The organism is Pelagibius sp. Alg239-R121 (genome assembly GCF_947331435.1).
In the GTDB taxonomy this organism is placed as follows: domain Bacteria; phylum Pseudomonadota; class Alphaproteobacteria; order Kiloniellales; family Kiloniellaceae; genus Denitrobaculum.
In genome coordinates, this window is sequence record NZ_CAMZOF010000017.1 from 1 (window position 1) to 57,671 (window position 57,671).

The 57,671-nt window shown below is 53.9% G+C and carries 46 protein-coding genes and 3 pseudogenes (1 of these 49 running past the window's edge); 27 read left to right on the forward strand and 22 right to left on the reverse strand.

Translation table 11 applies throughout. The features are described from left to right. Positions 1 to 74: 74 nt before the first annotated feature. Complete coding sequence (locus QMZ18_RS34895) at positions 75 to 332, forward strand: prepilin peptidase (protein WP_282611077.1); 258 nt, start codon at positions 75 to 77, stop codon at positions 330 to 332. A gap of 499 nt (positions 333 to 831) precedes the next feature. On the opposite strand, the gene QMZ18_RS34900 is transcribed toward QMZ18_RS34895, so the two are convergent. Then, positions 832 to 1,152, reverse strand: coding sequence for a DUF736 domain-containing protein (locus tag QMZ18_RS34900; RefSeq protein WP_282611078.1), 321 nt, complete (start codon positions 1,150 to 1,152; stop codon positions 832 to 834). Between the two features lie 319 nt (positions 1,153 to 1,471). Between QMZ18_RS34900 and QMZ18_RS34905 the strand changes: the two genes are divergently transcribed. From QMZ18_RS34905 to QMZ18_RS34915, 3 genes are read left to right on the forward strand one after another with little or no spacing between them, the layout of a single operon-like run. Then, a complete protein-coding gene (locus tag QMZ18_RS34905; protein WP_282611079.1) occupies positions 1,472 to 2,071 on the forward strand; it encodes a S26 family signal peptidase in 600 nt (199 codons plus the stop codon). Then, complete coding sequence (locus QMZ18_RS34910; protein WP_282611080.1) at positions 2,059 to 2,508, forward strand: hypothetical protein; 450 nt, start codon at positions 2,059 to 2,061, stop codon at positions 2,506 to 2,508. The genes QMZ18_RS34905 and QMZ18_RS34910 overlap by 13 nt, the downstream gene beginning before the upstream one ends. 3 nt (positions 2,509 to 2,511) lie before the next feature. Next, positions 2,512 to 2,808, forward strand: a complete 297-nt coding sequence (locus tag QMZ18_RS34915) for a hypothetical protein (RefSeq protein ID WP_282611081.1) — start codon at positions 2,512 to 2,514, stop codon at positions 2,806 to 2,808. Between the two features lie 98 nt (positions 2,809 to 2,906). Here QMZ18_RS34915 and QMZ18_RS34920 read toward each other — a convergent pair whose 3' ends face one another. The 4 genes from QMZ18_RS34920 to QMZ18_RS34935 all read right to left on the reverse strand — a co-directional run bounded on the left by QMZ18_RS34920 (position 2,907) and on the right by QMZ18_RS34935 (position 6,849). Continuing rightward, on the reverse strand, positions 2,907 to 4,118 hold the full coding sequence (locus QMZ18_RS34920; RefSeq protein WP_282611082.1) for a Fic family protein: 1,212 nt from the start codon (positions 4,116 to 4,118) through the stop codon (positions 2,907 to 2,909). Positions 4,119 to 4,420: 302 nt separating this feature from the next. Beyond that, on the reverse strand, positions 4,421 to 6,379 hold the full coding sequence (locus tag QMZ18_RS34925; protein ID WP_282611083.1) for a type IV secretory system conjugative DNA transfer family protein: 1,959 nt from the start codon (positions 6,377 to 6,379) through the stop codon (positions 4,421 to 4,423). Continuing rightward, positions 6,369 to 6,593, reverse strand: coding sequence for a conjugal transfer protein TraD (locus QMZ18_RS34930; protein WP_282611084.1), 225 nt, complete (start codon positions 6,591 to 6,593; stop codon positions 6,369 to 6,371). Before QMZ18_RS34930 ends, QMZ18_RS34925 begins: the two co-directional genes overlap by 11 nt. A 7-nt stretch (positions 6,594 to 6,600) precedes the next feature. Next, positions 6,601 to 6,849, reverse strand: a complete 249-nt coding sequence (locus tag QMZ18_RS34935; RefSeq protein ID WP_282611085.1) for a TraC family protein — start codon at positions 6,847 to 6,849, stop codon at positions 6,601 to 6,603. 191 nt (positions 6,850 to 7,040) lie between these two features. Here QMZ18_RS34935 and traA point away from each other — a divergent pair, with 191 nt between their 5' ends. From traA to QMZ18_RS34960, 5 genes are all read left to right on the forward strand, one after another. After that, complete coding sequence (gene traA, locus QMZ18_RS34940; RefSeq protein ID WP_282611086.1) at positions 7,041 to 10,172, forward strand: Ti-type conjugative transfer relaxase TraA; 3,132 nt, start codon at positions 7,041 to 7,043, stop codon at positions 10,170 to 10,172. Positions 10,173 to 10,179: 7 nt separating this feature from the next. Next, entirely contained in the window at positions 10,180 to 11,157 is a 978-nt protein-coding gene (trbB, locus tag QMZ18_RS34945) for a P-type conjugative transfer ATPase TrbB (RefSeq protein WP_282611087.1), read from the forward strand. 268 nt (positions 11,158 to 11,425) lie between these two features. Next, positions 11,426 to 12,652 (forward strand): ATP-binding protein, encoded by a 1,227-nt coding sequence (locus QMZ18_RS34950; protein ID WP_282611088.1) that lies wholly within the window; start codon positions 11,426 to 11,428, stop codon positions 12,650 to 12,652. 100 nt (positions 12,653 to 12,752) lie between these two features. Beyond that, positions 12,753 to 14,093 carry a DNA/RNA non-specific endonuclease gene (locus QMZ18_RS34955; protein WP_282611089.1) on the forward strand — a complete coding sequence of 447 codons (1,341 nt, stop codon included), beginning with the start codon at positions 12,753 to 12,755 and terminating at the stop codon, positions 14,091 to 14,093. Between the two features lie 156 nt (positions 14,094 to 14,249). Beyond that, complete coding sequence (locus QMZ18_RS34960) at positions 14,250 to 15,332, forward strand: IS481 family transposase (protein ID WP_282611090.1); 1,083 nt, start codon at positions 14,250 to 14,252, stop codon at positions 15,330 to 15,332. Positions 15,333 to 15,364: 32 nt separating this feature from the next. Here QMZ18_RS34960 and QMZ18_RS34965 read toward each other — a convergent pair. The 3 genes and pseudogenes from QMZ18_RS34965 to QMZ18_RS34975 all read right to left on the reverse strand — a co-directional run. Continuing rightward, positions 15,365 to 15,910: pseudogene (locus tag QMZ18_RS34965) on the reverse strand (IS6 family transposase); the annotation flags it as partial. Positions 15,911 to 15,998: 88 nt separating this feature from the next. After that, positions 15,999 to 17,978, reverse strand: coding sequence for a methyl-accepting chemotaxis protein (locus QMZ18_RS34970; RefSeq protein WP_282611091.1), 1,980 nt, complete (start codon positions 17,976 to 17,978; stop codon positions 15,999 to 16,001). Between the two features lie 349 nt (positions 17,979 to 18,327). Continuing rightward, a complete protein-coding gene (locus QMZ18_RS34975) occupies positions 18,328 to 19,170 on the reverse strand; it encodes an outer membrane protein (protein ID WP_282611092.1) in 843 nt (280 codons plus the stop codon). Positions 19,171 to 20,573: 1,403 nt separating this feature from the next. On the opposite strand from QMZ18_RS34975, the gene QMZ18_RS34980 reads away from it, so the two are divergent. The 3 genes from QMZ18_RS34980 to QMZ18_RS34990 all read left to right on the forward strand — a co-directional run bounded on the left by QMZ18_RS34980 (position 20,574) and on the right by QMZ18_RS34990 (position 23,352). Next, positions 20,574 to 21,230, forward strand: a complete 657-nt coding sequence (locus QMZ18_RS34980; protein ID WP_282611093.1) for a PEP-CTERM sorting domain-containing protein — start codon at positions 20,574 to 20,576, stop codon at positions 21,228 to 21,230. Positions 21,231 to 21,977: 747 nt separating this feature from the next. Next, positions 21,978 to 22,808, forward strand: a complete 831-nt coding sequence (locus tag QMZ18_RS34985) for a THxN family PEP-CTERM protein (RefSeq protein WP_282611133.1) — start codon at positions 21,978 to 21,980, stop codon at positions 22,806 to 22,808. A 160-nt stretch (positions 22,809 to 22,968) separates the two neighbouring features. Next, positions 22,969 to 23,352 carry a helix-turn-helix domain-containing protein gene (locus tag QMZ18_RS34990; protein WP_282611094.1) on the forward strand — a complete coding sequence of 128 codons (384 nt, stop codon included), beginning with the start codon at positions 22,969 to 22,971 and terminating at the stop codon, positions 23,350 to 23,352. A 435-nt stretch (positions 23,353 to 23,787) separates the two neighbouring features. On the opposite strand, the gene QMZ18_RS34995 is transcribed toward QMZ18_RS34990, so the two are convergent. After that, complete coding sequence (locus tag QMZ18_RS34995; RefSeq protein ID WP_282611095.1) at positions 23,788 to 24,156, reverse strand: response regulator; 369 nt, start codon at positions 24,154 to 24,156, stop codon at positions 23,788 to 23,790. A 366-nt stretch (positions 24,157 to 24,522) separates the two neighbouring features. Between QMZ18_RS34995 and QMZ18_RS35000 the strand changes: the two genes are divergently transcribed. The 3 genes from QMZ18_RS35000 (at position 24,523) to QMZ18_RS35010 (ending at position 27,993) form a co-directional block, all read left to right on the forward strand. Further along, positions 24,523 to 24,984, forward strand: a complete 462-nt coding sequence (locus QMZ18_RS35000) for a transposase (protein WP_282611096.1) — start codon at positions 24,523 to 24,525, stop codon at positions 24,982 to 24,984. A gap of 704 nt (positions 24,985 to 25,688) precedes the next feature. Then, positions 25,689 to 26,324, forward strand: coding sequence for a hypothetical protein (locus tag QMZ18_RS35005; protein WP_282611097.1), 636 nt, complete (start codon positions 25,689 to 25,691; stop codon positions 26,322 to 26,324). Next, positions 26,311 to 27,993: a methyl-accepting chemotaxis protein gene (locus QMZ18_RS35010; RefSeq protein WP_282611098.1), complete on the forward strand. Its 1,683-nt coding sequence runs from the start codon at positions 26,311 to 26,313 to the stop codon at positions 27,991 to 27,993. The genes QMZ18_RS35005 and QMZ18_RS35010 overlap by 14 nt, the downstream gene beginning before the upstream one ends. A gap of 1,010 nt (positions 27,994 to 29,003) precedes the next feature. Here QMZ18_RS35010 and QMZ18_RS35015 read toward each other — a convergent pair. Then, complete coding sequence (locus tag QMZ18_RS35015; protein WP_282611099.1) at positions 29,004 to 29,942, reverse strand: LysR family transcriptional regulator; 939 nt, start codon at positions 29,940 to 29,942, stop codon at positions 29,004 to 29,006. A gap of 271 nt (positions 29,943 to 30,213) precedes the next feature. Here QMZ18_RS35015 and QMZ18_RS35020 point away from each other — a divergent pair, with 271 nt between their 5' ends. From QMZ18_RS35020 to QMZ18_RS35030, 3 genes are all read left to right on the forward strand, one after another. After that, positions 30,214 to 31,362, forward strand: a complete 1,149-nt coding sequence (locus QMZ18_RS35020; protein WP_282611100.1) for an aminotransferase class V-fold PLP-dependent enzyme — start codon at positions 30,214 to 30,216, stop codon at positions 31,360 to 31,362. 62 nt (positions 31,363 to 31,424) lie between these two features. Next, complete coding sequence (locus QMZ18_RS35025) at positions 31,425 to 31,904, forward strand: EamA family transporter (RefSeq protein ID WP_282611101.1); 480 nt, start codon at positions 31,425 to 31,427, stop codon at positions 31,902 to 31,904. Between the two features lie 527 nt (positions 31,905 to 32,431). Then, a complete protein-coding gene (locus tag QMZ18_RS35030; protein WP_282611102.1) occupies positions 32,432 to 32,806 on the forward strand; it encodes a hypothetical protein in 375 nt (124 codons plus the stop codon). Between the two features lie 389 nt (positions 32,807 to 33,195). On the opposite strand, the gene QMZ18_RS35035 is transcribed toward QMZ18_RS35030, so the two are convergent. Then, positions 33,196 to 33,645: a hypothetical protein gene (locus QMZ18_RS35035; RefSeq protein WP_282611103.1), complete on the reverse strand. Its 450-nt coding sequence runs from the start codon at positions 33,643 to 33,645 to the stop codon at positions 33,196 to 33,198. A gap of 118 nt (positions 33,646 to 33,763) precedes the next feature. On the opposite strand from QMZ18_RS35035, the gene QMZ18_RS35040 reads away from it, so the two are divergent. From QMZ18_RS35040 to QMZ18_RS35050, 3 genes are all read left to right on the forward strand, one after another. Beyond that, positions 33,764 to 34,270 (forward strand): GNAT family N-acetyltransferase, encoded by a 507-nt coding sequence (locus QMZ18_RS35040; protein ID WP_282611104.1) that lies wholly within the window; start codon positions 33,764 to 33,766, stop codon positions 34,268 to 34,270. Beyond that, complete coding sequence (locus QMZ18_RS35045; RefSeq protein ID WP_282611105.1) at positions 34,230 to 34,859, forward strand: hypothetical protein; 630 nt, start codon at positions 34,230 to 34,232, stop codon at positions 34,857 to 34,859. Before QMZ18_RS35040 ends, QMZ18_RS35045 begins: the two co-directional genes overlap by 41 nt. 62 nt (positions 34,860 to 34,921) lie before the next feature. Then, entirely contained in the window at positions 34,922 to 35,116 is a 195-nt protein-coding gene (locus QMZ18_RS35050) for a hypothetical protein (protein ID WP_282611106.1), read from the forward strand. A 615-nt stretch (positions 35,117 to 35,731) separates the two neighbouring features. On the opposite strand, the gene QMZ18_RS35055 is transcribed toward QMZ18_RS35050, so the two are convergent. Together QMZ18_RS35055 and QMZ18_RS35060 are read right to left on the reverse strand one after the other, a co-directional pair. Beyond that, entirely contained in the window at positions 35,732 to 37,786 is a 2,055-nt protein-coding gene (locus QMZ18_RS35055; RefSeq protein WP_282611107.1) for a response regulator, read from the reverse strand. Further along, a complete protein-coding gene (locus QMZ18_RS35060; RefSeq protein WP_282611108.1) occupies positions 37,713 to 41,684 on the reverse strand; it encodes a hybrid sensor histidine kinase/response regulator in 3,972 nt (1,323 codons plus the stop codon). The genes QMZ18_RS35055 and QMZ18_RS35060 overlap by 74 nt, the downstream gene beginning before the upstream one ends. Before the next feature lie 967 nt (positions 41,685 to 42,651). On the opposite strand from QMZ18_RS35060, the gene QMZ18_RS35065 reads away from it, so the two are divergent. From QMZ18_RS35065 to QMZ18_RS35080, 4 genes are all read left to right on the forward strand, one after another. Further along, the gene (locus tag QMZ18_RS35065) at positions 42,652 to 42,879 is read left to right on the forward strand and encodes a helix-turn-helix domain-containing protein (RefSeq protein WP_282611109.1); all 228 of its coding nucleotides are present in this window, start codon (positions 42,652 to 42,654) and stop codon (positions 42,877 to 42,879) included. A gap of 283 nt (positions 42,880 to 43,162) precedes the next feature. Beyond that, positions 43,163 to 43,372: a hypothetical protein gene (locus QMZ18_RS35070; RefSeq protein ID WP_282611110.1), complete on the forward strand. Its 210-nt coding sequence runs from the start codon at positions 43,163 to 43,165 to the stop codon at positions 43,370 to 43,372. Positions 43,373 to 43,558: 186 nt separating this feature from the next. Then, positions 43,559 to 44,101, forward strand: a complete 543-nt coding sequence (locus QMZ18_RS35075) for a hypothetical protein (RefSeq protein WP_282611111.1) — start codon at positions 43,559 to 43,561, stop codon at positions 44,099 to 44,101. A gap of 330 nt (positions 44,102 to 44,431) precedes the next feature. Continuing rightward, positions 44,432 to 45,421, forward strand: a complete 990-nt coding sequence (locus QMZ18_RS35080; RefSeq protein ID WP_282611112.1) for a tyrosine-type recombinase/integrase — start codon at positions 44,432 to 44,434, stop codon at positions 45,419 to 45,421. 259 nt (positions 45,422 to 45,680) lie between these two features. Here the strand turns inward: QMZ18_RS35080 and QMZ18_RS35085 are convergent, their stop codons facing one another. Continuing rightward, entirely contained in the window at positions 45,681 to 46,541 is an 861-nt protein-coding gene (locus QMZ18_RS35085) for a bifunctional 2-polyprenyl-6-hydroxyphenol methylase/3-demethylubiquinol 3-O-methyltransferase UbiG (RefSeq protein ID WP_282611113.1), read from the reverse strand. Positions 46,542 to 46,587: 46 nt separating this feature from the next. Here QMZ18_RS35085 and QMZ18_RS35090 point away from each other — a divergent pair. Further along, positions 46,588 to 46,842 (forward strand): annotated as a pseudogene (locus QMZ18_RS35090) (helix-turn-helix domain-containing protein); the annotation flags it as partial. Between the two features lie 74 nt (positions 46,843 to 46,916). Here QMZ18_RS35090 and QMZ18_RS35095 read toward each other — a convergent pair. From QMZ18_RS35095 to QMZ18_RS35125, 7 genes and pseudogenes are all read right to left on the reverse strand, one after another. After that, positions 46,917 to 47,921, reverse strand: a pseudogene (locus tag QMZ18_RS35095) (transposase); the annotation flags it as partial. A gap of 440 nt (positions 47,922 to 48,361) precedes the next feature. Then, positions 48,362 to 49,426, reverse strand: coding sequence for a histone deacetylase family protein (locus QMZ18_RS35100; protein WP_282611114.1), 1,065 nt, complete (start codon positions 49,424 to 49,426; stop codon positions 48,362 to 48,364). After that, on the reverse strand, positions 49,423 to 51,528 hold the full coding sequence (locus tag QMZ18_RS35105) for a proline/glycine betaine ABC transporter permease (protein ID WP_282611115.1): 2,106 nt from the start codon (positions 51,526 to 51,528) through the stop codon (positions 49,423 to 49,425). Before QMZ18_RS35105 ends, QMZ18_RS35100 begins: the two co-directional genes overlap by 4 nt. Then, the gene (locus QMZ18_RS35110) at positions 51,515 to 52,597 is read right to left on the reverse strand and encodes a glycine betaine/L-proline ABC transporter ATP-binding protein (protein WP_282611116.1); all 1,083 of its coding nucleotides are present in this window, start codon (positions 52,595 to 52,597) and stop codon (positions 51,515 to 51,517) included. Before QMZ18_RS35110 ends, QMZ18_RS35105 begins: the two co-directional genes overlap by 14 nt. 61 nt (positions 52,598 to 52,658) lie before the next feature. After that, positions 52,659 to 53,597 (reverse strand): ABC transporter substrate-binding protein, encoded by a 939-nt coding sequence (locus QMZ18_RS35115; protein WP_282611117.1) that lies wholly within the window; start codon positions 53,595 to 53,597, stop codon positions 52,659 to 52,661. A gap of 20 nt (positions 53,598 to 53,617) precedes the next feature. Next, the gene (locus tag QMZ18_RS35120; protein ID WP_282611118.1) at positions 53,618 to 55,360 is read right to left on the reverse strand and encodes a choline dehydrogenase; all 1,743 of its coding nucleotides are present in this window, start codon (positions 55,358 to 55,360) and stop codon (positions 53,618 to 53,620) included. Between the two features lie 35 nt (positions 55,361 to 55,395). After that, positions 55,396 to 55,773: a cupin domain-containing protein gene (locus tag QMZ18_RS35125; RefSeq protein WP_282611119.1), complete on the reverse strand. Its 378-nt coding sequence runs from the start codon at positions 55,771 to 55,773 to the stop codon at positions 55,396 to 55,398. A gap of 106 nt (positions 55,774 to 55,879) precedes the next feature. On the opposite strand from QMZ18_RS35125, the gene QMZ18_RS35130 reads away from it, so the two are divergent. After that, entirely contained in the window at positions 55,880 to 56,821 is a 942-nt protein-coding gene (locus QMZ18_RS35130) for a LysR family transcriptional regulator (protein WP_282611120.1), read from the forward strand. Between the two features lie 497 nt (positions 56,822 to 57,318). Here QMZ18_RS35130 and QMZ18_RS35135 read toward each other — a convergent pair whose 3' ends face one another. Then, positions 57,319 to 57,671, reverse strand: partial view of a phosphodiesterase gene (locus QMZ18_RS35135; protein ID WP_282611121.1) — the end only. Its footprint extends 442 nt past the window's final position; 353 of the gene's 795 nt are visible here — the last part of the coding sequence; its start codon lies beyond the right edge, outside the window; the stop codon is at positions 57,319 to 57,321.

Below are 57,671 nucleotides of genomic sequence, written 5' to 3' on the forward strand. Positions count from 1 at the left end.
GTGCGATGATAGATGTGCCCAAATCACCGTCGCAAGGAAAGCTGGCCTCCGACCCCGGTAGGTAGTCATTCTGTGTGACACTCCAGAATATCTTTCTCCTTATCTTTGCGCCCTTTATCGGCAGTTTCCTGGGCCTGTTGATCATGCGCTTGCCGTCGGGCCGGGGCGTGATCTTCGGGCGGTCACAATGTGACTGCTGTGGCACCACACTGTATGCGCGGCATCTGTTTCCGCTGTTGAGCTGGCTGCTGCTGCGGAGGCGCTGCCGGCATTGCGGCGTGGCGATCGACTGGCTGGCGCTCGTGCCACGGCGTCACAGCTTCGCTTGGTGATGCTCGACGAGATGTTTGAGCTGTTTTCCCGCTTCATGGAGGAACGTATGACGATTCTGCTGATCGAGCAGAATCGTCGAGCGTGCGCTGTCGATGTCCGATCGTGCTTATATCATGGATCACGGCACCATCGTCCATGAGACATCAGCCGCCGCTCTCCTGGAAGACAAGGTCATCCAGGATCGCTATTGTTCCGTTTAGCCGGTTGCCGCCCTCGCCTGGATGGCCTGTGCTTCTTATGTGATGGATCTTCTCTTCGGCGTCATACGTTTTATAATCCAGGCGTTCTTCACATCACCGATAGACCAGAAGGATCACAGTGCTCTTCGGTGTAAGATGGTAACTGTTATCCATGACGTTTCATGATCCGAGCGCGCGCATGCTCTGCTTCGTTGGAATGCGCGATTTTGCAGATCGTGCGTCTCCAAAAGTAGAACAGAAGCTTGATTTAGCTCAGAACCAAAGGCCCGCCCCAAAGTGGGGCGGGCGTTCTGGCTGGTCAGTCGGCAGGGTTCCAAATGATCGCAAACGTATCTTCGTCATCCTGGCCATGTGCCATTCCGAGATTGGCATAAAGCTTTCGAGGTCCGAACTCGGGGGCTGCGAATTGCAGGGCTACATAATCATTTCCGCTGGTTCGGGATTCCCGGACCCAAGCTGCGCCGACTTCGGCACCTTCCACGAAGACCAGGTAATCCGGCTGACTGTCGTTTGCCTTCGCGCTGTTATCCCTGATTTCGATGCTGGCTTTGATGGATATGGTGTTGAGTTTTCCCTGAAAGCCTTTGTTGGTGCGGGTGACGTATCCGATGGCAGGCATGATCTTGGCTCCTTTGGTGTGATGAAGGGCTTGTTCCCTTCGCTGGCGACTCAGAGAGGAGCGGGACGCAGACCGGCGCACCTGCAAGGCCGAAACAACGTGAAGGAAGCGAGTTTCGACAATTTATTGTTTCGCGATGCAAATCCCGGAGGGTGGCGGAAAAAATTGTCGAGGGCGCTTTGCACCGGGACCGACCCGGGACTAGGTTCGTCAGCAAAGAAGAAGGGAATAAGGCCGGGCACAAATCGGTGCCTTTCACAGCCTGCTTCATCGGTTCCAATTCAGCCTCGAAAATTGGTGACTCATGAAAGTCGATCTGATGCTAAGTAAAGACACCAAGATCTCTTCGGGACGCGTTCAGGAAAGGTTGCTTCGAGGATCCCACGGCGACTGGGGTGGGTCTGTCTCTCATCGCAGCTGGAAGATCAGCGCGGTTCTGTTACTGGCCGGGGTCACTTCAGCCGCATTCGTGGGATCAACCCGCGTGGATGCGCCGCTGCTGTTATGGAACGATTCGCCATCCATGGATGCGGGAATCTATCTCAAAGCCAAATACCCGCCAGCCGCCGGGGCGATTGTCTCGGTGGAAATCCCAGAGGCTGCGCAGCTGTACGCCGCACAGCGGTCAATTGAGATCACTTGGGGAAGTTTCCTTAAACCGATTGCCGCCGTTGGCGGCGATCGTGTCTGCGTCTCGCTCGATGAGGGTCTTGTGATCAACGGCAAGAAACGCGCTGAGGTTCGCCACAGAGATTCCAGCGGGAATGTCATCGCCGTTTGGCAGCAATGCCGAAAGCTGCTCAACAACGAATACTTCCTCTACGCATCCCGCATTCCGGAAAGCTATGACAGCCGCTACTACGGACCGGTGCGGCGGAAAACCATCAAGGGAGTCTATGAACCGCTATGGACTTGGTAAGCCTGATCGCCGCCTGCACGATAGGCGGGTTCGACCCAGAGATTACACGCGCCGTGGTGACGCTTTCGAGCCATGGCGAGCCTTGGAGTTACCGGATCGAAGGTGACCGCAACGCGAAGGTCTACCAATCGCCGGAAGCGGCGATCGTCGGCGCGAGGCAAGCTCAGAAGCTAGGGAAGGTGGTTCGTGTCGGACTAGGCGGTATCGAGGTCGATCTAGAAGCGGCGACGGCTCTTCCAAACGAGGCCATGTTCTCGCCATGCGTCAATTTGTCGATAACTACAAGGCGCCTGAGCGAAGCCGCGACGCGTTGCGCGGAATCAGCCCGACCGGAACCGGACTACTGCGCCGTGGGTATCTACTTTGGATCGTGGGAGAAGTCCGCCGATGATATGATCGAGGCGGCTATGATCCAGGTGGCAGTTCAAGCAGATTAGCCCGTGCCGCAGATCGAAGATTTTGGAGCACCGGCGGCCACGGCCGCGCCGATCGACGGCGAGGTCGAGTTAAGTGAAGAGGAGATCAGACGCCAGGAGTTTTTGGAAGGGGGAGGGGGTTTGTTCCCTAAGGTTACGGTGCAGAACGAAATGCTCAAGGAAGACCCAAACCGCGCAATGATTTTTGGGCCAGGCCGGGGATTTGGTGAGCCAGTCACAACGCCGAAAACCAAGACGCCAGATAGCGGCGAACCCGCGACCGTTCTGATTAAGCTTGACACAAACCTGACGGGTGAGTAACCGGGCAAGGGTGGAGTAAGCCGGCTCGCGGAGTGACTCCATTGTATGCTGCCGAGATTGGCGTTGGTCTCATCAAATCTCGATCTGATCTTTGATGATCAAAGCTTCTCGGGGAACAGTCCAGGCATCCAGCGGGACGCAAGAGCTGCGGGAAAGGCGAGATGCAGCGGTGCCCGTGTGGTTTCCGATTTCAGCACTTCCCGTTCCAACAACGCCGATGTGATCCGCCGTGCCTGTCGATCGCCGGTTCCTAAGATGGTTGCGACTTCACCGCGCGGGAGTTCACCGCGATAAAGAATGGCTTCAAGAATCGACCCTGCGTGAGGCGGCAGGCGATCTCCCCGAACTTCCTCTGCACACCATAGTAGGATCCGATCGCGCAGGCGATCGGGCTGAACGAGACTTTCCATAAAGTCCACCTGGTCGATGCAGGTTTTCAGAAAGAAACTGGTAAAGTCTGCGAGAGCCTCTTCGCTCAGATTGCCGCGGCCATCGAGATCGTTCCGCTTCGGCAAGTCGCAGGCGGCAAGATGGGTCTTGTACGCGGCTTCGTTGCGAGCAAGACCGCGCGCCACCGACCAAATGCCACCGGTATCGAGCGTCTGACGCAGGACGGCATAGGACATCAGCCGTGCGACACGACCGTTGCCATCCAGGAACGGGTGGATCCACAGAAATCTGTGATGGCCTGTTGCTGCGACCAACACCGCGTCCGTTTTGCCGAGGTTCTTATAGATCGTTTCGAATCGATCGAGGAATCTGGGAACGGCGCCGGGACTGATGGCAAGGTGCCGACCGACTTGGACAGACTGCGTGCGAAGCGTGCCTGGTTCGACCCTCAACCGCTCTTTGGTTTCTGGTTCCGAAACCCACAGCAACTCGTCGGGAAGCTTCTCGCAAAAACGGCGATGGACATCGCACAAGCCTTTGGCCGATAGGGCCCGGTCATCAAGCCCGCCTGTATCGATCCAGGCCTGGACGGCGATGTGTGCCTTGGCTTCGAGCTGAAGATTACGGCGCTCCGGATCGCCGCTGTAGTCGCCTTTCAGGGCGCGCTCGATATCGACGGGATGGGTATCGTGACCTTCGATCAAGTTGCTGTAGTAGCAGTTCATGGAGCGGACCAGATCGGCAAGAGCGGTCACGATGCCACTCGGCAGGCTGCGACGCAGCCCGGCGGTCTTTGCCGCTAGATCGACAACCAAATCGGTCAAGGCAGCGCGCTGCCTGGTGGTTTCACCGATGAGAAGCGGCTCCATAAGAGCGGTGCTTTCGCCGAGATCTTCGATCGATTCACTGGCCTCTGACATGTCCACACTCTTGTCCGTTTTTATGTCCGCTTTAAATTTTAGTATTTAATACTATTTTCAATAAGTTAGAGTAAAAAATGGTTTAAAAAACATCCCGACGATGTCCGGTTTAATGTCCTATTTAGCGAATCTAAGGCACATTTTCAATGCTGACCCGCATATCACGAATCTATTGCTCTCTCACGAAGGTCAAGTCCACGAAGAAATCTGACCTTTATAAGGTTGGAAAACCTATACCTTTTGTTGAAGGTTCGGCTTCTGAAATAACACCCGAAACTTGCTTTCCAGACGGACGATGATCGTTAGGCGAAAGCGCTGTTGCCCACCTTGTCGCGCATGTCGTCGCGCCGGAAGTAGATCGCCCGGCCGCAACGAATTGGGCGACCGCCTGGGACAATCAAGATCTGATCGTCGGCCCGCATGTCGTGCAGGATTTCATCGACAGACATCAGGTTTCTTTTGGTCTCCGAGACGTTCTCTCCTTGGTTCCGCGAGTCTCTGGAGAGCAGTTGACCGGGTTGTCGTTGTGAACCCTCAGAGCGACTTTCACTGGACTGGATGACGCCGTAGGTGCCGCAGATCTTAGCGAGCTCTTCGGCTGTGTCGGGGTCCTTGATGGCGGCGTATGAGCGCCAGGCAGCCGAGTCATACCACGCTCTTTTACCTTCCTTGCCGAACTGACGTTCGAGCTGGCCGAGCGACTGATAGAGCATCACCAGGGTAATGCCGTACTTCCGACCGGCGTCCCGCGCGGTCTCAAGGGCCGCCATGTACTTGAGCCGGAAAACCTCATCGAGCAAAAACACGAAGCGATGTGGCACCTGTCCGTGCGCTTCGTAGACGGCGTTCAAAAGCGCACCGACCAGGACACGGGCAAGGGCAGGGGTCGCGTCCAGAGTCTTCAGTGGAATGTTGATGAAGAGATCCAGGTTTCCATCGATCAGTTGCTGTGTCGTAAAGGCGGATCCGGAGACCAGCTCGGCATAGTTACGAGTGGAAAGCCACTTGGTCAGGTCCGCCGCGTTGGCGTAGATGCCGGAGAAAGTTTCGTCCGCCTTCATGTCCATAAGGGATCCCGCCAGATCCCGAGCTTGATAGCTCGCGGAGATCTCGTGGATTTGCTGCAGGCGTTCTTTGACGACAGACTCGCTCTCTGTCAGGCGCTCGCGGAAGGTCTTTAGGGTTCGCTTGTCTTCTGGGAGGCTCGGATCGAAAACCAGGTCAGACAGAAGGCAGGTGATCAGAGCACGACCCTGCGACATGAAGAAATGATTTTCACTGCCGCTGTTGCCCATGTGGTCATCGCCGGCGATCCACTGAACCACGGATGCGACATTGTCGTCCGCCTCTGCTGTTTCTGGATCGATCCAGGAAAGAACATTGAAGCCACTCTCCTCCGGGTTGCCTGGTGAGACCTGGATCACGTTGCGACCCATCTTTTGACGTTGTGCCATGGTCATGGGCGCCAGCTCATTCGAGGGATCCAGAGTGATGATCGAGTGTGGCCAACGAACCAAGGTGGGCACTGCAATCGAGGTCGACTTAAAGCCGCCCGCGCCCGCAAAGACCAGTCCATGGGTGGAAGAGGTATCGCACTGATATTCGAGCAGCGGCGAACTACCACCCTTGCCCCAGGAGCGCTTTTCCTTGGGGCGAAAGGGAAACTTGGCGACTTTATCCTGATCTACCCGATAGGCTTCACCAACCACAATGCCCGGCTTGTTGGGAAGACGCTTTCTGGCGTCCGCTATGGACATCCAGTTGGCGAAACCGAAGTTTCCACTTTTGGCCCGTTCGATTTCACCGTGGCGCCAGAAGGGCAGGCGCTTGCGCCCCAAACCCGCCGGCGAGAAGGCGGCAACCGTGATGAGAACCGTCCCGAAAACAAAGGAGACAACAACAACGGCGTCTGCTGATTGAAGAACGACGAAGGGTTCATACTGACCGAAGTAGGGCCAGAGCCGAACGGCTTCCCGGATCAGCATGATCAGCAAGGCGACGAACGTTAGAAGGATCGGTGCGACGGCCGGCAGCCGCGCAAACCATCTGTTGCGGTAGAGGATGAGAACGACGCCGAGAACGAATAGGGCCGCAATGAAATCCGAGGCAATGGCCGTTCTTTGCAACCAATAACGTTCGACCGCCGAAACCCCTCGCGTGCTGTAGAGGTCAAACCAGATGTCGCCGAGAAAGAACCGAAGGGCGACCCAGGCGATCAAGGGCAGTCCCCACATCAAACCGGTCATCATCCTATCCGTCATTCTGATCTTCCCTGAAGGCAGCATCGCCGCGCCGTCGATAGCGGCGCTGGATAGCAACGGCGTTCGGTCCGGACAGAGCGTCCGCAGCTTCGATCAAAGCGCCAAACAAGACGGCGGTGTCTTCCTCGCCAAGCCCTGCTTTGACGATCAGACCGCCAAGCTGGATCTTGTTGCGGGTGTCCGCCTTGCGCTCACTCAGCTTGGTGCGTTGCATCGCAAGCTCAAGCCGTCGCAGCCTGGCTTGAAGCTTTGCCAGCTTCTTTCCTGGGCGATCGAAATCGCGCTGCGATTCCTTTGAAGGCCTCTCGCAACTGGTCGTCACTGATGTCCAGCCCGACAAGCCCGGCTTCCTTGGCGAGCTTTCCGATGTTCTCGACCTCGGCCTGCTCGAGCTGCGCCATCTGTTTCTCGAGTGCTGCCATCTTGTCTGCGAGTTCGCTGCGCTTTTGAGAAAGGGGCTTGCGTGCCATGAGTGCTTCTCCTTATTCAACGATGGGTTAAATGTTGAGTCACCTTAAGAATCGCAGCAAGTTCATAATGTTAGAGTCTAAGAACTGGCACAGCTGGAGCAGGAACAAGCCGATAAAGTCACCTACCGACAATTGGAGGTAGTGCGCAATATACATTGCCTGCGGCAATGTTGCGGGAGTGACCAACCAGTATGGCGATCGCCTTTGCCCGTGTTTCCGTTCACAGCCGATCGGCCGGCCATTCGGCCGTGGCCGGCGCCGCCTACCGGGCGGCGGAAAACCTCCATGACGAGCGCCTTGGCGTTACCAATCGCTACACGCATCGATCGGATGAGGTTGGCCATTCCGAGATCCTTTTGCCTGCCGATGCTGACGAAGCGCTGAAGGACCGGGCCACCTTCTGGAATGCCGTTGAGGCGCGCGAAGATCGCAGCAATCGGCGCGCGTCAGCTCAGGTGGCGAAGGATCACGTTATCGCCTTGCCGCGCGAGGTCAGCCGCGAAGATCACGTGAAGATGGCCCGCGAGTTCGCAAACGAAATGTTCGTCTCGAAAGGTGTGCCCTTGGACCTGGCGGTTCATTACCATTCGGACGGCAACCCGCATGCTCATCTCTACTCACCGACCCGCACGCTCGAAGGAAGCGAATTCGGCAAGAAGGCGCGGGAGCTTAATGGAAACTTCGCGAAAGGCTTCAAGGTTCGCGATGACGAACGACTGGCCGATCACTGGAAGGAATTCCAGAACCGCTATTTCGAGCGGGAAGGGATCGACCTTGCCGTGACGCCGCGTGCCGAGGGGCTTGAAGCCACCCCGCACATGGGCGCGGCCGGGAAGATCGAGAAAAATGGCGAGGTCACGAACCTCGGCCAGCACCGACGCGACGTGGAAGCGCGCAACCGCGCGCGGCTTATCAAGAAGCCTGAGCTGTTGCTGGAGATGGTGACCGAGCGCAGAAGCGTCTTTCAGGCCAAGGATCTGGAGAAGATCGCCGCGAGCTATCTGGGGGAGGGGGGTGACGTTCAGCAACTTGCTAAGCAGGCCCTTGCCCACAAGTCCGTGGTTCGATTGGAGGATCATGCCGGCGAGAAGGGCAGGGGCAAGTTCACCACGAAGGACATGGTGAAGCTGGAAGCCACGATGGTGCAGCGCAGTCTGAGAATGAGCACGCCTGCAGGGCATGCCGCCGGGATAAAAGACGTCCGGGCAGCACTTGCTGACAAGCCATTCCTGTCGGAAGAGCAGCGGCACGCCGTGTCCCATGTCACCGGCAAGGGCCGCATTTCCGTCGTATCCGGACTGGCCGGTGCCGGCAAATCGACCATGCTCGATACGGCCCGCGATGCCTGGGAGCGCAGCGGTTATGAGGTGAAAGGCGCGGCGCTTGCTGGAATCGCCGCACAGGGTTTGACCGAGAGTGCTGGGATCCAGGCCCGCACACTGCATTCATGGGAGATGAGCTGGAAGAACGAGCGGGACTTGCTCAGCAAGGGTGATGTCTTTGTGATCGATGAAGCCGGAATGGTCGGATCCAAACAGCTCGCCAGGGTTCTGGAGACGGTCGACAAGGCCGGTGCGAAAGCAGTGTTGGTCGGGGACAGCGAGCAGCTGCAGCCGATCGAGGCCGGGGCGCCGTTCCGGGCGATTGCCGAGCATACGGGTTATGTCGAAATGACCGGCGTGCGTCGGCAGGAGCAGACATGGCAACGGCGGGCAACCAGGTTGCTCGCGACCGGGCGCACGAATGTCGCTCTGGAGGCTTACAGCCGGCGCGGTCACATGCAAATGTTTGGCCAGCGAGAAGAGGCGATTGAGCAAATCGCCAAGGACTATCTTGCGGACAAAGCATCTGCGTCGAAGGTCGTCTTGGCGCATAGCAACGAGGCAGTAAATGATCTTAACCGGACTATCCGTCAGGGACGCGTTCAGCTCAAAGAGCTGGGCGAGGAACGGAGCTACCAGTCAGAACGGGGTAAGCGCGCCTTTGCAATTGGTGACCGGATACTGTTCCGCCAGAACGACAAACAGCTTGGGGTTAAGAACGGCAGCCTTGGCAGGGTTACGGAGATTGGGGAGGGCTCACTATCAGCCCAATTGGACAGCGGCGAGAGACTGCGGATCGATCCTGCGGAGTATAGGAACTTCGATCACGGCTATGCCATGACCATTCACAAGAGCCAGGGCGCGACCGTTGACAGATCTTTTGTCCTGGGGACCGGCGGCATGGATCGGCATCTTACATACGTGGCTATGTCGCGGCATCGCCACAGGGCGGATCTCTATGTTGCCAAGCACACCTTCCATAAGGGTGCCGTCATGAGCCGACTGTCCAGAGCGGCTTTGAGTGAGACTACCTTGGATTATCTGGACCGGCGTGGTTTCGAGACTATGGCCGCCCGCCTGCGTGAAGCGGCGGCCTGGGTATCCGCTCAGAAGGAGCGCCTCGCGAGCCTCTGGGAACGGGCAGAGAAAGCCGTCGCGCCGATGAAGGAGTCAGGAATGATCAAAGAGTCTGGTGCTACTGCAACGATGGAACGTCCCGCCACGAGTGCCCGTGCATTCGACCTGCCGCCGTACCAATCGAAGGACGGTCGCGACAGCATGGGACGCGGGACGGATCCGGCGAGCGTGAAGAAAGCGATCGACGAATCACCAGCACTGAAATCGTCCCGAGTGAGCCTCGAAAGGTTCGCGAAGAACACTTATAGGGATCCAGTTTCTGCGGTCTCCAAGATTGATGGGTGGATAGAGCAGCACGGTTACGCAAAGACGGCGTCGACCGTGGCGAAGTTTCCCGAGCGTGTCGGAGATCTTCGATGCGACAGGGGTATGTTGGTCGGATCTAAAGCCCGCGAAGAGCGCCAGATTGCTATGAATGGCGCCCGCGGTATGGCCGACACAGTGAGGAACATGGAGCGCAGCGCGGCGCAAGTAGCTGCAGACCATGTGAAGATTGTAGAACGTCAACACAAGATAGATGCAACGTCAGTGCCGTCCTTGTCGGAGGGTGTACGCAATCACCTTCGGGAAATCCGTTCGGCCCAGGTGGAAGGGCCGGAGGCTATTGCAAAGGCCTACGAGAGTTTGAAGCAGGACGCCCGGTCAATGACCGAGATTAAGGCCTATCAGGATGCGGCGCGTATCCGTCTTGGATCACGGAATTATCAGAGTGCCGTTCGCGGAACGCAGGTTCGAGTTCCAGGTACTGATACACGGCAGCTCGCCGTTGTGAGCCGGACTTTGCAAACGGTGCAGCAAGCGCAAGAGACAGCGCGCCAGGTTCAGCAACTCGCACAGGGCAACAAACCGAAGCTTACAAGGTAGAAAGATCATGCGAAACCAACTCTCACAGGACCGGGTTAATCTGGCCTTTCGCGACAGCCTCGGGCCAGTCATCCAGGCAGCTCTCAGCGACACGAACGTTGTTGAAGTCATGGTCAATCCGGACGGACGGATCTGGATCGACCAAATCAGAGGCGGGCGGACTGACACCGGGCAGCTGCTCGATTTTCCGACGACCGAGACCATCATCAGATTGGTTGCCGATCACATTGGCGAAACGGTTACGCAGGATGCGCCGTTGATCGCTGGCACGATTCCAGAGACCGGCGAACGGTTTCAGGGGCTTTTGCCACCCCTCACAGCCAATCCGAGTTTTACGATACGGAAGCGGCCAGCGGTGATTTTTACGCTGGAGGATTACCAAGCGGCCGGAATCATGTCGGCTGAACAGGCGAAGATACTTCGGCGTGCGCTCGAGCAGCGCAAAAACATTCTGATAGCGGGCGGCACGGGGACCGGCAAGACAACATTCGTCAACGCGCTGTTGGCCGAGCCGGTCTTTGCCAAGGACCGGATCGTCATCATTGAAGACACAGCCGAGCTCCAGTGTATTGCAGAGGACCAGGTGAAGCTTTTGACCAAGCGCAGCGAGCCCGCTGTGACGATGCGGGATCTCGTGAAGACGACTCTACGGCTGCGCCCAGACCGCATCATCATTGGCGAGATTCGCGACGGTAGCGCGCTCGATATGCTGAAGGCTTGGAATACCGGCCACCCCGGCGGGGTAGGGACCGTGCATGCGAATTCGGCGGAAGATGCGCTTTATCGGATAGAGGATTTAATTGGAGAGGTTTCTCAAACCATTCCGAAGCGCGCAATCGCCCAAGGGATCGATTTGATCGTCTATATGGAAAGAGATCAAATTCGATCAGCAGGCCGCGTTATCCGATCGATCGTATCTGTCGAAGGGATTCGAGACGGGAACTATGAGATGGTAGCTTTGGGGTCGCTCATTGCCAAGCTTTGACGAAGAAGTCTCTCATCATCTGACGATGGCTTGGATCTCTACCATACAATGAGAAAAACGCTTGTTTCGAGTTAGAAAGTCGCGATCCGTGGATGCCGTTCTCACGCGGAATGCAAAAGGTAAGGAGGCCTCTTTACTTGCAAAACGCGGCTTTGAGGCGCGGTGCACGCTTTCAATTGGCCGAGCTTGATGTTTCAATTGGTCGGCAATTGATTTTCAATTGGTCGACGTGGTACTTTCAATCAGCAGAAACCCCGTAGGCCTCGAAATGTATCCCAGATTTGCAAAATCACGCATCGAAGAAGCGCTGTCCGACACGCGTGTTGTCCTCATTTCGGGGCCTCGACAGTCCGGTAAAACGACGCTTGCAAAAGACATCGCCTCAGACAGGACTGCATTTCTTACCTTGGATGATGCAAGCGTTCTTCGATCAGCCATCGACGACCCTGTTGGCTTCGTGCGGGGATTGGACCGCGCAGTGATTGACGAAATCCAGCGCGCGCCGGACTTACTGCTGTCAATTAAAAAGACAGTTGATGATGACAAGACGCCAGGAAAGTTCCTACTGACTGGATCTGCCAATCTAATGACACTTCCCAAGGTGGCTGATTCACTCGCCGGCCGCATGGAGGTTATCCGCCTATTACCGCTTTCACAGGCCGAGCTCTTCGGTAAAAACGCGAGCTTTATCGACAAAGCCTTCGCGGCACAGACACCAACCTCGGATCACATGATCATCGGGGATGAATTGATCGAGACAGTGCTCGCGGGTGGCTACCCTGAAGCGCTTGAGCGAAAGAGATGGGCACGAAAACAGGACTGGTACAATGATTACATTGACGCGATCGTTCAGAAGGACGTTCGGGATATAGCCCAAATCGAACAACTTACGATTATGCCTAAACTGCTGTCGGTATTGGCTGAGCATTCAGGTCAACTGGTAAACTACTCTGGCATCGGAGCAGCTCTTGGTTTGAACCATGTGACCACCCAAAAATACCTACGGATATTTGAGCATCTTTATTTGGTTCATAGCCTACAACCGTGGTTCACAAACCGTCTCAAAAGGCTCACGAAATCGGCCAAGTTGCATTTTCTTGATGCCGGGCTCCTCGCCGCTCTGCGAGATGTGTCCCCGGATGTGGTGCGAAAAGACAAGACGGTTTTCGGTTCGATATTAGAGACTTTTGTGTTCAGTGAGCTTCGAAAGATCGCTTCTTGGAGTGATCAACGTTGTTCTTTTTCTCATTTCCGGGATAAGGATAAAAATGAAGTCGATATTGTTTTGGAGAATCGGCGCGGCGAGGTTGTTGGGATCGAAGTGAAATCCTCAGCGACTGTGTCCAAGGATGATTTTTCCGGGATGCGAAAACTGGCGCAAGCCTGCGGTGACAAATTCGTTCAAGGCTTGGTCCTTTACGATCACGACCAAACCGTCCCATTCGCAGACAATATGTTCGCAGCCCCGCTCTCCAGTTTATGGAGTTCGGCATGAGACATTCAGAACGACCAGAGATCTGCTCAAGCAAACTCTAGAAATACTGTCGTGTTTTCATCCGATTTAGAAAGACGACTTATTGATTCAGGGGGCACGAATGACCTACGGATATCAACCGGGTTTTATCGGAGAATCTTTGCACATCCCGATGCCAGAAATTGCTGACCAAATGCTTTTGGAGCAGGTCCTTTCGCGGACAAGTCTGCGAAGTAGCCTCTACTCAGATCACCTCAACTACACTTTGTTGATGAACCGCGACACCAAGCAGTTGATCTGTTCTGCCCACAACATCGATCAAATCAGCAACATCAACCAGTTCAAGGATCTGACGAAGGAGCAGAAGAAAAAGTACGACGGATCGAAGGGTTGGACATTCGACGCAGATGTTGGCAGGCAGTTCCAGCTTGGTGATGAATACTACAAGAACAAGGTCCATAGTTTCGGCATTACGGTCGAGAATCCTTACGACAAGGGCCACATGGTAATGCGTAACAACGCGATGTGGGGAAGCTCGCTGGAAGAGATGGACGAAGCAGGCAAGGCCACATACGTCTACGCTAACGCAGCGCTGCAACACAAAAACCTGAATCGCAGCGAATGGCAGGCCATCGAGATGGACATCGTTGGCGACTTGGGTTTGGACAGCAATGGCAAGCTTTGCGTGTTTTCCGGACCCATCTGGGGGCCGCTGGATCGCATTGTGCACAACGTCAATACCGGAGATATAGGACGGGTTCCCTCTGGCTTTTTCAAGGTGATCTGTTTTCACATGAAAGAGCCTCCCGACGATAATCCACTAGGCGTCTTGACCTTCGCGGTCTTTCAGGATCGCAATGTCATTGCGCAGCAGAAGGGGGGACGGATCGTCAAAACCGATCAAAGGTACCAGATCACGATCATGGAGCTTGAGAAATTGACCGGTTTGAAGTTCGATGACAAGATTCGGGACCGCAATCCGTTGATCTATCAAAAGAAAACGGCGGACCGAGAGAATATCACTGTCCGCCAACTGCCCGAGAATATTCCGATTGCCAGCAAAGAAGACCTGATCTTGCAGCTGACCGGGCCACGCAATGGCGTGTTGCCTCTGACGGATCGACCTGTTGCCATCAACGCAGCCATGATCCGGCCAAAACAGGGCAGTAATATAGGTGAATGGGTGACACTCTTTAACCGAACAGAAGATGATTTTCCGGTGGACGGGTGGAGCCTTCGAGACATGAAGGGACGGGCGATAACCCTGTCTGGCAGTATTGCAGCGGCGGGGGCAATGCGGATAGCGAACAAGGCACTCGCCCCGATCCGTTTGTCTGACGACGGCGGGAATCTCATCTTGCGCGACGCAGATGGCCAACAGATTGATCATGTGAGCTGGACAGAGCACGCCATCAAAAAGGTCGCTCGCGGCACCGCGTACCAATTCGAAGTGGGGCAATGACGAAATTGCATACTAATCGTTTGAGTTAGCGCCGCAGCGAATGTCTGCAAAACGGGTTGCAACCGCAGCATCTGGAACTCTGGGCTCTAAGCTGTAGAGCACGAGACTTGATCTGACATTTCTGCTCTTCTGGAGCGCAACAAGGAGTGTCGATCAATGACAAGCATTCAAGAGAAGATCATCAAGCCGAAGCTGGGGCTTCTGGAACTTGCCAGGCAGCTCGGTTCCGTTTCGCAAGCCTGTAATGTGATGGGCTATTCGCGAGACAGCTTTTACCGTTTCAAGGAACTCTATGAGCAAGGCGGTGAAGAGGCCCTGATGGACCTCAGCCGCAAGAAGCCGATCCTGAAGAACCGCGTGCCAGAGCATGTCGAGCGCGCGGTGATCGAACTGGCGATTGAGAACCCGGCCTTGGGTCAGAAACGCGCCAGTTGGGAGCTTCAGCAGAAGGGCATCATGGTGTCGTCGTCGGGCATCCGCTCGATCTGGCTGCGCAATGATCTTGAGACCATGAAAAAGCGCCTGAAGGCCCTGGAGGCCCGCGCCGCCCAGGAGGGCATCCTGCTGACCGAAGATCAGATGGCCGCGCTGGAAAAGGCCAAGCAGAAGAAAGAGGCGCATGGCGAGATCGAAAGCCACCATCCCGGTTATCTGGGCAGCCAGGACACCTATTACGTTGGCACGATGAAGGGCGTGGGACGCATCTATCAGCAGACCTTTGTCGATACCTATGCCCGCGTCGCGATCTGCAAACTCTATACCGAGAAGACGGCCATCACAGCAGCGGACCTTCTGAATGACCGGATCATCCCGTTCTTTGCCGAGCACGGGGTCAGCCTGCTGCGTGTCCTGACGGATCGCGGAACCGAGTATTGCGGCAAGGTCGAGAACCACGCCTACCAGCTCTATCTTGCGCTCGAGGACGTGGATCACTCCAAGACCAAGGCGAACAGTCCGCAGACCAACGGCATCTGCGAACGCTTCCATCGGACGATCAAGGATGAATTCTACGACATCGCGTTCCGCAAAAAGTTGTATCGCACGGTGGATGAATTGCAGACTGATCTCGATGTATGGTTGGCCAAGTACAACGAGCAACGCCCTCACTCGGGAAGATACTGCTACGGCAAAACGCCTATGCAGACCTTCCGCGAAACGCTACACATCGCTGCAGAGAAGACGATCAAAACGCACAACAAATCGGACAGTGCCCAAGCCATTCTCAGCGCCGAAACCTGAGATGTCCGTCAGATCAAGTCTGAAGTTTTACACTTAAAGCCCTGCATCCTTCGTTCTCGTTGCCGAACCGACAGATGCGAGTTCTCAGCCCGATTGTTACTCCGTCCGCCGGTGAGATGTTTCTCCGTCACACCAAGATCGCGCAATGCAGCACCGTAGGAGGGCAGCTTGTCAGTCACAAAGGTGTCCGGAGCAAAGCCCTGCTTCTTCAGCAATTTGCGCATCAGCTTGAGCGCTGTTTTCTTGTTGCGCCGGGATTGAACAAGATTGTCCAGAACCTCGCCCTCACTGTCCACTGCGCGCCACAGATACATCCGTTTCCCGTTGATCGAGACGAATGCTTCATCCAGGTGTTACTGTGAAGCGGCTCGTGGACGCGCTCGCCTTAGCTTTCGAGCATAAGCCCGCCCGAACTTCAGCGACCAGCGTCGAACTGTTTCGTAACTCACATCGATGCCACGCTCCGCGAGCAGATCTTCAACGTCTCGAAAGCTCAACGGGAATCGAAATTAGAGCCACACGGCTTGTTGAATGATCTCCGCTGGAAACCGGTGACGGCAATAGTTGACTGTCTTCATCGGAGCAGGCTATCAGCAGCGACAGCCAATGCCATCCATTGCCGTGACAACACCGCGATGATTTCTCACTAGCGCCATTGGATGCGCTTCAGGCGGTTTTAACCGAGGTCAGGAAGCTTCCTATCTCCTGGCCCAGCCTGTTTGCTTGTTCGGACAGGTCCGATGCCAGGTCCTTCACTTGATTTGCCGCCTGACTGGTTTCACCGGTGGCGTTGCTGACCTCAGCAATGTTGGTGGTAACCTGAGAAGTTCCGGCGGAGGCTTCCTGCACGTTCTTCGAAATCTCCTGTGTCACTGCGCTTTGTTCCTCTACTGCAGATGAGATCGCCGTTGCAATCTCTGCCATCTGTTCGATGGTTCCATTCACACGCTCGATGGCCGTCACGGCATCGACGGTAGAATTTTGCATCGCAGTAATCTGTTGGCTGATCTCTTCTGTTGCCTTCGCAGTTTGATTAGCGAGAGATTTAACCTCGCCAGCCACAACGGCGAAGCCTTTTCCGGCATCGCCCGCACGAGCAGCTTCAATCGTAGCATTGAGCGCTAACAGGTTAGTCTGCTCAGCGATATCCTGGATCAGGTTGACTACCGCGCCAATTTTTTGTGCTGCGTCGGCAAGAGCGTTCATGGTTTCGCATGTCCGATCTGCTTCGTCTTTTGCCTGATTGGAAACGTTCGCTGACTGTGCCATTTGGCGGCTGATTTCCAGGATCGCACTGTTTAGTTCCCCAGATGAAGCGGCTACCGTCCCGACGTTTGCCGAAGCCGACTCTGCCGCCTGTGCAGCCATGCTCGACCGCTCGCTGGTTTGGGTTGCCGTGTCGGTCATGCTCTTGGCTGTGCTGTCTAGCTGTATGGATGCTGACGTCACAGTTCCGAGCGCCTGGCTAACGGTCTTGTCGAATGCAGTAATCAAGCTCTCGACGGCTTGCGCCCGCTGCGCCTGAGTTTCGCGCTGTTTGCTTTGTTCGGCTTCCAGGCGATCCCGCTCCAAGGCGTTTTCCTTAAACACAAGGACGGCCCGGGCAATATCGCCAATTTCATCCTTGTTGTTTGTTGATGGGATTTCTTGCACCGTATCACCCTCCGAGAGAGCCACTATGGCTTGGGTCATCCTTTGGATCGGCTTGCTGACGCTTCGGCCGATCGTAACGCCGAGAATCACGGCAATTCCGAGAACGGCCAAACAGACGGTTACGAAGATAGTTTCTGTCAAGTCCCGCGCTTCGTCGAGCGAGGCCTCGGCCACGACGAGGCCTTCCTCTGCGACAGCAAATGTGCGTTCAAAGTCATCTTTCATGCGTGCGAAGGTATCGCTCAGCTTTGGCTCTGTCTCCTTTAAGAGCATTCGGGTCTCCGCCCATGCGTGAAAATCCTTGTCATAGGTGTCCATCAAACCGGAGAGCTCCTGTTTGAGGGCATGAGGTAAGTTCTCATTCGCCAACAATTCATCAAATTCCTGCCGCCGCTCCTCGATGCGGAGAATGTATTTTTTTTCGCCACGCAGCATGAAGTCCTTTTCGTGTCTACGCATCATGAGCATTTTTACTGTCAGAGCATCGGCGCCGACTTCTTTTAGCTTACTTTCGACCGCATGAATGGCTTCTCGAAGAGCTCCTTGAAGGCCGCTGTTCTCGTTCACACCTAGCTGCTTGTTTAGTTTGACGACCTTTTTAAACAATTCGGCGTGCTCAGCAATTCCAGCTTTCAGGTGGGTCACTTCCTCCTGGATCTGCGCAGTAACTTCCATGGTTGCAAGTTCCTCGAGTGACCTTGTCACTCTGTTCTCCGCCTCTTCGTACTCTGCGATTGTGTTGAGATCTCGGCGTATTATGAAGTCCTTTTTCCGGCGGCGCATCTGAAGAGTGCCGTTCTCAATGTTTTTAGAAACCTGCGCGAGACGTGCGTGCTGCTGAAGCGAATCGAAAGCCTGTTTCATGTTCATATCGCCGAACAAATAGGTGCCACTTAACACTATCGTTGAAGCGATGCTTAGCGCAGATAACACGCTAATTCGAAATGAAATTCGAAACTGTTCTAGAGCGGCAGTGATGTTAAGTCGAAACATGAGCTAACCCTTTAGCTAAGAGCTTCACAACAGATGAAAACTCAATTTGCACAACACGAATAATATTTATATTATTCATTAATATCAATATGTTAGACGATAAAAATGAAAATAGTCTAAAATGAAAATCGAAAATTTTGCATGACTCCAAAAACTTCACTTCTGGTGGTTAAAGCAAAGTGCTCTAATCGAGATTATCGATTACAAGTTCAATCTGCTGATAGGCCTGACGCGCACCATCTGCACTGCTCCATGCACTCACTGTTTCATTGCGAAAACTGCGAATTGTTCTTCGCGAAATGAGGTGGCGTTTGATTTTGAAGGTGTTGTAGGACGCCGCACGAGTTACCTAAAATCGCCAGTTGATACCAACGCGAATCATGGCACTTCTCAAATCCAAGTCGACCCCTCGACTGAATTCACTGGGCCCTGCTATGCAATTGGGGCCACAGCCGGAAGAAATATCTGCTTCCCCTAAATCGACATAGAGAGCGTCCAGCTTTACCGACCAGTTTTTCGAGAGTGCATACTCAAGGCCGGCTCCGGCAGTCCACCCAATTTCGACAATGTCTTTACTTGCCGGATATTGATAGGGGTAAAAGCTGGCAGTTGGGCCTGTATTGACAAAGTCTGAGCTGATCTCAATGCCGCCAAAGGCCGTGCCACCGGTTCCATAAACCATCAGGCGATCTGAAACGATATGCCCGAGTCTGAGGCGCGCGGTACCGAGCCATTTCCATTCAGCCGTTGTTGTGAACAGGGGGCGGGTGAACGCGGGTATGCCGTAAAACAGGTCGAACTGTGAGTCATTTGATTCCGCCACTTCGATCGAGGAGTGCTGTAGATCAAATTCGAAGCCGATGATACTTCGGTCAATCAGGTAATTATAACCAACTTGTCCGCCGCCGCTAAAGCCATCACCTTCAGAACTTGAACCAGGTACATTTATGCAAAAAGGCCCATCTTCAACATCCAAAGCATCAGTGCATGTGGGAGATAAATTGCTGTAAGCGATACCCCATCCGGCATTTGCTCCGATATAGATACCCTGCCAGTTCGAATAAGAGCCATCTTCTTGGCGGGCTGTAGCAGCTTTGATGTCAACCATCAGCGCCGGAACAATCATTAGCAAAATAGAAAGAAGGCAGAGACACCTATTGATGCCCAAGCTCGTCTTGTTAATGTATCTCATGGAATGGTCTCGATTGCTAATCCGTGAAATCGAAAATATAAGATTCGGAGAAACGCGTTTCCGAAATGTTATGGCCAATATACCGGATGTTTATTAACATAATTGAAATATAAATCGCAATAAACAAATTTTTTTACTGCAGTTAAATATTTTTAATAAATGAAATAGTGTGTAATGAAGAGATTATAAAGATGTCTTTGTTATTTATTATTACCGTGGCTTCGCAAAATATTCACCGCATATATTTATCTGAGATCACCTAACAATGTTCGTGTAATGGGCTTTTCTTAACTTGCTGCCACATAGCAATTGGATCCGGTTGCCAGCGAAACAGGGGCGTTGGACTATCACGTTCCACCGAAGTAAGTGATCAGGATGAACGGTTGTCCTAATCCTGTGTGGCTTTATGAAAATGCTTGCTGTCGATGAATTCGACATCAGGCGAGGGTATTTTCTCGCTGCAGCTGAATACGCATTTTATTTTCTATTTTAAAGAGAATTTTGGATGACATATTTTGTGGATTCGGTAAGCGAAATAAGGAACTCCGCTATGAAAAAGGCCTCGTGTTTCCTAATTATCCTCCATTTGGTTAACATGAAAAATATACGCTTAAAGGTTGTTTCAAAAATATTGTTTTTATATTTGAAACAATAAGTACAAAATTATTTTCACCCCATTTTTACAAAATTTTTATTGACTAATTTCTTGAATTTCTAGATAGCTTCACGCGATTTTGGAATTCTGAGCACAAGCAATGACGAGACAGATCTGCGGACAAATAATGGAGACGAGCTTCGGTCGTTTGGCTCGGTTGCTACCCATTCTTGCTGTCTTGTATTTGGCCGTTTTTCCTCACTCCGCGCATTCCCAAATTCTCGACGATCGTGTTCATGGCCCGAAAGGACACGAGTTGTCCCACCATCACGAACACATATCCTCAAGTGATCGTGCTGTAGAAAGCAGTCCTGAAACAGGTCACTTCATAGGCGAGCATGACGAAGCCGGGTCGCACGGAAATTGCTCGTATCTTTGCGATTTCGTGCTGTTGACACCACGTGCAGGTTTTCTGCGGCGCGCCTTTCCTTCAATCTGGGCGCAGCCTACTGAGCAGCTCCGGATACAGGTTCTCTCCTCCGATCCGCCCCCGCCTCGTGTTCGATCCTGAAACCCCAATCGTGCCGTAAGTCAGCTGCATTTCCGTTTGTAAAGAGCGGAAGCACAAGTGCTTGCCAGACTCTGCTCGACTTCGTCGATCAGTGTGTAACGCAATAGTAAAACTGCTTCATTTTCTCGACAGTTCAATGCTAATGGGCTGAGGGGTGATCGTGTTAACTCGAGGAAACTTGGGTTATACGTATATCTGAATGTAATTTTCTTACTAGTTTAGGAAAAGATAAAATAAATGAACAAAGTAAAGACTTTGATTAGGTGTAGTTCTGTACTTGTTGGGGGCATCCTGTTTCTTGCAGCATCCGGCGCACACGCGGGGCTCATTAATGTGAGCGAAATCCGAATTTACAATGCACTGAACCAGGCACTTCAAGTCTCCGAAGTTGTTGCCATCGAAACCTCAACGGGTATTGATGTAGCGTTGGCTGAAAATGGAGCCACTGCGTCACATGGCGCTCTGGGTTCCAGATCTGACGGATCTGGACCGTCTTTTGCCATAGATGGTGTTGCTCCCGCAGCGCACCCATATGAGTTCCACTCAATCAATAGCGGAGTACCGGATTTTCTCATCATAACGTTTGACGATCCTGTCGAGCTCGACTCGTTATCGGTGTACGGCCGGCTGGGCCAATGGTCGCTTCGAGATGTTTACAATGTTGAATTTTACGATCTGAGCGGAAGTTTGCTTCACAGTCTTTTCGAATTTGATGCTCGTGGGTCAACACACATGGCAATGGCAGAATTGCCTGATACCTCGGAGCACTTTTCGGCTGTTGCTGTTGCCGAGCCAGCCACTTTGGCTCTCCTGGGGTTGGGACTTTTGGGGTTGGGATTTGCGGGGGCGCGGTTTGGGTGTCTCAGGTCCTACAACCTGAACCGTACAGCGTAGAAAAGCTTCGTTTTGCCACATAACCGTTTTGATTGGTTCGGTAAGCGGTCCGTTCTGTTATGCGCGGAAGGGGACGCAATTCTTAACCGAGGTAAGAGGACGGGCGGCTTGTGACGGCCGGTGCTTCTGGGGCGAACACGCTCCTCCTAACTCAGGTCGTCGAGTTCAGATCTATGGAGAGCGGTGATGGGTTTGGTTGACAGAGTACACAGGATGAAAGCTACAGGGAGTTTTGGCCGCATGGGCCGGCTACTGCCCTTTCTTTCTGTCCTCTATATCGCCGTTTTTCCTCATTCGGTGCATTCCTACATTCTCCACGACCACGCTCACAGCCAACACGACCATCAGACTGCGCTTCATCAAGAGCAATTGTCGTTGAGGGAAGAGGCCGGAAACGAACTCCCTGAAACGGACTCTTCGGAAAGCGGATACCATCAAACGGCGTCACACGAAGACTGTTCGTTTCTTTGCGACTTTATGCTGCCTATATCAAAAAATTGTGCGCATTCGATTGCTTTAATTTCAACGAAGACATGGTGTGTCGTGCGCGCATGGACACACATTCTTACTACTGACCCGCCTCCGCCCCGAGTTCAACCCTGAAATTCTAGTCGTGCCAAAAGCCAATCGGGATTTCCGCTACCTATCGGCAGGGAAATGAACGACTGGCACCTATTTTTCAACACAGCTCAGAGAACTCATACAGCGGTGTGAGTTAGGATTGAAAGTATCATGTCCAAAATTTCAATGACCCTATGCGGCGTTGTATTGGTTGCGCTTTATGCCAGCTCAAATGAAGTTGCCGCCGCGCCCGTAACCGAGTGGGACTACGCGGTCTCGGCCGGGTTTTCCAACTTTAGTCCAGAAGCACCCGATCAAAATTCAGATCCAAATCGGGACACCAACAGAGGCGTAGTTGGGGACAACGTAGCCTTTGGTTCTCCAACTCGATTGCGGTGGGGGACGCCTCTAACGCCGGCGAGTGAGCCGGGAAGCGCCTTAAGCGTCACATCATATACTGGTGGGGACGGGCAGCGCGTTGCTACAAACGGAGAGGCTGTTGAAGGTTTCACGTTGACGCACGACAATAGGCTTCTCCAAGGGCCATTTGGTAATCTGGAAAGCTTTCAATTGACTGTCGGACTTGAGTTTCGCCCGGACGGCGGGCTCGTAGAGTACATGCCGATCACTCTTGATTTTAGTTATCGAGAGCAACGGACAGACGATTGTCTGATCGACGACCCCCTTTGCATAGATGTTCTTGTTTTGGAGAACCCTGAAGAACTCGTACAGTCATTCGTTCTCGACGGCGAGCTCTATTCTGTCGAGGTATTGCTTGCAGACTTCGGGCCTCTATCGGACGACGCTTGCGGGCTTGCAGGTGCGGCCTTTGGATGCTTTGGGGTCGCGACGCATGAAACTGGAAATGAGGTAAGGGAGTACCAGTCGAGTGTCAGAATAAGTTCTGACGCCACAGGCCCGACTGTCGCGGTTCCCGAGCCGGGGACTTTAGCACTATTTGGTTCCAGCTTGATGTTCCTCGGATTGGCACGGCGCCGCAAAGTTCTCAAGCGCTGACGACTTTGGGGTCTCCGGACCAACGTGCATGATCGCGCCTTACCGGAGGCCCCAACGTCCAGTCATGAATACCCGCGTTGCGCTTCCAACGTCACGGATTGAGTCGCAGCGGGGACTCGACCGCGTTCAAGGCGCAACCTTCAGTTTTCAGGATGTCTACATGTCATTTAAGGCTCATGAACTACTAAATACCCAGATTGCGCAGCGTATACGTGCCCGTCGTCTCGCGCTTGGATTGACACAAACTGACGTTGCCGAAGCTCTTGGCGTTTCTTTTCAGCAGCTACAAAAATACGAAAGAGGCGTGAATAGGATTGGTGCCGTACAACTCTACACACTGGCCGATTTACTGGACGTATCGATCAATTTCTTTTTTAGGAATGGCGACGCTGATGGGTTGCTTTGCAATGGCGTCGATCAAGATCTTGCCAGGTCAAACCAATCGGCACGTCTGATTGAGGCATTTTATGCGATTCCATCTGCGGAGGTCAGAGCCAGCGTGTTCAAGTTCCTTCGTTCGCTCGACAAAACCAAGGCACAGTGAGGCTCTGGCGCTCGTAGGTCTGTCCGGCAATAACAACGTATTTCACGGTCTCTAGCAAACCGGTATTGCCTGGGTGTGCACTGCGATAACGCGCGCTCGATTGGTCAACACCGTTATTAGAACACGTCTGCTGTTGGCCCACATCATGCGTTTAGCAGACGTGACCCACGGCCTCTCGCTTCACGGCAGACAGCACCGCTTTTGCGACGCAAGTTTCTTGAGATTGACGTTATTTAGTATCTGTTCTGGGCGCAGTTTCTTCAGCTTCGCGCTCTCGTCCTCCAGAGCCCGCAACATGTGTACGTCCGACGCTTCGAGCCAGGCGAACTTGGCGTGTCATTTGATCCCTTATTCGACAATACAATACGAAGTGTGCGATTCGCATCGCACCACAAAGTTGTGATTGCTGCATCCATCGAATGGGCAGTCTAAGGATTACTTCTCAAGGCATCTTTCAATGGATTCAAGTAACTCGTCATTGTGAATGGGTTTGTATAAGGCATCACGGGCGCCAAGGCTTTTCGCAATTGCCAGAAAGTCGAAATTGCCTATGCGTGAACCTCCCGAGATCGCAATGATCCCTAATTCAGGGGCGATCTTTCTAAGTTCGGTGATCAATTCAAGGCCATCTTTTTCCGGCATCACGATATCGGCAACGACCAAGTCGATCGGGCGTTCCTTGATAGCTTTGATAGCTTCAGTTCCGTCGGCTGCAACCGTTACTTCGTGACCAGCGCCGGAAAGGGTAAAGTCGAGCATTTCACGAACAAGTATCTCATCATCCACTACCAGTATTCTTGCCATTTCATCCCTCCACGTGAACCCATCATATAGCTTAAACAAAGTGTTGTCTTTATCGCCTTGAGTTATGGAGCAATAAAATGCAACCCCTGGCGGGGCGCTTAATATGAAAAATAACATAATAACTGTCAGTAGAATATCAGACTTAGGTTATGAACTTGCATGTCATCACGCGTTAGACGATTAGTTTGTGGCTGTTGCCACTACGCGGTTGCGGAGGTGACTGGATGCACGCAAAACCTCGCGTAATTTGAGGGATTGTGATTCGTTGTCTCTGTGGAGGCGCGACGATGTATATGAACAGTCTTTTGGTTTTATCGGATCATCTGAAAGGTCTGAGCAAGTATTGCGATCCGGTGGAATTACTTGATGCCAAGGTGGACTTTGAGTTTTTTCGAGGGTGGTTGGTCGAGGGTTCGGTATGGCGATGGTGTTAAGGGTGGCCGGCTGCCCTTTGACCCAGTGTCGATGTGCAAGGTTTTGATCCTGCAAGCCCAGCACAATCTCTCGGATGCGCGGGTGGAGTATATGATCCGGGATCGGCTTTCCTGGATGCGGTTTCGGGGCTTTGATCATAGCGCAGCGACTCCCGACGAGAACACGATCCGGCTCAATCGTAACAAGTTGATCGGGACAGGGACGCTGCAATGGGTGATGAAAGCCTTTGATTGGCAACTTCAAAAGAAGGGTTATCTGCCAATGTTGGGGCAGATAACCGACGCCAGCCTGGTGCCGGCACCCAAGCAACGCAACGCAGAGAGCAAGAAAGCAGACATCAAGTCTGGCAAACAGCGAATGAGATCTGGATTCGGACACCCAGCCGAGCCATAGAGGTGGTAGCGGGGTAGGGTCTCGAATAGCATCGGCAGCTTGTTTTATCTCCACAGTAGCTTGGATGGGCAGCACAGTACGTCCCACCTACCGGCCGTGGTTGATGTGGTTCTCCACGAAGCGCTCGAGTCGATCCTAATGATCGCTAAGCGTCTCGGAATCGCTCACAACATTGGTACGCGGCTCACGGTGGAGTTGATGAAGACAGGAGCAATACGTGTGATCACTGCCTGGGCGCACTTAAATGCCTACGCAATCAATTAGGTTGTTAGCCGCTGGCAAGAATCCTCGAACTTCCTAACAACCTTTACTGCTTGCCAATCGACATCTCGGAGTTACCCGGCCCAGTCATCGTGCCAAAAAACCACTGGCAGCGATCAGTTCCCTGATAGGGCCGTGACCCCTCACGTGGTGTTTACGGTTTTTAAATGAACAATGTTTAAACAATTCCTATAAAGCATAAACGTTTTGCAAATTCGCGAGGTCCTCGAAGTATCACAGGAAAGTCCACGTCAATGAAACCACAGTTGCTTGTGGCTTCCTTAGGTTTTTGAGGCAGGGAATCCGAGAAACCGTCGTCATCATATCCATCAATTAACACGGAATAAATCTCAATGAGTACCCAATCTAGTAACTCGATTAAGGCTAGTAGGTGGGACGTACTGTGCTGCCCATCTAGGCTGACGAAGAGGAGCGATTCGATTTTGGGTTTTCGCCGCCTTGCGGGCTTGGTTGTTACTTTCATATCGGTGTTTTTCCCGGGCGTTGCTTCAAGTGAAAACGAAATCTTCCGTGATTCGGTTGTGCAGGAAATCCGATCCTGGGCTTCGACTCCGGTCGTGTTCCTGGCACTGGGTGCGAGTAACGAGCGTTATGCCGACCTGAACCAAGCCGGGATCGACGCGTTAGATAAACAGTGGCTCACCGAGCGAGAAAAAAGTGATCAACCGCTGATCACTGCAGTGCTCTCAAGCCCACTCTCAAGCTATCTCACCATGATTCAATCACGATCACATGGTCTCTATGCCGAGATAATCGTGATGGACGCAAAGGGTCTGAATGCTGGACAGAGCGCGGTCACATCTGACTTCTGGCAGGGCGATGAGGATAAGTGGCAGAAAACCTACCTCGTTGGTCCCGACGCCGTCTTCATTGATGAGATCCAACTAAATGAAAGACTGGGCACGGAAAACGTTCAGGTCACTCTGTCGATCGCTCAGAATGGCCAAGTTGTTGGGGCAATCACGGTTGAAATCAATGTCACTGAATTCCGCCGCCGCCGTGACACCGGAAAAGCTGAACTGCACCAGTTCTCGGGGAGAGAAAATGAAAATCGTTAACGACGCACGAATCTCCAACAAGCTGATCGCAGCCTTCACAGCACTCGTCTTTATCATCTTATGCCTCGCCGGCATTACTTTCGTGGTTCTTGGTAAAGCGCAACAGAGTGTTGAACACACCAAACGCATCAACGAAATTTCGTTCGATATCAAAGAATTACGCCAGAAGATTTCCAGTCAACAGGCAGCAATACGGGGTCTGTTGTTAAGCGGTGACCGGGAATACATAACTGATTACGAAGTTGCCAAAACATCTTACACGACTCTGCTTGAGGCTTTGCAAGTACGTTTGAACATGGCGGAAGCCAGTGATCTCATGAATACCGCCAACGGTTTGATTTCGACCTGGCAAAACGAGATTGTCGCGCGGCAGATCAGTCTGATGCGCAATCCCTTAACCGTCGACGAAGCGCGGGTTCTCGAGGTGAATGGCCATGGCGAACGGATGTTGGTGAGAGCCAATGCAGATCTGACAAAGCTCAATGAGCTTGCTGTACAATTGACAGATCGCAACGTGCAGGCGATGGCTGATAAGCTTAACATTACACTTGGTGTTCTTTTGGTTGGTGCTACCATTGCGACGCTCTTTTCGATTGTCGCCTGGTTTACCCTGTCGCGGACAATTGCAACCCCTATTAATGAAATGTCCATGTTTATGGACGAGATGGCGGAAGGGCATTACGATGAGTCGACGGCTAACCAGCAGCGACTTGACGAAATCGGTCAGATGGCCAAATCGGTAGAGTTCTTCCGGCAACGCCTGATCGAAAATCGTGAAATGGAGGCGCTGGCTGACCGACAGAACGAGGAAAAGGCGGTCCGAGCCAAACGGATCGAGAAAGTAACGAGCGAGTTCGACCATACCTCTACTCAACTGGTTTCCAGCGTGGCGGATGGGTCGGCCAAACTGAAAAACGTTGCGATTTCCATGTCTGAGATAGCTGAACGCACTGAGCAGATGAGCGCCGATGTTGCCACTGCTGCGGAACAAGCCTCGTCGAACGTGGAGACGGTGGCTGGTGCGACGGACGAGATTAACTCGGCGCTTTCGGAAATTGCCGTGCAGGTTTCCCGAGCGACCTCCGTTGCCCAGTCAGCGGTGACAGCAGCGGGAGAGACAACACAAGTGATCAATGGTTTGCGCGCGCAATCCGACTCGATCGGCGACGTTATAAAGCTGATCAACGAGATCGCGGAGCAAACCAATCTCCTGGCACTCAACGCCTCCATCGAAGCCGCGCGTGCCGGCGAGGCGGGTAAGGGCTTTGCGGTTGTGGCCAGTGAGGTCAAGAGCTTAGCAACCCAGACCGCAAAGGCAACTGACGAGATTTCTACGCAAATCGAAAGCGTGCGCGGCGAGTCTGAAAATGCTGTGATTGCCATTGGTCGTATCTCGAACGTCATTCAGCAAATGGATGAGATCACTTCGGCGATCGCCGCTGCAGTCACGGAGCAGTCGGCAGCGACGCAGGAGATTGCCCGGAATGTTGCAGAAGCCGCCCGAGGTACGACGGATGTAACGGTGAACATTGTGGAAGTCAAAAGCGGTGCAGGTGAAACTGGTGGCGCTTCACGGGATGTCTTGGCTGCTTCAGACGAACTCTCAAAGCATGCCGAGTACATGAGTGAAACCGTTAAAGATTTCATTGCCGGTATCAAGGCAGCATAGAATATCGCAATCGGCGCGACGTCACCGTTCATTGAGGAATTGAAGGATGAACACCGATACTGGCGCTACCGAACTCATTCGCCACGCCCGGTTTATGCGAGGTGTAATCATTTCCAGCTACGCTAATGTCGAACTTCTGTTAACAGACCTCAACGTGCGCTGACGGTCACTACCTGAATATGCCGAAATATACATGGCCCTCCCGTACTCTCTGAGCTCAACGATAATTTGTACGAAATAACTGGTCTAAGCGAATGGACCTCTAAACGCATACGCTGAGGAGATGCTCTCACTCATAGTGCGTATTTGGGTCTACGAGGAGGCTCGACACGACATTGCACACGGCCAGATGATTGTTAGTGCCCGAGACTCTGTATTCGCACCGATAATATTTCGGGTGTGTCAAAACGGGAAGAAGGGTGACCTTGAGAACTGTAAAGCGAATCTATCGAGAGCGGTTTCGGGCTCCACCTGCCGTCACGAGCACACGACTAAAGTAGAGTCAGTATCGGTCAATGAGGGCTCGATCTGGGCCTTCGCTGCGAAGTCAACCAGATGTCGGCAACGCGGATCAAAAATGATACTGTTTCATTATACGTGTAGAGACGAAGTGGCGTTAATTGAGTCCTAGATCCCTTAGCGCGCGCCATAGGAGCAAAGCTTTTTTGTCATCCGTAACAGCGGCGCAGCTAATCTGCGAACCATCAATTCGACGAGTCCCTCCCCTTGACATTGCCTACTGCTGCGTTGGAGATATTTCTTACCGGGGCTTTATCCTGACGCTTGATAAATTAAGGGACCACATGGAAGCAAAGCTGTTGAATACGCCTTTTCCGAATAACAGAAGTTAAAATCTAGCCGAATTTGTTCCACCAAAACCGTGCGATTACATTTCTGATCTCAGGATTCGTTGTTTAACTAGGGAAACGGGCTACGATTTGTCATCCGGGAAAGCCAAATGGCTACCACGCTCTCCGGCTCAATCAATGTTCTTCTGACAATGCCAAATGCTAGTTTTTCGCCTCCAGAAACGAACCTTTTCTAGCCTCGCCGTAACATGAAAAGAGATCTGATAGGAATGCCTCTACTAGATTAATCAGCTGGTTGTTAACACGGACCACGACTTCAAACTGAGAATCATAGGAAAATATCTGCGGTAGGAGGGGCCGAATTTGGCCGTTCCGCACCCACTTTTGGGCCCACCCGGTGGGTAAATGGGCAATAAATCTGCCAGTTTTGATCAATAACAACAAAGCTTCCATGGTGTCGGCTTTGGCTTCTACTGCTGTGGGTTGAAAGTTGCCAGTCTTTAGTGAACCGCCGTAATAGGCGCGCTGAGCGTATGGCTGGTCTTGGATTATTTCTCGCGTGAGAGCTTCGTCGGATAAAGAGAAAAGTGGATGATGGCAGCCGCAGTAGAGCGTTTGCTGCTCAGTAAAGAGTGGCAGATACTTCATTCCCGGGACATGGTTTGGAAAGGTGCTAATTCCGATATGAATACGCTCGTCTAGGACGCCCTCTGCAATGTCGAGCGGATTACAGGTGTTAAGGCTATAGACCACATCGGTGCTACGCTGGCAGAAGCGAACTATTGCTTGCTCCAGTAAGAAATCAGGGTTGTCGACCAAGGCATCGTCGAAGGCAATCCTCAACTCGCCTGAAAGGACGCCGCAACGTGCATTGGTCAATGCGGTGAATTTGTCGATGGCTTTGAAAAGCGTTTTGGCTGCTTCGTAAATGACCAGCCCGTCGTCTGTCATAGAAAAGCCAGTCCGACCACGTAGACACAAACGTCTACCCAAGCGGGTCTCCAGATCGCCGATCTGAGTGCTAATGGTGGACTGCGCTACATTTAGAGTGATCTGTGCTGCGGAAAAGCCACCACTTTCAACAACTGACACGAACACACGTAAAAGATGGATGTCAGGATTACGCAGGGTATGAAGCACGGACTGATCTCATATACATCGAAGGCTATAGTAATGAATATAAAGAAAATCATATTTTATGGCGAAAAAAATTAGTCACTCTCTGATCGTCAGCTGCTACGAGCATTAACGGAACTCTTGAGATAGTGGGTCTCGGTGTTAATGGCTCCAGTTGTCCTGCAGCGCTGCCATTTATGGAGGACTCCGTGCGCCAGCTCCGCCTCTAATCCGATAACTTGTCCTAGCTGTACGATGCTGAACATTCGCACCAAAAAAACACAGAAAAAAGAAGATGATTTTCGCACTATCGGATCGCGCCCACTATAACAGCCTTGAACAGAGTATATACTTGAATCAGGCGTCTCTCGGTTTGGTCGGAGAGCCCGCCGTTTCTGCAATGCACGCTTTTCTCGACGAAATAGGCCGTCATGGGAACATGAACCTGACGGATGCCGAAGAAGTAGCTCTCTTCAATCCTCTGCGCGAGCGGGCGGCGAAATTGATGAATTGTCCTGCCGACCAATTAGCCATTGTCGGCAGCGCCGGAGAGATGCTCAGCCAACTGCCCTATCTATTCGATCCGCCTGCGGGCAGCAGGATTGTTGCGGTCTCTTCGGATTTCCCCGCGATTACCCGCCCTTGGCTTGCCTTCGCGGAACGCCAGAGCATCGAGGTTTTGTTTGTTGACGAAACCCCCGATGAAGACCTGACTGATACGGTGATTCGAGAGATCGACGAGCGTACGTCAGTTGTTGTGATCAGCTATGCTCAGTTTTCGACCGGAAGTCTTATCGACTGCCGTCGTCTGCGCGCAGCCACGCGTAAGGCAGGCGTACGTTTTGTTCTGGATGTTACACAGGCGGCGGGTGCCGTGCCGATCGATGCGGCGGGCTGGCAACCGGACGTCATGGTGTGCAGTGGCTATAAGTGGCTTGGTGGCCACGGTGGTGTTGGTCTGGCTATCATGTCGCCAGAATTTCTTGAACGATCCCCACCCGCGCCGGGTTGGATGGGAGCCCCGGATCCCTTTGACATGCAGGCCACCCGCTTGCCCCTGGCCAAGGATGCCCGCCGCTATACCCAATCCACCATGTCGTATTTGTCCATAGTGGGTCTGGGCGTGGCGATCGGCGAATTGCTGGCTTTGGATCCTGCAAGGATCAAATCCCATGCCGACGCGTTGGCCGGAGTGTTCGTGGCCGGACTTGAGAGGTCAGGCTGGGTGCCTTACCGTTCCTTGACCGACTGGGCCGCATCGTCGCACATAATTACCCTCAGCCATCCCGGAGTCGGAGTCGATGCCACACTTCAGGCGCTTCTCGATGCCAATGTCATCTGCTCGATACGTAACGGACGGGTGCGCGTGTCGCTGGCCCACTACAACAACGAGGCCGATATCCACAGCATCGTTGGCGCCTTGAAGAAGGCAGCGGCAGCTTGATGGCGCTGTCTCATCTCGGACAGCCTTGCGGCCCAAGGGACTTCAACCAAGAAGGATTGACCATGTCAGCCATGATTCTGCTTGCTATGGTGACCGTGCTTTATGCTGGCTACAACCTGTTCGTAAAGCTATCGGGCGAACAGGTGCCGGCCGAAGCCTCGACCACAATAGTGGCAACGATCTGCATTCAGATCACAGCGCTGATGACGTCGTTTCTGTTCGCTGGTTATCTCTTGATGCGAGGCGAACAAACTTTCGTACTTACTTCCGGGTCATATGTTTGGGCCGCGATAGCCGGGCTTTGCATCGGTGGCGCGGAAATCGGTTATCTTTACCTATTCGGTGGGATTGGCTTATCCAAGCCGATGGCTGCCAGCATCGCCATCCCGACCATCGTCAGCGGAACGATCCTGATCTCGCTGGTCTTTTCCTATCTTGTTTTGAAAGAAGCAATTTCTCTGTTTCAGATCTTTGGTGGCGTTCTGATTGTTGCGGGCATCGTGTTGCTTTTCATCAAGGGTCGAGGAACCGTGCCTCACTGACAGCTGAGAGGCGAGAGACCATTCAAGTGTAGCATTATCGTACCCATACCCAAATCAGTGTCACCGCCCTGAAGCACAATCCCGCAGTGATTAAATCGCGTGCAGACGAGGCCTGTCGCTTTTTGACTGTCACCAATGGGAACGCTTGGAGTGCGGGTTCCATGCTTTGCACAAAGATTTCCGCCGAAATCAGCCGATACCCTGATCGTGACAAGACTCCTCACATGTGTTTTTACGGTTTGTAAATGAAATTATGTTTAAACATATTTTGAATAGTATAAACATTTTCGATGCACGAACTCTCGAAAGTCGCCGGAAAGTCGAAACCGACGAAGCCCTAGGTAACTGTGACTTGCCAGAGTTAGACGGACAGGTGACCCGAAATCGTAAAAGCGAAAAGAACCATGAACCCAATAGAATTGTCCCAATTATGTTGCAGTCACCCTGTTGCTATTTTTGCGAAACACTTCAGTGAGCTAGATCGGACAGTTTGCCCTTTGGCTCCACTTTGGTCGGACTTTGATCCCATGCAGGTAGCCGGACTCCTTCAATGGATGATGGTCATAGGGCGGCAAGATATAACCCTGGAAGGACATGTCATTCGGATCATGGGGGAGGGAGTAAAACAAGTATTTTCGATAAACCTGACCAATATGAATCTGGGGGTCATCTTCGACCAAGAAACGATCGCAATCCGTTGGAAAAATGTAATCGACGTCGCTGAAACGCGGAAACCGTCATTTCATACAAGCTGCGTGCCGGTCGAATCTCGAAGCTTTATTCAGCTTTATCGCGGTTGCTTCCCTTTCTGCGACGAAAATCGCGATATCACCCGCCTCATCGTTGTCGTTGCACCTGTCGATTCTCGCGGATTACACCTCTATGAATATCCAACTCAGTAAATTGCAGAACAAAGAAGGCCGATTGGACCGCCCCAGTTCTTGGCCCAGTAGACGGCGAGGTCGTATGTTTTGCCTGCTTGATATCCGGAACTGCCGCATACATATCGCATTCACTCCATTGTCTGAGCGTCGACATTTGAATCGCAATCGACGCCCAGTGAAGAGTTGATTGTGGTAACGGCAATAGCAGCACCGGACTCGAAAACACCCGCACCATTCCTTCACAATGGAGGCAGCGTTCAGTTATGAAAATTCATCTCGAATTGTCTCGAGAAATTTGGCCACAGATAAAATCTTTATGGGCAAAACAATGCAGCGACAGGGAAGAGGGCTCCACCTCCTGTCGCACCTTGCTAATGCATCGGATCGAAGAAATCGCGGGTTGTCTGTCAAGCGACCAAAAATCGGCGCACGCCATACTTGACGGCATAGACAACTATGATGCCGTTTTTGTCAGAATGCTCATAAATACACACGACAAGGATGCCTGCTATACGAGTATCAACAACATCGTTTTGTCGCCGCGCCTGCTGAACGGTGAGACGCCTGAACAGGATCTCGTCGAAGTCGTTCAGTCGGTCATCACGACCGGCGTTTTTCTTGCTTTGAACGAAAAGACCTGCCGGATCGTTCGAATCAGCATAAACAATGTGGATCTGTTGGTTGTGTTCGAGAAAATTGTGCGGACGCTCCGTCAGTCGCAAGCTTACCGGCATGTAGAATTCGATCGTTCCTGTGTCACCATCGTCTTGTGATGGAAAGCAAGATAAGTATGCTGTCCCTTTGCCAACGTAAATTCTTGCAGCGTCAGCCCGTAGCGAGCTTTGCCACATCTTCATACGATGAATACGCATGCCTCAAGCAAACAAGCTCATGTCACTTTGGCCAGGCTGAAACTTTGCAATGAAAAACGAAATTATAGGCGTTTATCCTCAAACACACCGCGAGTGAACGTAGATGACAGCAAAAATTTTTATTAAGCCTATTAAAACTGAAAACATCGAAAGTTTTCATCAGGCACTCGATAGAGTTGCGCGTGAAAGAAAGTACCTGAATTACTTTCAATCACCCCCGCTAGAGGAGGTCAGAGAATTTGTATTCAGCAATAATAAGCAGGGCAGTCCGCACCTGATTGCGTCATTTGAAGGTGAGGTTGTGGGTTGGTGTGATATCCGACGACACCATTTTCAATCTCACGCGCATCGCGGAACGCTTGGTATTGGAATCATCCCAGAGTTTCGCGGTAACGGTTTAGGTGCGAGACTTATTCAGTTGGCGATCGAATGCGCGACGGAGGTCGGCTTTTCCCGCATCGAACTTGATGTCCGCGCAGACAATTTTCGAGCAATTGCACTATCCGAGAAAGCTGGATTCGTCAAAGAAGGTGTTCTGCGCAACGCCGTGTTAGTCGACGAAGAGTTTTTTGACGTCGTTGCAATGGCTCTTGTCCACCAAAGTGAATGAACACAGGTGCACGACGCTTCTCGCACAACAGGCAAAACGCAACCAGATCGTTCATCAAGAGTTAGACGTCATCGGCGTCCAAATGGAGGAACCGCAAAAACATGATGCAGCCATCAAAACCGTTCGCAAAACAATTGATATCCGCAGTGCGATCATCAGTAATCAACTTGAACGTATCGGTCCCACCTTGGTGAGCGCGGGTGGTAACCATCTCGTCAGCGAGATCTGGTCAGATACCCGACAGAAAGTTGCGCACGGTATTGCCTATAGCTGCGAGCAGCTTCTTCTTCTTGAAGGAACCGTTCAGACCATCTTGTCAAACTATGTACTGACGGTGCTCGACGCCCTTGGTATTGACGAAGAGGCAGCGCATCACGAGGTGATCATCACGACTGATGGCACGAAATTAATTGAGGTTGGGTGTCGGACGCAGGGCAGCATCGACCCAAATATTATCGAAGCAGCCATCGGCTATAGTCATGTAAGCCTCTCGATCGACGCAGTTTGCGCGCCGGAAAGGTTCAGTGGACCAATCCAGTTTAAGGAAGACTTTTCGTTGGTCAGGCGTGTTTCTTTGGTCTCAAACTAGCAGGGCAGGGTGGTCGGACCAAAAACATCGAGAATGCTCGTCAACTGAAGAGCTTTGCGAAGGTGCAATCGCTGTGCGATGTCGGTGAAAGCGTCGAGGTTACCGTGGATATTTCTACAGCGCCTGGTGTTTTCTACCTTGTCCACCCTTGCTCCGAACAGCTTGAAACTGATTACCAAACCATCCGCGTGATTGAAGCAGCCAACGGCTTTTTCATTTTGGAACGCACATTAGAAACGGAAAAGGCATACTCATGATAATGCCGCCGCTTCCATCAAGTTTGAACCAGTTGAACGAAATTCTCAGACGGTATAAAACGACCAAAGAGGGTGTTCAGAATATCGTTAAACTTGCAAAACTTAGAACTATCGACCGAATCCTCAACATACCGTGTAGGTTCGGGAGGGTCGCGCTGGCAGCGAGGGCGACAATACCAACCATCCAAAATTTGAAAGTCATATCCTGGTCGTTACCGTTGTGTTGGCCGCCGGGGTTTAATGCAGCTTCAGCTTGCAGCCAATCGTAGCAGCGCCACACTGCATGGTATGCGGCGTTACCGAGATAATCATGGGGTCGAGCAACAGGTCAAGAATCCGACGGCGGAGTTGTGACGTTGAGAATCCGATGCTGCATCGACCAGTGAAAAGAATGCAGATCAAGCTGCAGTAGTCACAGTTTGCCTAATGCTCGTGACCTCTGCTTAAAACTGTCACAATGTCATTCGGGAGGTCAGGTGAAGTTGGAAGCTGAAGTTATTGCAGAAGTCGGCATGAGTTAAGAGAAAGCTTCTAGCAGAGTCGATTACAGTAAACGTCTCTATCGTGCTTCGTCTCACGTCAGTTGATGCTCCCCTCAAGCCCACAGCACCGCGATTAGCTGTCAAGCACCCGTCGCAATGCTCTGGCGAAGTCTTCTCGATCGAAAGGCTTCTGCAGAAATTCCGCATCCGAGTCGAGCCTTCCTTGGTGCACGATGGCGTTTTCGGTATAACCTGACATGTAGAGTACCTTAGTCCTTGGCAGCCGACGTTTGGCCTCAGTGGCTAGTTCGCGCCCATTCATGCCACCCGCCAACACCACATCGGTCACGAGTAAATCCACATCGTGTGCCGTTTCGAGTTGCTCCAAGGCCGCTGCACCGGTTGCAGCCTCGATCGTTCGATAACCCAGTCCAGTCAGCAGAAAAACCGTGAAATCGCGTACGTCCTCGTCGTCCTCGACCAACAGCACGGTCTCACCATGGGCCGTCGGCACATCGTCCAGTGCTTGTTTCGGTTTGGCAGCTTCTACCTCGCTTGAACGTGGCAAATAGAGCTTGATCGTCGTTCCGTCACCTTCCTCGCTATAGATCGAAATATGTCCGCCCGACTGCTTGACGAAGCCGTAAACCATGCTGAGGCCGAGACCGCTGCCAGACCCTAACGGCTTAGTGGTGAAGAAGGGCTCGAACACATGCTTGAGATTCTCAGGCGACATCCCACACCCAGAATCTGTGATCGCCAGCATAACATACTGACCCGGGCTGACGTCGGCCTGGGCGGCCGCGTAGTGCTCGTCGAGCCGGGTATTCGCGGTCTCCATGGTCAATTTTCCTCCGTCCGGCATGGCATCCCGGGCATTGATCGCTAGATTGATCAGGGCATTCTCAAGTTGGGCCGAATCCACCTCACAATTCCAAAGACTGGCTGCGGTAACGGTCTCAATTTCGATATGCTCCCCCAGGGTGCGGCCTAACAAGTCTGTTGTATCGGCAAGCAGATTGTTGGCATTTAGTGATTCCGGGCGCAGAACTTGCTTACGGGAGAAGGCCAGCAGGCGTTGTGTGAGTTCGGCGCCACGCCGAGCCGCGCGCGTCAAGGCATTTAGCCTCGAATGTTCGGCACCAAGCTGATCAGCGAGCAAGCCTGCATTGCCTGAAATCACCGTCAGCAGGTTATTGAAATCGTGCGCGACGCCAGCCGTAAGTTGGCCAACGGCTTCCATTTTCTGGGCCTGCCGAAGTTGCTCCTCTCGCTGGACGGACTCGGTGATGTCAACCGTTATGACTAGTGTGCCGCCATCAGGTGTCCGGAGTTCGCGTATCTCATGCCAGTGGCTCGTCACATCGCTGACTTGCACCCTGGTGACGCTCGGTGGCTTGCTATGCCGCTGCATGCATCTTTTCAGCCATTCCTCTTCGCGTCCCACTGCCTGAGTCAGAAATCCGCGTGACAACAGCGCCCGGTGGAACTCCTCAAAGGTGGCGCCTAGAAAGTCATGTCCCAAGAGATCCAAAGATCGTTGACGGGCAACGACATTCTGATAGATCACGCGATCATCGCTGTCGTACAACCGAACCATATCGGGCGTACTGTCCATGGCGTCAAAAAAGCGAAGATCGGCTATTTCGGCAGCTTTTCGCGCCACTGCTTCCGCTTCGCGCAAGGCCTGCTCGACCCGCTTTCGCTCCTCGATTTCCGCTGAGAGCGCCACCTGGTATTGATAGAGCTTCAGGTGTGTGTCGACCCGAGCGATAACCTCTTCCGCTGAGAAGGGCTTGGTAACGAAATCCACGGCACCCATGGAGAAGCCCATAACCTTGTCAATTGATTCCGTTTTCCCGCTGATAAAAATGACTGGAACATGAACGAGTCGATCATCTTCCTTGAGACGGCGGCAGACCTCGTAGCCATCCATGCCGGGCATCACCACGTCTAGAAGGACTAACTCTGGGAGTGTGGCCTGAGCGGCCCTGATAGCGAGTTCACCCCGCTTCGCCGGGTAAACATCGTGACCACGTGCGCGCAAGATCTGCGATAACACCCGAAGATTGTCCGGCGAATCATCGACAATCAGAATACGTCCAGTTTCAAATTCAAACAGGGAGTCGGCCATTTCCATCATCTTGCAGGTAAAGAAGGTCGGCAAGGATTTCCCATTCGAAATCATCGACGAGTTGCCTAAGCACTTCGGCAAAATCCTCATCCTCAGAAGGAAGAGACCCAATCAAGGCTTCCATGCCCTTGATGTCGAGCTTTTCCACTGCGATTCTCATGTTTTCGGCGACGCCTTTTGGCAGGGATCGTGAAGCCTGGCGGTACTCTTCGATACGCGCAGTTACAGACTCGGCAAGCTTTGCAGTTTTCGGGGCTTCGTCGTATGTATATTCCGCACCAAGATGACGCTGCAGTGCCTCGAGTAGCAATTGCGCGTTCAGGGGTTTGCACAGAACGTCGTCGGCACCGCGCCGCAAGGTTTCCTGTCGCTCCTCCTCGAAGGCATGGGCTGTCACTGCGATGATCGGCACCTTCGTCCTGCCAGGCAAGGACCGGATCCGCTCGATCGCTTGGAAACCATCCATCTCGGGCATACGCAGGTCCATCAAAATTAGGTCCGGCGACCAGTTTTCGAAGGCCTCGATCGCCTCGATACCGTTTGCCGCTTTCTCGGCCGAGAATCCGAGCGGGACCAAGAGTTGAGCCAAGAATTCCCGGTTGGTCTCCATGTCATCGACGATCAGGATCTTGAAAGAGGGTTGGTCGTCCGCCAGCCTGGAAACCAATCGCCGCGGGGACTCGACGGTAATTACCGCGGGGCTACTTGCAGCTACCTGGATCTCCAGGCGGAAGGTACTGCCTTCGCCCACCTCACTGCTGACTGAAAGATCGCCGCCCATGACTCTGGCATACTCCCGGCTGATCGACATGCCGAGCCCCGTGCCTGCCTGCTCAGAGACGCCTTGGCCAGCCTGTTCGAACGGCTGGAAAACCTTGTGCAATTCGTTGACTGGGATGCCAACTCCTGTGTCAGCGACCTCAAACAACAGCTTAATGCCCTCATTTTGATACGGCAACGCGGACACAGTGACAAAAACACCGCCTTTGCTGGTAAACTTAAAAGCGTTGATCAACAGATTGATTAAAATCTGTCGGAGCTTTCCTTCGTCGGTGGTTATGTGCCGGGAGACAGTTTCGTCGATAGACACTTCTAGCGACAAATTCTTCTCCCGAGCGCGCGGGCCAAACATGGTTTGCAAGTCCTGCAGAAGCAAATGGAGATCAAAAGGTGAAGGACGCATCACAACTTTGCCGACCTCGATTGTAGACATTTCAAGGACATTGTTGATCAGTGTCAGAAGGTGTTCGCCGCTGCGGCAAATGGTCGTAAGATTATTTAGCTGATGCGTGTCCAAGTCTTGGTCACGCCTCATGATCTCCGAAAAGCCGAGGATAGTGTTCAAGGGCGTACGAATTTCATGGCTGATGTTCGCGAGAAATCTGCTTTTGGACTGGTTGGCCTCTTCGGCTTTGTTCTTCGCCGCCGACAAATTCGAGTTCGCCTTTTCGAGTAACTCATTGGTGTGTCGCAAGACACCTTCAATCTGCGTCTTTTCTTCGATTTCTTTGGCGAGACTCGAAGTCCTTTCCTCGATGTCCGCTTCCAATCGCACCGCCTGTCGCCGGTACGCAACTGTGCGCAGATGAACGATCGTCATAATCAGCAGGACTGCGGCAACAGCATAGGCGGCATAGGCCGGTCGGCTTTCCCACCACGCCGGTAGCACAATCACGTTCAGGACTCTCGACTCTTCATTCCACAAACCGTCGTTATTGGCGGCTTTGACCCGCATTGTGTAGCTGCCGGGGTCGAGATTGGTGTAGGTGACTTTTCGGCTGTCTCCTGCGAGACGCCAATCGCTGTCGAAGCCTTCCAGGATATGGGCATAGCGAGTGTTCTCGGGAGTTCTCATGCTGATCGCAGAAAAGCCTAACGCGAAGGAGTTTTGATCGCGGCGCAGTGTGACGGTTTGGGCATAGGGAACACTTTTTTCGAGAGGTCCCGACGCGCTGACAGACACATCCTTGTTGTTGACTTGAAAATCGGTGAAGACGACTTGTGGCGGGTTGGGATTGTCGACGACCTTCGCCGGGAAGAAAGAGTTAAAGCCCGACAAACCACCAAAGTAAAACTCGCCCTGCGGGCTGGCATAACCAGCCCGATAGCGGAACACCTTGCCTTGCAGGTTATCAAAAACATTGAAAGTTCGAAACTCGCCAGACGTGGGATCCAGGCGGGAGATACCGTTGTTAGTGCTAATCCAAATATTGCCCTCGGCATCATCGAGAATGTCCATCACCTGACTGCCGACCTCGCCTTTGGTATCCCGGTAGGTCTTGAACGATCGAGTCTCTGCTTCAAACCGACTCAACCCATCGAGGGTGCCGACCCAGATTGTGCCCGAGTGATCTTCGTGAATGGAGTAAACGTTTAAGTCGGATAGACCGTTCTTTACAGGGTCGACATTCCAAACCTCGCCTGTTTGCGGATCTATTCGGCTGAGCCCACCTTCGCCACCGGTCCAGGTGGTTCCGTCCGATGCCGCCTCCACGACACGGTTCCATACTGTTGCCAGTCCCTTTGTCGGATCGTTATCGGCAACGCGAAATCTCGTGACCCGACCGCTTTTTGGTTCGAAGCGGTCCACGCTGGTACCGTAGATCGCGGCCCAGATCGCACCCTCCGGATCAACAGACATATCCAGAATGTTTCCGCTCGAAAGGCCTTCGCTTCCCGGAAGATCAGAGGATAGGGGTTGGAATTGGCCTGTTTCGGGATCGAAATGATCCAAGCCGGTGTCGGTTGCGAGCCAAAGTCCGCCTTCTCCATCACCCAAAATGGTGCGAACTTGGTCGCTCAACAAGCTTTGCTTATCCTGCGGATCATGTCGGAAGTGGGTGTAATGCCGGCGGGTCGGATCGAGTCGATCCAATCCGCCATTTAAGGGCGCAATCCACAGGTTTCCGGCCTGATCCATATGGAAGGAATCTATGACTGGCGCGCTCAGGCCATTCGGATTGTAAGGTTGGTGTTCATATTTCGAGAAGCGATGCTCCCCCGCATCGTACTTGAACAGCCCATTCTGCGCTCCCATCCAAATAGTACCGTCACGATCCTCCATGATTCTAATTACGTTGGCCGGGCTCGCGGGGTCGATCGGATTGTAAGGCACGGTTTGGAAGGTTTCCGATTCCTGGTCCATCACGCTGAGACCGCCCTCCCAAGTCCCGACCCAAAGCCTCTCTTTGCTGTCCTCAAAGACATTCAAGACGCGGTTGGCGCCGAGGCTGCTGCTGTTACCGGGTTCGTGCTGGTAACGGCGAAAGCCCTCTTGGTCGGAAATATAGCGGTTGAGGCCCTTCTCTGTGCCAACCCAGACATCCCCACTTCGATCAATCACCATGCTCCATATGTTGTTGTCGCTGAGACTGCTTGGATCGTCGGCAGCGTGGACATAGCGCTTGAACGACTTGCGCTCGCGATCCAATACGGAAACCCCACCGCCGTAGCTGGCGATCCATAGCCGTCCTTGCGCATCTTCCTGGATTGAGGAAACTGAGTTTCCGGCCAAGCTGTCTTCCTTGTCGGGATCGTGTCGAAAATGACTGAAGGTCTTGCCGTCTTTATCAAGGCGATCGAGCCCCTCTTCAGTGCCCACCCAGAAGGTGCCGGTGCTGTCCTGAAATAGGGTCCAGCAATTGTCGCTACTCAGGCTATGCGGATCCCTATCGTCATGCTTGAAGTGGCTATAGTTCTCTCGCTCGAGATCAATTCTTGTTAGGCCGCCACCCCAGCTAATCGACCAAAGCATACCATCCTTGTCGACCATCAGGTTCCAAGCCCAATTGTGGCCTATGCTGTTGGAGTTTTCCGGATCGTTGAGAAAAGTCTTAATTTGGGATCCGTCATAACGGTTAAGTCCGGCGCGTGTTCCGACCCAAATGAAGCCGAGAGGGTCTTGCAGCACTGAGGTCACGTCGCTGTGGGAGAGACCGTCGTCCACAGTCATGACATCAAATCTGAGGGACTGTTCCCCTAAGATGGCGAGCGCCGATTGACCGCTCGCTGCAACAAGAGAGAGTCCGGTTAGTACAGCACCAACTGCGATTGTTCGTAGAAGTTTACAACTCATTATCCACCAGCTGTCTCGATCAATCCGAGGGCGTCATCGAGTTTACGAAAAGGAACATGGCCCACGTCCGACGTGACCTTCGATTCGTGGAACTTCAGCTTCAGCCAACGGTCGAATTCAAATTGTGGCTCCCAGTTTTGCTTTCACTCATCGGGGGCCATCCCGTTCACTCCAATCCAACGACAACCTCTGATTCTTATACCTGAATCGTGCTGCTATGTCGCCAAATTCCATCCTCAACTGGGGATTGCGGGTTCAGTCATCAGCTCGATTAAGGAAGCAATGTCAGAGGAGGTTGAGTTGAGCACTAGGTCAGCCGGTCTTAGCGTTGATCGATAAAAAAACCATTCCGACACCTCAAAACATCGCACAAAGTCATTCGCCTACAGCGATGATGTACGTGCGCTTTCCGCTATCGTTGCGCAACGTCGAGAACCTTTTGCACGATCATGGTCGACATTAGCCTTGAGACGATTATCACTGATCGTCTTCGCTCATAACGGGCAGCGTTGAAGGCAATCAGTTATTCGGCTACGCAAGAATGCGAACGCTGCAGAAACAATCGGGCAGAAAACTTACACCAGCTATTTTGACGAGAAGTGTCGATGGCGAGGTTCAGATATACACAGACTTTGCAGAAATTCGCCGCCATCCAAGCCTCAGTCCACAGCTATTTAATCTTCAGCGTCAACTAAACCTCCGCGACGTCTTCAAGCACAACCGAAGGCATGCCCTGGATGAGTGGCGTCACCGATGCCGTTTGAAAATATTTGCCAAGAGCAACCCAGATCTCGCACTTTTTTCTGACAGAGCCTGGAATCGTTCCCCGAGATCTGGATTGCTCTTGGAAAAGATTTTCCGCCGTAGCCTGGAGGGGCGGCACAGTGCGTCGCACCTGCCGGCAGTGATTGATATGCTGCTTCAGGAGCCGCTCGTCTCGCTCCCGATGATCGCTAAGCGTCTCGGAACGGCTCACAACTCCGCCACGCGGTTCATGGCCGGCCTGATGAAGACGAGTGCTATACGTGTGATCGCTGCGCGGGCACACTTTAAGGCCTATGAGATCACTTAGGTCGTTCGCCGCGCGGTAGAATCTACAGCCTCGCCAGCATCCTATACAGCTTGCCAATTGATAGTTCGAAATTGCCTGGTTCAATCATCGTGGACGCTGGTCGCGGCGGGCATATCCCCGTCTCGACGTAGTACCCCACTTAATTTTACGGTTTGTAAACGAAAGATGTTTAAACATATATTGATTAGTATAAACATTCTTTCAAGTACGCGAACCACCAGTACCTGGGTTCAAAGGACAGGTGATCCGCGAGCGGTCGAACCGGAATCTGATGGAGCGCACCATGAAAACCAGTCACCAGCTTCCCAACTCCGGCAAACGCTTCCGGCAGAGTCCCGCCGAGCGGCCTGACCGCCGGATTGGCGCCGGGATTGCCCGTTGGCGCCAACGGTGCGCCGCGGTTTGCGACGAAAATCGAGATGTCACCTGCCTTATCGTCGTCGTTGCGCCCTTCGGTTCTCGCAGAATGCATCTCTATGAAAAACCAACCTAGTAAATCGCAGAAAACAGAAGGCCCTATGAACAGAGCTGGTTCTTCGTCCATCAGACGGCGAGGCTGTTTATTTTGTCTGCTTGATATACGCAACATCCGCATACACAACGCATGCATTCCGTTGTCTGAGCATCGATATTTGGTTCGCAAGCTACGCGATGTCACCACTCAATGAGGAATTGAAAGATGAACATCAATACTGGTACTAACAATCTCATTCGCCATGCCGAGTGGTTACGAGGCGTAATCATTTGCAGCTTCGGGCATGTCGATTTCCTTTTAACAGATCTCAACATGCGCTGCCGGTTACTACCAGAATATGCCGAAGTAACCTCGGGCCCGTCACGCTCACTGAATTCAACGATTACCCGTACGAAAAAGTTGTTCGAGACGACCGGCCCTCTAAACGCATACGCTGAGGAAATGCTCGCGCTCATTGAGCGCATTAGGGTCTACGAGGATGCTCGACATTATATCGTGCGTGGTCAGATGGTTGTTAATACCGGAGACACTGCACTCGCACCGATAATGTTTCAGGTGTATCAGAATGGGAGGAAGGACGAGCCTGAGAAGCTTAAAGCGATTCCATCCGACGCCCATCAGCTCGAAAAGCTTAGCCTCGAAATCACCGAATACTGCCGCCAGATGATGATACTCTTGGAGCGAATCAATCGAGAGCAGTTTTATGGTTCAACTTATGCGCAAAGCCCCCCGTCACAGCTTCACTGAAGAGCTGGTAGATGGCAGCTTAGCGCATCACGAGTATCCTCTTAAGAAGACATCTTAATCAGAAGACATCTTAATCCAATCGCAGAGACCTTAGAGAATTGCCTCCCCACTTCTCCCGAGTCATGCACGAACGGTTGGCCGTTCGATCACCATTCAAGGGAGCCGTTGCGTGCGCTAACGATTGGTCCCCGTAATACTCAAGTGTGCGCTCTCGGTCCGGCTGGGCCAATGAGTTCACCTGACGGAATGACACCGCTCTTGCACTCGTGCTATAAGACGGACATAAAGGACGTTATGTCCGTCTAACTGTGGTGTCCATGAGGTACTGTCTTGAGCGCTGACAATCTGCCCGTCGTGCAATCTACTACAGCTGTCACCGTGGGCGACGAGCCTCTCGTCCCGCGCTTGGTGGCCGATGCCGGCGACGCGGCCGCGAAACGCTTTTTGGAATTCTTTGCCGTTACTATCCGAAATCCCAACACCCGCACAGCCTATATTCATGCTTGCCGTCGGTTCTTCGGCTGGTGCGATCGCGCCGGCATTGGTCAGCTCGTCGATATCGAACCGATCCACGTCGCGGCCTACATCGAAAACATGACCGTCAACTACGAAGCGCCTTCGGTCAAGCAACACCTGGCAGCGTTGAGGATGCTGTTTGACTGGCTGATCGTTGGCCAGATTCTCGCCATCAACCCGGCCCATGCGGTGCGTGGGCCCAAACACTCGACCTTGCGCGGCAAGACGCCGGTCCTGGTGCCCGAACAGGCTCGCTTGTTGCTCGATGTGATCGAGCTCAAGAATGAAGTCGCTTATCGGGATCGGGCTCTGATTGGCCTGATGGTCTTTTCCTTTGCACGGATCTCGGCCGCCCTCTCCTTGCGCGTTGAGGACTATGCCCCACGTGGAAAACGTTGGTGGCTCTCGCTGCGGGAAAAAGGCGGCAAACGGCACGAAATGCCGGTGCATCATACTCTTGAGGCTTATCTGGATGACTATATTGAGATGGCCGGATTGAAAGAGGACTCCAAGGGGTTTCTTTTCCGTGCCGCAGATGGACGCCTCGGACGGCTTACCAAACGGCCATTTAATCGTAAACGAGCCTGGGACATGGTGCGGCGGCGCGCCCGCCACGCGGGGATCCATGAAAAGATCGGCAATCACTCCTTTCGGGCAACCGGCATCACAGCTTATCTGGACGCCGGTGGCGCGCTCGAAAACGCGCAGGGCATGGCGGCGCACTCTGATCCAAAAACCACCAAACTCTACGATCGAACGGGCGATGAAGTGTCATTGGATGAGGTAGAGCGCATCCAGATATGAGTTTCTCAAAGAGGTATGAGCTGACTCGCTTATCACAAAAGCCCCGCCACAAAGAATAGTAGGAAGATGTTTTGGAGCGCCACGGGGAGAGAATTCAAACTGATCCGAGTTTGAAGCCAGCCTCTTATCGAGATCATTAAGGGTCACGCCAGCATCCCGCCTCCACGACAGCGAGAAGCACTGCTTCGAAATTAAAGTGAGGCAATTCGGTCAGTGAGCAGAGTGTGATCACTTCCCGACCGTAGTCCGTGTACTAACTCTATTGAACCTTCTTGATTGCCAACGACAGCGTCGGCAGGATGGTGGCGCCCGTGACAGCTTTCAACGCACGAAATGCCATGATCGTCAGCTTTTTGGTTCCGGCCTTTCGGACGCTGCTTGAGCGTCGGTACCATAGATCGATATCATCCTTTACGCCGAGCTCCGACGGAGCCAGAAATTCCGACCGCCGTCCCTTACGATCCAGAATATTGCTGATCTCTTGAGTCGTTCCGCCACGGATACCCTTGCGCAGCAACTCCTGCCATGAGACATCGCGCTTGATCCGCTTCGAAAATCTGCGGGATAGTCTAAACGCCAATCCATCGGGCAGATAGTTGATCAGGGGCAGCCCGGTGGTATGCATTTCGACCGGGAACCAGCGGTAAGGCGTCTGGTCGAGAAAAATAATGCCGGCCTCTTTCAAATAAGACCAGAGCACCGGCAGCATCGTCTCGCGCTCCTCGGGCAGAAGGTGCTCGAACACCGCCGAGAAGATAATGTAGTCGAATTGACCAATATCCGTCGGCAGGCGGCTAGGTTCAGGTGAAAGTGAAAAAGTGACGCGAGCTTCCACACCATAAAACCTGGCCCGGTGGCGAGCGAGTTCGACCAACTCCGGCACTAATTCCACACCAACGATTTCTGCCTGGGGAAACATCCGCGCGAGCACCATGCTGGAAGCACCACTCCCCGGACCAAAGTCAAGCAGACGCCGTCCGGTGAAATCTTCTTGCTTCAAGAAGCTGAGAATGTCCCAGTGAAGGGAGTGCTGAACATAGAGGGGCTGTTCGTCCCGCATGATTTCATCACAAAGGTAGACCGGGCCTTTGACCTGCGGCACATGCTCGATCAACTCCATTGAGTTGTGTGGTTCGTAGACATCATTTCACCTGTTATGGTGTTGGATGGATGCGGATCAGAAGAAACGTTTGGGCTGGGTTCAGCTTTATGAAGAGCTCGGCGATGCAGGTTTGGTTTGTCGCCGCTGCGGGATTTCCAGACCGACGCTGCGCAAATGGACCAAGCGGTATTCGGACGCAGGCTTAGAAGGTTTACAAAGCCAGAGCCGTCGCCCTCGCAGGTCTCCCAGTCGTAAAATATTCGTAGAAGAAGAACGGCTGATATTGGCGTTACGCTTGGACCGCCGCCTGGGCATCAAACCGCGACAGGTCCAGTCCTCCTTCCTTGCGAAGTACCTTTTGAACCCGTCCTTGCCGAATGCCTGCCGACCCTTCGAGATATTCCGCCAGTATGGCTTCAACGCCTGACCGCCAGGGCATTGGTATTCATCGGCCTCGTGATCGTAGATGAAGTCAGTGGCTGGATACGAGCCGTCCTTACGCTCAGACTTATCGAATACCGGGATATGCGGCTCAATACCTTCGTCTTCGACGAGCCAGCCCAACATGTCGGCGGAGCCGTAAGCTGTGTCGGCCGCCAGTATCGCGGGATACAGATCAAACCGTTCCTTTGTGCGCCTGATCATCTCTTGCGCGGCACCGGCTTCAGCTTGGCGGATCGGCGCGGTCGCCTCGACATCAACGATGACGGCGTTCTCAAGATCAACGAGATAATTCGTCGAGTAAGCGAAGAACGCCCGGTCGCCGTTGGCACCGGTAAAGCGTGCTGCCGGGTCCGAGGGCGAGAGCGCCTTTGGCCTCACCTGTGTCGCCCCGCCAAAGGCCGCATCATCAAGCGTCTCGAGATACTCCCGGACCGCCCGTGTCGCCTCGTCAGGTGGAGACCACTCTGCCGCTTCAACTTTGGTGTAACGGCTCGCGTCAGCTTTGATCAGCGAGGCGTCAACGCCGAACTGGTCGCCGCCAACCAAACCCTCGGCGATGCAGCGCGCCAGAACCTGCTCGAAGAGATGACGGAACAGGTCACTATCGCGAAAGCGGCCATGGCGGTTCTTTGAGAAGGTCGAGTGGTCCGGAACCGGATCCCCAAGGTCGAGGCGACAGAACCATCTATACGCCAAGTTGAGATGCACTTCCTCGCAAAGCCGGCGCTCAGACCGGATGCCCATCGTGTAGCCGACAATCAGCATGCGGATCATTAGCTCCGGATCGACTGACGGACGGCCCATCGAGCTATAAAAGGGAGCCAAGTACTGGCGGACACCAGCAAGATCGACGAACCGGTCAATCGACCGCAGCAGATGATCCCGCGGCACATGCGTTTCGATCGAAAACTCGTAGAACAACGCACCCTGCGCCACCTGCCGCGGACCCAGCATCGCCTCAACCCTCCCTTAGCACGGGAAAATTGAATCAGCAGAAAACGTCCGGCTCAAGCAGACTTTTTCAACAGCATCCGGGACAAAGCCGCCGTTTGGATTGCTGATATGAAAGTCAGCTCCATTGCGGTTTGCAGACTCTCGGAGCGAATTGCACACAAATTGCACGCGTGGAATGCTTAGCTTCTTGGTAACGTTGACGGATTAACCCAATCCTCCATGGGCGCAGTAGAGAAACGCCCGCCTCGGTGGCTGCGTTCAGGGGCATTCATAGGTCTCCTCAGCTGCGCCCTCGACCGGAACGGACCCGCTGTGAATACTCTACGCTCACAGTGTCTGTTCTGCCAACCTACCCAGGTCCATAGAAAGGAGGTCGGCGGCGTTTGGGTCGGGCTGACTTGAGGCAGGGAGCATCACCAAGAAGCTGATCGACATGTCCATCATTCTTGAACCGTCACCGTCGATTGCTCTGCAGTACCCTCGCAGTATCCGGTGATGACGTTGGCAACGTTTGTTCCGAGCGACTCCATCGCGTAGCCACCTTCCATCACGAAATGAGTGGGCAGGCCGGTGGCAGCAAGGCGTTTGCCGACATCGATGTAGTCCGCGGTCTGGAGTGTGAACCCGCCAACCGGGTCGCCTTCGAATGTATCGACACCCAGCGAGACAACGAGAACCTCAGGTGCATATGCCAAGATCCGATCAAGAGCGACTTGAAGCGCCCTCGCCCACTCTGTGTAGTCTGTTCCGCGAGGCATTGGCAGATTGAGGTTAAATCCTTTACCCGCGCCCGTGCCGGTTTCAGTGTCATACCCCATGAGGAAGGGGTATTCATCCTGCGGTCGGCAATGCAGCGAGGCAAAGAACACATCCGCGCGATCGTAGAAGATGCGCTGCGTACCGTTGCCATGGTGGTAGTCGATATCGAGCAGGGCCACACGTTTTGCGCCGGCATTCAGGTGCGCCTGTGCAGCGATGGCTGCATTGTTGAGATAGCAGTACCCGCCCGCAAGATCCTGCGAGGCATGGTGTCCGGCCGGACGGCACACCGAAAAGACAGCTTGCTCGCCAGCTTTCATTAGGTCCACTCCGGTCAGGGCAATATCCTTGGCGGCGTTGATCGCCGTCCAGGTGCCCGCAACGAAGGGCGCGCAGACATCGAACGTATAGCAGCTGAGCATGGAATGTACGGATGCATTCGGAACCTGGTCCATGCCCCGCATTCCGAATGTATAAGCCGTGGCAAAACGCCCGGGGCCGAATTCCTCCTCCCAGAGCGGATAGCAGTGCTGCAGAAAGCTGACGAAAGCAGGGTCGTGGATCTGATGCACGACATCCAACCCGTATACGTCAGGTGCGACGATATCTGTGAACCCGGCCGCTTTCAGCCCGCCCATAATCGCATCCATGCGTTCGGGGCATTCAGACATCGGAATCATCTCGTCATAGCGCATTTCCATGGCCCCTGCATGGCCACGGTGATCTTCCGAATAAACGAGTTTCATGCCGCACCTTTCTGAAGTCGTGCTTCGTGATTGCGTTGCCAGGCGCGGCAGAACCTGTCGGCCGTGATGGCGATGATCGCCATGCCGAGACCCGCAACGAAGCCCTGTCCGAAATTGCCCGCACTAAGACCGACATAGACCTCTTGTCCGAGATCGCTTGTGCCGACGAGAGCTGCGATCACGAGCATCGCCATGCCATACATGATCGTCTGGTTCAGTCCCAGCATGATATTGGGCAGCGCCAGTGGCAGTTTTACCTGGAGAAGAAGCTGCATGGGCGTAGCACCGATACAGGTTGCTGCTTCAACCACATCCTTTGAGACATGTCGCAAACCGTGCTCGGCATAGCGGAAGGCTGGAACGTAGGCGTAGGAGATGATTGCAAGAAGCGCTGTAAAGTCGCCGATCTTGAAAAGCATCACGATGGGGATCAACAGCACGAACGGTGGCATGGTCTGCAACGTGTCGTTGATCGGGCGCATTAAACGCGAAAACCAGTCATTCTGCGCAGCGATAATCCCGAGGGTTGTGCCAATAAGGAATGAAGCGAGGACCGCCAGCGTGGTCAGATGGATCGACAGCATCGCCTTGTCCCATGACCCGGAGACCAACAGGAATGAGAGCGCCAGCGCGGTGCCGGTCGCCAAACCCGAACCGCCCATCCGCCAACCGAAATAGACAAGGATTGCCACGCTTGCTGGCCAGGGCATGTCGGCGATGCCGACCAAAAGCACCAGCGCGCCAAGCACGACAGCGATGGCGAGCCTCACGCGCCCAGCGTGGATGGCCGCCACGGTTCCAGCCAGGACCAAGACTGCATATACCGCCGTGTGCCAGGGTTGCCACCCAAACCCCCACGTGAACGGGCTGACGGCCTTGTCGAGACCGATCTTCAGCGGTAGCATGACAAAGAAGATCACGCTGTTCTTCATGGCTTCGAGTAGCGGCTTGAATGCCAAGATGAACCACTGGATTGCCTGATCCAGCGGCTCGGCGAGATCAATCTGCCAGGTCTCCGGCCACGCGCCCAGGATGGGCAGGGCCGGGCGCAGAACGATCAGGAGCGCAATCGAGCCGGCAATGGCGAACCAAAACCCGTAGCGCTTCAGGAAACCCCGGTGTTCGAGGCCTCTGCCCTCGCGCTCTGCCATTCCGAAGGTGATGCGGTCGAGGATCATTGCCATCAGAGCGATGACGATCCCCGCGACAAGGCTTGCTCCGAATTCTGCCTTGCGCATGGTCGACAGGACTTCCCAGCCGATATCAGCGGTGCCGCCGATCATCGACGCGATGATGACCATCGAGAGCGACGCCATGGTCGTCTGGTTCACGCCGACCAGGATCTGGCGCCGGCCGGCAGGGAAGCGGACAAGCCAGAAGAGCTGCGCGCGGTTAGCCCCCGACATCTGCCCGGACTCGATGATGTCAGAGGGCACATCACGCAACCCGAGGATCGTGTTGCGGACCATCGGCGGGAAGGCAAACAGCACCGAGGCCACCAGGCCGACAACCGGGCCGAAGCCGAACAACAGAAGGATGGGCAAAAGGTAGGCAAAAGCAGGCACGGTTTGCGCAATTTCGAGAACCGGGTTCAAAGCCCGTTCGACCCGTTTCGAGGCGAATCCCCAAACGCCCAGAACGAACCCCACCAGAACGGCCAATGGCACCGATATGAAAACCAGCGCGAAAGAATTCATCGCCTCGGTCCACAACCCGACGGTCAACACATAGACAAGGCTGAGGGTGGTGAAGACAGGAAGCCCTGCGCCCCGTGCCTTGAAGGCCAAAGCTGCCATGACCAGGACGAAGCCGCTCCACGGCAGCCAATGCAGCGTTTCCCGGATCCACCCCATGGGGTATGTGAAAACCAGCGTTACGGTCTGGAAAACTGCCCTGAAGTTGGCGACGATCCAATCCATGCCAATGTTGAACCACGCCTCCACCGGAAGCTGCAACGCTTCGGGAAAGGTCTCCAGCCAGTCAAACTGCGCCTGTGCCAGAACGCACAGCAGTGCGAACACGATCACCGCGAGCCAGCCCGCCCGGACATCGGCCCGGACCTTCGCGGTCGGAACCGTCTGGATTGCGTCAGCTTGCGACATGGGTGTTGTCCTGTCCAAGTGCGGCGAGGGACTTGATCAAGGAAGCCGGTGTCACGATCCCCAAGTCTGCGCCCGTCGTGTCATGGACGGCAACACCGTCAGGATGTGCGGCCAGTTTGCTGATCAGGTTTTCAACCGGCTCCTCGGCGGCAACCTGCGGCATGGTTGACGCATCGCCATTTGCGGGGACTGCGCAGGCGGCGGTCTTCAACAGCCTGATCCGCGGCACCTCGGATGTGAAACGCGCCACATACTCGTCCGCCGGGTTCAGGATCAAATCGGTCGGGGTTCCGATCTGCACGACCTTTCCGTCGCGCATAATCGCCATGCGGTCAGCGATGCGCAATGCCTCAAGGAAATCGTGCGTGATGAAGACGATGGATTTGTGCAGCACCCGTTGGATGCGCAGGAATTCGTCCTGCATCTGGCGACGGATAAGTGGATCGAGCGCTGAAAACGGCTCGTCAAGGAACCAGACGTCAGGCTCCACAATGAGCGAGCGGGCAATGCCGACCCGTTGCTGTTGCCCACCCGAAAGCTGCCCCGGCAACGCATATTCGCGTCCCTGAAGCCCCACCAGCTCGATGACGCGCTCGGCTTTCTGTCGCTGCTCGAGGAGAGGTTTTCCTTGCAGTTTCAACGGGAACGCCACGTTTTCCATGACCGAGAGATGCGGCAGAAGACCGAAATTCTGAAAGACCATGCCCATCTTGTGGCGCCGCACCTCGATGAGTTCCTTGGGCGATTTTGCCAGAAGGTTGTCCCCGTCAAGGAGGACCTTTCCGTAGGACGCGTCCACCAGCCTCGACAGGCAGCGAACAACTGTCGACTTGCCCGAACCGGAAAGACCCATGATCACGAAAATCTCACCGACATGAACATCGAAGCTCACGTCGATGGCGGCCGGAACGTGACCTTCGGCGCGCATCCGCGCTGCAAGACTGTCGACATCAATCGAATAACCGGATGTGTCAAAGTAATAGTCGAGTTTCGATCCGTAGACTTTCCACAGGTTTCGGCACGATAGCTTGACAGCACCGGTCGTCGTAGCACTCGACTGGTCGATCATTTGGACCCTCCCAAGTTGGACGTCGGCAACCCGGCTCGAAAGCCGGGTGCCTTGGTCTGGTTCATTGAATCCAGGGGGTCCATGTTGCTTCGTTGTCAGCGATCCACTCGGCGACGACCTCTTTCAACGAACGCCCCTTCTGATCGATTTCGTTGATCATGATGTTCTGCTGTTCATTGTTCAGGGTGAACTCTTCGATGAACGCAGCGGCGTTCGGCCATGTCGCGGCGAAGTTGTTGGAGACGATCTTGTTGACGCTGGCCTGTGAAAAGCCGCAGGCGGTGTCTCGAACCTGTTCTTCCTCGATGCATTCGCCCTCCACCTCGTTCCATTCGACCCATTTCATGTCGACCTCGGCAAACACCCAGTGCGGCTGCCAGAACATCATGATGATGGGCGCTTGCGAAGCGAGTGCGCTTTTGAGTTCGGCAACCATGGTGCCTTCTGACCCACCGGGAACAGGATTGAACGGCAAGCCGATCCCTTCAACGACCGACTTCGATCGAGTGCCCCAGTCTGCGGGATAGGTAATCAGTCGGCCATTCGGAAAGGTCTCTGCTGTGGCGAATGCCTCGGCGCAATCAAAAAGCGCCTGGTAGCTCGGAAGTCCCGGACACGCCTCTTCCATGTAGGCGGGATAGATCCAGCTTTCGCGCGGCTCTAGCCCCAGGCTCCCCATGTTGACGATGGCACCCGTCTGTAGGCCGTCGGTATAGATGTCGGTGACAGAGTTGTCCCAGACCTCCGGATTGAGGTTGATTTCGTTCTGCGCCAGCGCAGTGAACTGAGGCAGCCCTCCGGCTGTGACAAGCTCGACGTTATAGCCCATCTTCTTGAGCAATTCGGCGGCGATGTTGGCAGAGATATGTTGCCCGGTCCATTCGTTGATCGCGATGCGGATCGGTTCATCGGTTTCCACCTGTGCCCACGCAGCAGGCCCGCTCAGTGTGAACGCGCTCAGGGCAAGCACGCCAATCGCTGTCTTCGGGGTCAGTTTCATTTTTCTCTCCTGTTGGTCGGTTATTGTGGCGCGCCTTGAAGCAGCGCAGTACGCAGCGCTTCTCGGTCCTTCGCGTAGTCACGCGTGATCGCGGAGGAACGCTGGCACGTCGCCCAGTTCGGATCGGCCAGGATCGGGGCATCCTCGATCGGAGCGAGGCGCTGCCCGCGAACCAGATCGGCGGCGCGTTCGGCCATGACCAGTGTCGGTGCATTCAGGTCGCCGGCGGTCGCCCGAGGCATGACCGAGCTATCCACAACGCGCAGGCCCTCGAAACCCTTCAGCTTCATCGTCAGAGGATCGACGACAGCGTCGTCGTCAGTGCCCATCCGGCAGGTGCCGCACGGGTGATAAGCGCTTTCCACCTTGTCCTTGAGAAATTGGTCGAGACAGGCGTCATCTTTGCATGCCGCGCCCGGCGCCAGTTCCTTGCCACGGTAGGGCGCAAGGGCTGGCTGGGCAAATATCTCGCGCGTCAGCCTGATGCAGGCGCGCATTTCAAGCCAGTCATCGGGATGTGTCATGTAGTTGAACCGAACCCGTGGGAGGTCCTCCGGCATTGCGCTGCGCAGCTTGACCCAGCCGCGGCTCTTTGAGCGCTTGGTGCCGACGTGTACCTGGAAGCCGTGTCCTGTGGCCATGGACTTGCCATCATAGGAGATTGCAAGCGGCAGGAAATGAAACTGGATATCGGGATAGACGATCCCGGCCCGGCTGCGGATATGGCCACCGCTTTCAAAGTGGTTGGTCGCGCCCAATCCCGTGCGGGTCATGATCCAGCGTGCGCCGATAAGTGCCTTTCCAAAGGGGTTCATATACGAAAAGAGCGTCACGGGTTCGCGGCACTCCATCTGAAGATAGATCTCCAGATGATCCATAAGGTTTGCGCCCACGGCGCCCCGGTCGGCGATCACAGGGATCCCATGCTCCTTCAACTGCTGCGCAGGACCGATCCCGGACCGCATGAGGACGGCAGGAGACATGATCGATCCGGCGCTGAGGACAACGTCGCGACCGGCTTTCGCTCTCATCGGCTTGCCATTCTGCGAGAAAAGAACACCCGTGCATCTGCCGTCCTCGAAGGTCAGCCGGTCCACCAGCGCATGCTTGATCACCCGGACATTGCCGCGCCTCATGGCAGGGTGCAGATAGCCCACCGCCGCGCTCGACCGGACGCCATTGCCAACCGACATTTCCATCGGGCCGAAACCCTCATGCTGACGGTCGTTCATGTTCTCGCTGACGGCATAGCCAGCTTGTCGGCCTGCTTCCACGAAGGCACGGTAGAGCGGATTGGCCTCTGCACCACGCCGCACCGAAATCGGTCCGTCAGTGCCTCTGAGTGACCCGCCGCCCCGAACGTTTTCCAGCCGTCTGAAGTAAGGGAGCACATTGGCCCAGTGCCAACCATCGGCACCAAGCGCCGACCACAGCTCGTAGTCCATCGGATTGCCGCGCACCCAGCACATGCCGTTGATGGACGACGACCCACCGAGCCCCTTGCCGCGTGGAAGGTTCATCACCCTGCCATCTAGGCCCGGCTCTGGCTCGGTGGTCATACCCCAGTTGAAGCGCGTGGTATTCATGGGAATGGACAGCGCAGAGGGCATCTTCACGAAGATCGAGTTGTCGCTGCCGCCGGCTTCCAGAACAAGGATCCGCATTGAAGAATCCTCGCCCAACCGCGCCGCCATGACACAGCCAGCCGAACCGGCGCCTATGATCACATAATCATAGGTCCCGGCATCCGCGGTTTCGCTCACGCTGATCGATCCTGGCATTTTTCTTCACCCAACGGTCAATCAATCATCACGTAGTATTTCAGCATCGGCTCGGACTGTTTCCAGAACCCACGGAAGCCTTTGGGCACAAGAAAGGCGTCACCCGCACGATAGGTTTCAGAGAAGTCGTCGTTTTCAAGTGTGACGGACCCCTCCAGCACATACATGAATTCGTCGCATGGATAATCTTCATAGAAATCCGTGTAGGGTTCTGCCCTCCAGATGCCGGCACGAACACCGGGCGTTTCCCGCCTGAAGTAAATGTGATCCTGTCCGACCGCTTCGCCTTCGACAAGCTGTGCAGTTTCCAATGGCACGTTCGGACTGGTGGTCCAACCTTCGGGACCGCTGGCCAAGAATTTCACCGGGTTCTTCATGTTCGGGAATCCATTCATTTGTCTTTTCTGGTCGGTGTTTCCTGGAAACTAGTGAAACCCGATTGGATTCCAAAACGACAAATGGTAATCCTTGGTAACCTCGAGTTACCTAACATGTTTTCCGATGCTCCCTCTGACAGCCCTTCGAACCTTTGACTTGGTCGCCCGCCACGGCAGCTTTTCAAAGGCCGCGCGGGAACTGAATGTCACCCGACCGGCGGTCAGCAAGCAGATCCGGAAGCTCGAGGTACTGCTCGGCCGCCAGCTTGTCATTCGAGGGCGTCCGAGCGTCACCATGACGGAATCCGGGCGTCAGCTCGCTTCAGGCCTGTTGCAGGGGTTCGACCTGATCAGTGCAACCTATCAACGTGCACATGAAGAACAGGATGGCGCAAACAGTGTCCGGATTCTTGTCGACTGCGATTTCGCGTCTTCATGGCTGGCCAAGCATATCGGCGGCTTCCTCGTAGAAAATCCCGGTGTCGCAATCGAAGTCGTGGCCGACCGCAATGGCCAATTGCGCCGTGGCGAGAACTTCAGTTTTCGCATCTTTTATGGCCCGGCTGGCCACTTCAACTCTGGCGACCTGATCGAGGAGGAGCTCTGCGACTGGGTCGACATTCCCCTGTGTACGCCCGACTATGCCATCGAGCACATGTCTGATGGCAAGCTCCTTGACACCGCAAGATTCTTGATCGACCGGAACTATGACCCGCGCAACGCATGGTTCGCGCATAGTGGCGTGGCCGATCCCGGGCCCCGTGTTCAGGTTTCCAAGTTCAACGATACTTCGATGTGCCTGTCCGCGGCCCTGTCAGGCTCCGGCATCACCATTGGCGATAGCTTCATGGCGCTTGAAGCCATCGAGAGCGGGCGCCTCATAGCGCCGTTCAAGCTGGGGCTGCGAAGCACTGAACGTTACGTGATCTGCCGTGCGGCGCGGCGCTCGCCATCGAAGGTCGAAGCGCGCTTTCAAAAATGGCTTTCGTCAGAAGTCGACCAGTATCAAGCCAGCGTGGAGAGCATATTGATGACGCAAGGCGTTACAGTGCTCTCAGCAAGATGAACTGTTTGGAACGGCAAGTGGCTTTGCAGGTTGCAAGCATGCCGGTTCGGCCGCAGCGATGACGCCCCTTCCGTTCAGACGGCGCGTACGCTCAACGAGAAATCGTGCCTAGAGGTCGATCTCGCGGAATTGGCCCGAGCGCTTGGTCACGAAATTCATGCGAAGCAGTACGAAATCACGCGATCGAAACGTGAACACGTGCTGCACACGACGCCTCTCAACGCACTGAAATCCTGGCAAAATCGTCACCATCCATCACTGGGCAGCCGTAAAACGCGTCTTCGAATGACCGCTTCTCCGGGGTTTTCGGCCGTTGGTGCATTTTGCAACATCCGTCAGTTTGGGCTCGCTCCGGACCTTTGCTGCAAAAGGTACCAAGGTCGGCAATGCGGATAAAGTTAGTTTTCGCTGCGGCTGCGCCGACGGCCGCTTTCACGGTTGAACGATCTTTGGCATAGCTTCCGAAAGCACAGAAACAAAGCTGGTCATCAACTCTGTTACAAAGAGGCAGTAACGCCCAACTGATATTCGCAGAACTGATCGTATTTCAGATTCACTGATGCATCCGCTAGATGGACTACCCCAATATTGGGTGCTTCCTTGCATGGCTTGAACGTGTCCCAGTTCCATTCTGGGCGAGGCGGTGGCGCTTGGTAGAGCACGGAACGCATGGTCGAGAACGGAATGCCCCCGACCGTGCCGGTTATGGGCCGGTGAACATGACCAATGAACAAATACTTCACGCACTTGAATCCAGAAACTAAGTCTATGAATGCTTGTCCGTTCTCCATATTTTCGGTGTCTTGCATCGGCAAACCGAGTGGCATTGGCGGATGATGCATGAACAGGA

What these genes read in the sequence shown, in the direction of transcription:
- QMZ18_RS34900 (WP_282611078.1), bottom strand. Translation starts at nt 1,152, where the DNA reads ATGCCTGCCATCGGATACGTCACCCGCACCAACAAAGGCTTTCAGGGA.
- QMZ18_RS34905 (WP_282611079.1), top strand. Translation starts at nt 1,472, where the DNA reads ATGCTAAGTAAAGACACCAAGATCTCTTCGGGACGCGTTCAGGAAAGG.
- QMZ18_RS34910 (WP_282611080.1), top strand. Translation starts at nt 2,059, where the DNA reads ATGGACTTGGTAAGCCTGATCGCCGCCTGCACGATAGGCGGGTTCGAC.
- QMZ18_RS34920 (WP_282611082.1), bottom strand. Translation starts at nt 4,118, where the DNA reads ATGTCAGAGGCCAGTGAATCGATCGAAGATCTCGGCGAAAGCACCGCT.
- QMZ18_RS34925 (WP_282611083.1), bottom strand. Translation starts at nt 6,379, where the DNA reads ATGACGGATAGGATGATGACCGGTTTGATGTGGGGACTGCCCTTGATC.
- QMZ18_RS34930 (WP_282611084.1), bottom strand. Translation starts at nt 6,593, where the DNA reads ATGCAACGCACCAAGCTGAGTGAGCGCAAGGCGGACACCCGCAACAAG.
- QMZ18_RS34935 (WP_282611085.1), bottom strand. Translation starts at nt 6,849, where the DNA reads ATGGCACGCAAGCCCCTTTCTCAAAAGCGCAGCGAACTCGCAGACAAG.
- traA (WP_282611086.1), top strand. Translation starts at nt 7,041, where the DNA reads ATGGCGATCGCCTTTGCCCGTGTTTCCGTTCACAGCCGATCGGCCGGC.
- trbB (WP_282611087.1), top strand. Translation starts at nt 10,180, where the DNA reads ATGCGAAACCAACTCTCACAGGACCGGGTTAATCTGGCCTTTCGCGAC.
- QMZ18_RS34950 (WP_282611088.1), top strand. Translation starts at nt 11,426, where the DNA reads ATGTATCCCAGATTTGCAAAATCACGCATCGAAGAAGCGCTGTCCGAC.
- QMZ18_RS34955 (WP_282611089.1), top strand. Translation starts at nt 12,753, where the DNA reads ATGACCTACGGATATCAACCGGGTTTTATCGGAGAATCTTTGCACATC.
- QMZ18_RS34960 (WP_282611090.1), top strand. Translation starts at nt 14,250, where the DNA reads ATGACAAGCATTCAAGAGAAGATCATCAAGCCGAAGCTGGGGCTTCTG.
- QMZ18_RS34970 (WP_282611091.1), bottom strand. Translation starts at nt 17,978, where the DNA reads ATGTTTCGACTTAACATCACTGCCGCTCTAGAACAGTTTCGAATTTCA.
- QMZ18_RS34975 (WP_282611092.1), bottom strand. Translation starts at nt 19,170, where the DNA reads ATGAGATACATTAACAAGACGAGCTTGGGCATCAATAGGTGTCTCTGC.
- QMZ18_RS34980 (WP_282611093.1), top strand. Translation starts at nt 20,574, where the DNA reads ATGAACAAAGTAAAGACTTTGATTAGGTGTAGTTCTGTACTTGTTGGG.
- QMZ18_RS34985 (WP_282611133.1), top strand. Translation starts at nt 21,978, where the DNA reads ATGACCCTATGCGGCGTTGTATTGGTTGCGCTTTATGCCAGCTCAAAT.
- QMZ18_RS34990 (WP_282611094.1), top strand. Translation starts at nt 22,969, where the DNA reads ATGTCATTTAAGGCTCATGAACTACTAAATACCCAGATTGCGCAGCGT.
- QMZ18_RS34995 (WP_282611095.1), bottom strand. Translation starts at nt 24,156, where the DNA reads ATGGCAAGAATACTGGTAGTGGATGATGAGATACTTGTTCGTGAAATG.
- QMZ18_RS35000 (WP_282611096.1), top strand. Translation starts at nt 24,523, where the DNA reads ATGCCAAGGTGGACTTTGAGTTTTTTCGAGGGTGGTTGGTCGAGGGTT.
- QMZ18_RS35010 (WP_282611098.1), top strand. Translation starts at nt 26,311, where the DNA reads ATGAAAATCGTTAACGACGCACGAATCTCCAACAAGCTGATCGCAGCC.
- QMZ18_RS35020 (WP_282611100.1), top strand. Translation starts at nt 30,214, where the DNA reads ATGATTTTCGCACTATCGGATCGCGCCCACTATAACAGCCTTGAACAG.
- QMZ18_RS35025 (WP_282611101.1), top strand. Translation starts at nt 31,425, where the DNA reads ATGTCAGCCATGATTCTGCTTGCTATGGTGACCGTGCTTTATGCTGGC.
- QMZ18_RS35030 (WP_282611102.1), top strand. Translation starts at nt 32,432, where the DNA reads ATGCAGGTAGCCGGACTCCTTCAATGGATGATGGTCATAGGGCGGCAA.
- QMZ18_RS35035 (WP_282611103.1), bottom strand. Translation starts at nt 33,645, where the DNA reads ATGAAGATGTGGCAAAGCTCGCTACGGGCTGACGCTGCAAGAATTTAC.
- QMZ18_RS35040 (WP_282611104.1), top strand. Translation starts at nt 33,764, where the DNA reads ATGACAGCAAAAATTTTTATTAAGCCTATTAAAACTGAAAACATCGAA.
- QMZ18_RS35055 (WP_282611107.1), bottom strand. Translation starts at nt 37,786, where the DNA reads ATGATTTCGAATGGGAAATCCTTGCCGACCTTCTTTACCTGCAAGATG.
- QMZ18_RS35060 (WP_282611108.1), bottom strand. Translation starts at nt 41,684, where the DNA reads ATGACTGTGGACGACGGTCTCTCCCACAGCGACGTGACCTCAGTGCTG.
- QMZ18_RS35070 (WP_282611110.1), top strand. Translation starts at nt 43,163, where the DNA reads ATGAAAACCAGTCACCAGCTTCCCAACTCCGGCAAACGCTTCCGGCAG.
- QMZ18_RS35075 (WP_282611111.1), top strand. Translation starts at nt 43,559, where the DNA reads ATGAACATCAATACTGGTACTAACAATCTCATTCGCCATGCCGAGTGG.
- QMZ18_RS35085 (WP_282611113.1), bottom strand. Translation starts at nt 46,541, where the DNA reads ATGGAGTTGATCGAGCATGTGCCGCAGGTCAAAGGCCCGGTCTACCTT.
- QMZ18_RS35100 (WP_282611114.1), bottom strand. Translation starts at nt 49,426, where the DNA reads ATGAAACTCGTTTATTCGGAAGATCACCGTGGCCATGCAGGGGCCATG.
- QMZ18_RS35105 (WP_282611115.1), bottom strand. Translation starts at nt 51,528, where the DNA reads ATGTCGCAAGCTGACGCAATCCAGACGGTTCCGACCGCGAAGGTCCGG.
- QMZ18_RS35110 (WP_282611116.1), bottom strand. Translation starts at nt 52,597, where the DNA reads ATGATCGACCAGTCGAGTGCTACGACGACCGGTGCTGTCAAGCTATCG.
- QMZ18_RS35115 (WP_282611117.1), bottom strand. Translation starts at nt 53,597, where the DNA reads ATGAAACTGACCCCGAAGACAGCGATTGGCGTGCTTGCCCTGAGCGCG.
- QMZ18_RS35125 (WP_282611119.1), bottom strand. Translation starts at nt 55,773, where the DNA reads ATGAATGGATTCCCGAACATGAAGAACCCGGTGAAATTCTTGGCCAGC.
- QMZ18_RS35130 (WP_282611120.1), top strand. Translation starts at nt 55,880, where the DNA reads ATGCTCCCTCTGACAGCCCTTCGAACCTTTGACTTGGTCGCCCGCCAC.